The following is a 57,671-nucleotide window of genomic DNA, read 5'->3' as shown; positions in this document are numbered from 1 at the left end:
TACCTGGTCGGCCGACAGGGTGCCGGTCTGGTGATGTTCGCCAAGCACCTCACGGTGGAACGCTTGGCCTCCGCGGCCTGGGCCATCGAGGTGTGCCGCAGGACCATCGAGGACACCGACCAGCGCCTGCGCGAGCGCGCTGTCGGCGGGGGCGTGCTTCGGGAACTGTCCGCTGTGCAGCAGCGCCTGGCGGAGTGCGCGGTACGAGTGAGCGCGCTCGACGCACTGTGGCGGCAGACCTGCGACCGGATCGCCGCTGCCCGAGACGGCACTTGGGCCGCCGTACTGAAGTCGGCGTCGGGCCTGACGATCGGGCAGGTCCTTGCCGACTGTGCCCAGCTCCAAGGAGCCGACGGCTTCGAGCGGGGTGGGGTCCAGTCGCTGCGCGCCGAGGCCGCGGTCTTTGGAATCGGTGGCGGCACGACGGAGGTCACTCTCGGTATCGTCGCTGAACACCTCGATTCCGTCCTGAGCGGAGTCCGGCCATGACGCTGCCTGATCTGGAAGCCGCTCCCGGGGTCTGGGTGGCCCTGCGCACGAAGCACCCGACGCCGGGCCGGGTCACAGCCGCCGATCTGGCGGCCGCACAGCGACTGCCGCCGTGGCGTGCACGTGAACTCCTCAGAGGGCGCCACGTTCTGCGCGACCTGCTCTCGACCCACTTCCCGCAGGCGGCAGAGGCACCGGTCCGCTACCGGCCGGGCGGACAGCCGGTGCTGGAGGGACATCCGCGTCTGGGCATCAGCATCAGCCACGACAGAGACGCGACGGCCGTCTGCGCCGCACTCGACCGCAGGGTGGGAGTGGATGTACAATACCCCCCGGCGCGGGTTCGGCCCTCCCTCCTGTACCGCTGTGGCCACGACTGTGCCGAGGAGTTGTCCCGCCTGCCCCCCGTACGCCGCAGCACCGAGTTCGCCTGGCTCTGGAGTGTTCAGGAGGCGTGTGCCAAGGCGGAAGGCAGCGGGCTCAGCGGGCGGCCGTGGCGGATCCCGATCCCACCACGGCAGCGAACCGGCACCTGGGAGCGCTACACCTGGACCTCCCTGCGTGATCACTCCTGCGTGCCCTGCAGCGTTGCCCACGACACCGAGGCACTCGCCCCGTCCCTCTGCCGGCCTGCGGAGCAGCTATGACCAACCAGCGCAGTCTGTACCGATGGTTCGACGACGCAGCTGACCGTCACCCGACAGCTACCGCCCTGGAACTCGACGACCGCACCTGGAGTTATGCCGAACTCCGTGAACTGTCAAGCCGCTTGGCCGACGCCCTGGCAAAGGCGGCCCCTTCGCGCATGCCCGAGCGGGTGGGTCTCCTTGCCTCCCGTACTCTGCACGCGTACGCCGGATATCTGGCGGTCCAGCGCCTGGGCGCGAGTGTGGTACCGCTGAATCCGGCCTTTCCCTGCGCCCGCAATGCGGCCGTGGTCAAGGCCGCCGATCTGGATCTCGTCCTGGCCCAGCCCGACTGCGCGGGCCGCGAGTTGGGGGCCCGGATTCTCGCCCCCCCGTTCGATGCGGCCGCTGCTGATCTCCGGTTCGGGCCGCCCGCCCATCGGGAGCCAGGCCCGCAGGAGGTGGCCTACATCCTGTTCACCTCCGGGTCCACGGGAGCCCCGAAGGGGGTGCCCATCCAGCACCGGAGCATCGACGCCTATCTCAACCATGTGATCGAGCGATACCAGTTGGGAGTAGGCGCACGGCTCTCGCAGACGTTTGAGCTCACCTTCGACCTGTCCGTGTTCGATCTGTTCGCGGCCTGGGGGTCCGGTGCGACGGTGGTCGTTCCCGGCCCCGACGACCTGCTCGCACCGGCTCGCTTCGTGGCCCGTAAGCGGCTGACCCACTGGTTCTCGGTGCCGTCGGTGGTCTCCGTCGCGCGGCGACTGCGCGCGCTGGCCCCCGGCGTCATGCCGAACCTGCGCTGGAGCCTGTTCTGCGGCGAACCCCTCACTGTCGCTCAGGCCCGCGCCTGGCAGCGAGCAGCGCCGAACAGCGTGGTGGAGAACCTCTACGGCCCCACCGAGCTCACGCTGAGCTGCACCGAATTCCGTCTGCCACCGCAGGTCCAGGACACGGATCCGCACGAAGCCGGAGCCACCGTCCCGATCGGCACGCTGTACCCGGAACTGGAACACCTGATCCTCACCGCCGATCAGGGCAGGGCGGACGAGGGCGAGCTGTGCGTCCGCGGGGTCCAGCGCTTCCCCGGGTACCTGGACCCGCGGGACAACATCGGGCGTTTCATCCGCCAGGAGCACGGACGGACGAGCATCGTCGATCCGTCCCATCATGCGACGGACGAACTGTGGTACCGCACGGGTGACCGGGTCCGCCGGACCCCGGCCGGCCTCGTGCATCTGGGCCGACTCGACCACCAGGTCAAGATCCAGGGTTACCGGGTCGAACTCGGCGAGATCGAAGCAGCACTGCGCTCACTTTCCGGGGTGGAGGAAGCAGTCGCACTGCTCCTGCCCGACGGCACCGCCAGAAGCGGACACGACGGCGTTCCTCGGCTGGTCGCCGCGTGCACTGCGGAGTCCGGTTCTCGACCGCAGCCCGACGCGCTACTGGCCGAACTGCGGGGCCGACTGGCACCGTACATGGTGCCGTTGACCGTAACCGTCTGCCCATCCTTCCCCTACAGCCCCAATGGAAAGATCGACCGCGCGGCGCTCCGACGGTCACTGGTCGAAGGACAGTCCTGAAGCAGGCCCTCCAGCGAGGACCGCGACACTGATGCCAGCGCTCATGAGGAGACGCACCGTCATGGACCCCAAGCCCGCCCGGACCACGCGAGAGCCCGCGCCGGTGGAGGTACCGGTAGGCACGGCCGGCGCAGGGAAGCTACGGGGAACCGCCTTCGCCGCGACGGGCGTCATCGCCTTCTCGCTCACTTTTCCCGCCACCGCGTGGGCGCTTGAAGGGCTGGGCCCCTGGACCGTGACCACCACGCGAGCGGTGCTCGCCGCACTGATAGCCGTCGGCTTCCTCCTCGCGAGCAGAGCCCGCCTGCCGCAAAGCCGTCACTGGGCCGGGCTCGCCACGGTGGCCGGCGGTCTGATCGTCGGCTACCCCCTTCTCACCACCCTCGCCCTGCAGACCTCGACCTCCACGCATGCCGCTGTCATCGCCGGTCTGCTCCCGCTGGCCACCGCCGTCTATGGAACCGTGCGCACCGGTGTGCGGCCCCCTCCGGCCTTCTGGGCTGCGGCCGTGGCCGGAGCGGCCGTGGTCGTCGCCTTCGCCCTCCAACAGGGCAGCGGTTCCTTCTCCGGAGCCGATCTCTACTTGTTTGCCGCCCTGTTGGTGGCCGCCGCGGCGTACACCGAGGGCGGCCTGCTGGCCAAGGTCATGCCGAGTTGGCAGGTGATCGCCTGGGCGCTGGTGGCCTGTCTGCCGCTCGCGGTCGGAGGCTCGGTGACAGCACTGCTCCTCGAACAGCCGGATCTCTCCGCCCGCTCGCTCCTCGGCCTGGTATGGCTCGGGGCAGGAGCACAGTTCCTGGGGCCGCTGGTCTGGTACCGCGGCATTGCCGCTGTCGGAATCACCAGGGCCAGTCAGATCCTCCTCTCCCAACCACTGCTCACGTTGATCTGGGCGATCCCCATGCTGGGCGAGCGGCCGCCGCTCGTCGCGGCCGGCGCGGCCGTCGCCGTACTCGTCTGCATCGCCGTCACCCAGCGGGTGGGGCCGTGAACACGGTGACAGAGGCGGACTCGGGGACCGCGACCGGGCGGGAACATCCCGCCGATACCGGCCTGCTGATGCCCCTCAGCCGCCGCCCCGGCCCCCTGCACAGCGCTCTGATCCACCCGGCAGGCGGCGGTCTCGGCCAGTACTTGCGCCTCGCGCGGCGACTCGCCCGCCACGGACCGGTGCACGGGATCCGCGCCGCCGGCCTGCTGCCGGGTGAGCGCCCCCACGACAGCGTGGCCCGGATGAGTGAGGTGTACCAAGACCTGCTCGAAGCGCTGCCCCGGCCGCCCGACCTACTGATCGGTTGGTCCCTTGGCGGAGTCCTCGCCTGGGAACTGGCCGCCGGAGCCGGACCGGGACGCCGACCGAACGCGGTCATCATGATCGACAGCTATGCTGAGCTGCCGCCGGGCAGCGCTCTCGTTCGAGCCGATCCGTTGGCCATGATCGAAAGCTCTGCCGGTGGCCTGTCGTCGGGCCTGGATCCGGAGCGCCTGCGCAGCACCGCCCACGCTCATCTCTCGGCGGCGCTCTCACATCAGGTCCGTCGGACCTGCGAGGTGCAGGCCCTCCTGCTCACCTGTGCCTCTCCCGAACGTGCCGCGCAGACCGCACGCTGGCTGTCGTTGGGCCCACAGCTCACTGTTCGGGAGCTGAGTTGCGGTCACTTCGAGATCTTCAGCCCACCCCATCACGATGTCCTACTTGGCCACATCGGGCGCTACATCGCCGACATACCTGACGGGATTGTGCACGGTGAGGGATGAGCGTCGGCAGATCCCGCACCCCTTCCCGGAGAGGAGCGACCAGGACACACACAAAGCCGAGTGCCGGCCGTCCGCTGCCAAGCCACCGTCCGACTCCCCTGATACACAGATGCTGTGACCGGATCTGCAAAGAGACTCAGGCGGCGTCCAAGTGCTGCACTACGGTTGGCCAACCATGCCTGATCTCGCGGAATCAACCATCTGACCCTGTCCACGAACAACCTCGGCCGGCTCACGTCGTACTACACGGAGCTACGCGGAGCCAGGCTCGCATTCGAGCGGGCTGCAACTCCTTCTGACCCTCGGATCGCAGTCATCGATGTCGGCGGGGAGGACCCGGTTGGCCGGTCGGACACATCGAGATGCTGCCCACTCAGTGGACGATGACAGCTCGTGATCCCGATGGACGTCCTGTGGACATTCGCGCCCATCGACCCCGCACCACGCCGCCGCCCTCAACCATCGGCTAGAGGCGGCTCTCGACTTTCGGAACAGAGCGATGTCGGCGAGCCACAGCCTGTTCGGGCCATGTCTTCTGGCTGGCACCTGGTACTCGACCAGCGACCTCCGCACCTGTCGGCGGGTGGACGCCTCGGCCCTGCTCCGCCGACGCACCGCCCAGCCGCCTCAGGGACCGTCCTTCGTCTCCGTCTCGGAACACGTCATCATGTATAACGCCGCCGACGTGGAGGAATGGCTGCGCGGCCGCCGGACCGTCCCCGCCGAGAAACCTGATGGCCGACAAGACCACAGTCCCGGTCGGTGTCCGGCTCTCCACCGACGTCGAATACCGTCCCGATCGCCCCAAGCCTTGTCGGGCGCGCGTCCACTGGGCCGGTCCCGCAACCAAGCGCCGCCAGTCGCTGTCGGAGGGAAAGGCCGGCGAGGAAGAGACCCAGGCGTGGTTTGAACCAATCATCGAAGCCGCGCAGGCTGGTCTGTCACCGTCACTCGCTACCGTGAAGCTCGCCGATCACGGCGAAGCGAACAGGGAACTCGCGCTACGCGGCCTGGAGTTGAAAACCCACGACCCTTACGTCTCCGGATGGCGGCTGCGCGTGGTCCCCGCCCTGGGACGCCTCCCCGTACGGATGATCACCAACGGCGTCGTGGACCGTACCGTGCAGAACTGGACAGCCCACGAGCACAGCCGGTCAACGGTCAAGAACACCACCGCCGTTCTGGTCCGCGTCATGGAACAGGCGGTCCGGGACGGCACGCCACCATCAAGGTCAACCGCAAGCACCGCCGCCCGGATCGGTGAGGTCTCGGGATGCCGCGTCGGGGACATCGACACCGGTCAGTGGATCTGGACCGTGCGGCGTCGGACCACTCCCGCACCCGGCGCACTGACCGACAAGGGCACCAAGGGCAGGCGCGCCCGCAACGTGCCCGTCATCGAGGAAATCCGACCGCTCGTGGCCCAACGCATCCTGTCCGCCGGCCCTGACCCCGACAAACGCCTCTTCACCGGGCCACGCGGGGGGCGCATATCCACCGCGGTCCTGCGCGATGCCACCCACTGGGACGACGTCGTCACCAAGCTCGGCCACGAACATCTGCGCCGTCACGCTCTCCGGCACACCGGCCCGGCCTGGTTCGCCGACGCCGGAGTCCAGGTACACCTCCTGCGCAGAATCGCCGGCCACGGGTCGCTGACCACCACCCAGCGCTCCTCGCACCCCGACGTGCACAAGATTCACGGCCGTCGGCGCGGACCTCTCCGCACACCTCAGCGTGCTGCGCGCCCCACGCTCCCTGCCGAGCCCGATCGTCATGACCCGCTGACTCCGGTCAAGGAGCACCGGCCTCCACCCGGTCCCCACATGATCCCCACCTGGTCCCCAAAAACGATCAAGGGGCGGCTTCGGATTCCTCCGAAGCCGCCCCTGATCTGCGACTGTCTCCAGTGGGGACGACAGGATTTGAACCTGCGACCCCTTGACCCCAGTTGGGTGGTCCGTGAGCGGCGTGCGACGGGTCGTTCTTCGAGGTCAGTGTCCAGCGTCCTCGGCCGAGTAAAGGAGTTCGTGAACTCATGTCTCCGCCGGACAACCTCGCCGCCTCACGCACCGCCTTCCACTGATCGACGGGAGCCGCTACAAGCTCGGGCACTTCTATCGTCGCGCTTCAGCTGGGAGCAGGCAAGTGACCGCATGTGCGCCTCGCGCCCGGGCAATGACGGGGATACATGACGAACTACTCAAGGAAAAAGGGAACTTGGCCACGCCCGACACTGGCGCTACGCACTTTCGGCAAGCGGGACCGGCCGGGCAATCCGATGGCGTGCCGACTCAAGCGCGAGGATGCGACCAAGACTGCGCCAGCACTGTTTCCCGGATCCACGACGATGACGCCGAGTGCGTTGCAGTGAATGACGGAGGGTGACCGCCCAGCGTTCTGGGCCGTCTCGGGCACGAAGTGACCCGCCACGAGTGTCGGTGCCTGTGACTCTGCCCGAAGGGCCATGCCGCTGCCAATGAGCAGCGCGGGTCGTGCAGTTGGAGTGCGCCGTTCATCATCCCAATTTGATTTGAAGAATTGACGGCGCTTCAGGTATTGGATAAACGGCGAGTGTCTGTGCCTACTAGCCTGTGTCACGGCCTCGAGACGCTGGAGACTCGTCCTGCATCCATCACGAACCGTACGGCCCCTGCATCAGATCCCCTTGACGGCTGTTCTGCAACAGGCCAACTGAGGCCGCACCACCGAATCCCGTCTTCCGGCGCGTGGTCGACCGGCAGCTGCCAGCCCGCGGCGAGGCTGTGCCGCGCCAAGCGGGATCGGCCTGTTGCCACGCCCGGCTCTGTGACCGGCACAAGTTCAGCCCCCCGCGCATGCTGCGCCCCGCCGTCGGAGAAGGAAACGGGAAACAGCATCGATCGCCTTGTCCGCCCGGGAGGGGCTGCCGCACTCTTTCGTGCAGCACCAACCCGGTCTTAGTGGATGGGCTTTGGAGGTTTCCGTGCCACAGTCGTCCACCGAGTTCGGCGAGGAGCTGAGGAAGCGGCGTCTGGAGGCCGGACTGAGCCTCACGGCCTTGTCCGGTGCCGTGCATTACAGCAAGGCGCAGTTGAGCAAAGTCGAGCGGGGAATCAAGGCACCGAGCCGTGACCTGGTTCGGCTCTGCGACACCGCCCTTGGTGCCGACGGAGCACTGATTGCCTTGGCCGCCCAGGCCGCTCCCGACGTACCTACTGAACCAGCACCCGACCACATCGACGAGGAGGACTGGATCATGCAGTTGTCGCCGGATGGCCCAAACAGGTTCCAGTCACTGGGGCGGCGAGAGGTCGTGAGCGTCGGCGTCGCATCACTGATGACATGGCGATCGGACGGATCCGGCCCTGCCTCCCCGGCAGCGGGTGCCGGCATGCTGGAAGCCTCCAGCTCGCTGTTCACCCACTACCGGAGACTCGGCCAGACTGTGGAACCCGGCCTGCTCCTGCCCGTCCTGATCGCGCAGACGCACACTCTGCGGGAACTGTCCGCTCAGACCGACGCCGACACCCGTCAGCGGTTGCTGGCCCTCGGCTCCCGGTACGCCGAGTATGTCGGCTGGCTGGTGCAGGAAACCGGGGACGACCGTGCGGCACTGTGGTGGACGCAGCGCGCGGTCGACCTGGCAGCAGCCGGCGGTGACCAGGCATTGGCCGGCTACGCGCTGGTCCGAAGGGCCTTGGTCACCTTGTACCGGGACGACGCTGAGCACACCATCAGCCTGGCCCGCCGCGCGCAGAGCGGCCGGCTGCCACCACGGATCCGGGGGCTGGCCGCACAACGCGAAGCCCAAGGACACGCACTCGCGGGTGACCTCAATTCCTGTCTGCGAGCCCTGGAGCGCGCTCGTACGCTCCTCGCCCGCGAGGACGACAGCTCCGACGGGCCGGTGATCGGCACAATGCACCTTCCAGACCCAGTCGGCATGGTGACCGGCTGGTGCCTCGTTGATCTCGGCCGGCCTCGGGAAGCGAGCGAGGAACTCGACCGCCAACTCGCCCTGGTCGGCCAGGACGCGGTTCGCACTCAGGTGCGATACGGCGTGCGCCGTGCGCTCGCCTATGCGTCCGCCGGTGAGCTCGACCAGGCGTGTGCGCTGACGGCACCACTGCTCGACGACGTGGTGGCAGTGCGCTCAGCGACAGTCACAACCGATCTACGGCGTCTTGCCCGGGTCCTGGCTCGCCATGCGAACCACCCTTCCGTACGTGAGCTCGGGCCGCGGCTCGGCACGTTATCGCGCTCGTCTACTTCCTGAGGGGGACATCACCGTGAAAGAGGTCTTCATCAACTACCGCACAGGCGACGGGGAGAAGACCGCCGCTCTGATCGACCAGGAGCTGTCGCGTCGCTTCGGCCCGCAGCACATCTTCCGCGCGTCGAGGTCCATCGCCCCCGGCGAGGGCTACCCCGAGTCCCTGTTGGCCGCGCTGCGACGCAGTTGCCTGCTTCTGGCCGTGGTAGGGCCGGACTGGACGAACTTCCGTACGCGGCTGCACGACCCGGAGGACTGGGTGCGCAGGGAGATCGAGGAGGCGTTCAGCTGTGAGCTTCCGGTTGTTCCCATTCTGGACGGACGGAAGACGAACCGGCTGAGCACGGCCGATCTGCCGCCCGAGCTGGCGAGGCTCGCCGACCTGCAATCCATTCCGTTCGACACCCATGACACCGAGAGCGGTATGAAACGCATCGGCGATCTGGTGGCCGAGATGGTTCCCGGGCTCGATGACCTGTCCCGAGCCGACGGGACGTCGCCCGTGTCGGACACCGTGACGAACTCGATCGAAGAAGTAAGCGGAACGGCGGTACAGAGCCGTGACTTCACCGGAGACGTCGGCGGCACGGTTGTAAAGGGCGCTCAAGGCCCTGTCCACACGGGCAACGGCAGCATCTACCAGAACTCCCGTCACGTGTCTGGCGACCGGCACTTCTCAGGGAACGGGATGACGTACTTCGAGGGCGACAACCACGGCAGTGTCCAGCATCGGTTCGGTGAGCCGGATAGGCGCGAGGACGATGGCCGGTGAACCAGCAGGGCAGTACACGAGTCGAGAACCCACAGGGCTTCGTGCACACCGGTGCCGGCAACATCTACGTCAACGGCGGCGCACACCTGCAGGACTCGGACAAGCCGGCCTTCCGACGCGTCGCCGAAGACCAACTCCGTCGGTTGCGGCTCGTGTTGGTCGACCCGCCCGGCATGGGCAAGGCCCGCGCGATGCTCGCCGACACCGGCACCGTCATCCTGGACGGTGATCCTGGCAGCGGGCGTACTTCTGCGGCCCGCGTACTACTGCGGGAGTGCCGCCAGGACAGTGGCGTTCTCCACGAACTTCTGCCCGGCGAGGAGGGCGAACTGGCCCTCCATGACCCTGCGCTGGTCGGAAACGGTGACCAGTTGCTGCTGGATCTGTCCGGCGCCGACGACCACCAGTGGTCCGCGGCACGGGCCGACCTTCCCGCGCTCCGCAAGTCCGTACACGAACAGCACGCACATCTTGTCGTCATCATGCCGCACGACGGCATTCTCGATCCCGATCTCCAGTACTACCGGGTCGGTATCGGGCGGCCTCCAGGCCTGCAGGTTCTCAGACGGCACCTCCGTATGCACGGCATGCCGTACGAGCAGTACATGCGGTCCGACGCCACCGTCGACGAGTTCGTGGGCGTGAAACGACCGATGCGGGAGATCGCGGACTTCGCCGACCTGGTGCGCCGTGCACGCGAGACCGCCCGGCCGGACGAAGAATTCGCCCAATGGTGCGCGACAGCCAAGAGAGCACGCAACGACCGGCGGAAGGAAGTCGCCGCCCGCGTCGCCGAATTGCGCGAGGCCCCTCAGCGGGCGCTGCTGATCACCGTCTCCATGCTCCACGGGGCACACGCCGATGTCATCCACCGCGCGGCCCAGCTCTTACTGCGCACTCTCGCTTCCCCATCGGACGGGCTCCCGCTGCTCCAGCACAAGGACCTCGCCGAGCGGCTCACGGAGATCTCAGCCGCAACCGGGCTGCGCGGGCACGTGCACTTCACGGACCTGGACTACGACTCGGCCGTCCGCGCACATTTCTGGGACCACATGCCCGACCTGCGGCCCCACCTAGGCACATGGGCCGCAAGCATCGTGGACCTGAACCACCTGCACGTCACCCCTGCCGTTCGCGACGGTCTGGTGACGCGTCTGGCCGATCAGTACCTACGGACCGGGCGCGGAGACGGCCTGGCGTCTCTCGCTGAGCGTTGGAGCATCGAGGCGACGAGCAGAGCGCGGCTGGAAGCCGCTGTCCATGCGCTCACCTGTGGTCTTGAAGATCCGGCCCACGGCAGGGAGTTCCGCGAACGGATCTATCAATGGTGTGCTTACCGTCGCCTCAAGGGCGAGTTCGCCCAGGTACTCGTCCGGATCTGCGCCGATGTCCTCGCGGCCAGCCATCCGGATCAGGCTCTGCTCAGGCTGTACTACCTGGCCCGGCGCGAGCGCGACCCGGCGCCTGCCCTGCAGTCGTTGGACGACATGGTCGCTGGCAGCCGCCGGCTGCGCCGAAGGCTCCTCGACCGCCTCGCGCGATACAGCCCCTCCCCGCCCGACCTCGGCATCTTCCTGCGAGTCTGCGATCCGGTGCCGCTGACGGATTCCTCCGAAACCTCACGCGCGCTGGTGGAGGAGAGAGAAGTACAGCACTCCTTGACCACCTGCTGGCATGCGGTACTGGCCGGGCTGCCGCGGGCGACGTGGCAGCCGCACGCGGCACGTTGGCTCCGCCGGGCGGCCGACGGCATCGGGCGCCGTGGTGAGCTTCTGCTCGACCTCCTCGTCAGCGCGGCCGAGCGGTGCGGGGAACGACGGGGTGAGGCCTTCGCCGCGCTGTACGCAAGCGCCCGAGAAGCCGAGCGCACTGCCCCGGGGGGTCTCAAGCGCTCTGTCGAGACCACCGAATTGTTAATTCACAAGATCAGTGTGGCCCAGGGCCTCGGCCCAGCCACCCCGCCGCCATCAGCCAGGGGGACTCAACCATGACGACCGCACGAAAGACAACAACGCTCTTCCTCACCGTCTTGTGCGGCCTGCTGCTGACCATCGTCGGTCTGACCCAACGGTGGCCCGTGTGGACATGGCCGACGCTGGCCGTGCTCCTCCTTGTCCTCCCCGCCGCGGCCTTCCGCATCGCTTCACGGCGCCGCGGCTCCATCCCGGTCAGCTTCGAAGAACAACGCACGGCGACCCCTGTAGAACGCACAGAGTGCCACGTCAGCCGAGTGGCACTGCCCAGCCACTGGGACGACTACAACTTTGTGTTCTCGGCGACCGTACGCTGGTATCTCCTCGACTCACCCGGAACCGGCCCTGTCCTCAATCCGGCAGGACTCGCCGTCGAAACGGTCCTGAACCGTGCCCGCGCCGTCACCGAGAGACGGGAGCCAGGCCGAGTATCACTCGTGCAGCATGAACTCAGCGGTGTCCTCAGTCGTATGTGCCCGGACACCACAGGGCATTTGCAGGCGATGGCGGAAGACATCAGCCTCACCTTGCTGGAACAGGACCAGGAGCGCTTGGACAGACTCGCCGACGTGCGCAAGGACAAGGCAGTCTGGGAACACCAACGCAAGTACGAGCAAAGCAAGCGCCAGTACCTGGGCGAGGACGTACTCAAGGACACCGGCAGCGCGGTTGTCTGGTGGCTCGCCAAGAATGACGAGCATGTGGAAAAGACGGTGGGGGACCTGGCCCTGCTCGCGCAGCTCACGTCCGCAGCCAATGACACGGACATCCCCGAACGACTTCAGAACCTCGTCTCGCAGCAGCCCGGCGAGGGAATCGCTCCGGAAATCGTGGAGGCGGAACCGGCTCCCGCGTCGCAGGAACGGCCGGCCACGGATCATCTCTCGGGCTTCTTCGACGCCATGGGCTTCACGGAGGGAGACGACCGGCGGGCGATGCTGGCCAAACAGATCTCCGACATCATCACGCAGCAGAACCGACACGAGACAGCCGAGGCCCTACGACGCCGGTTCGATCCGCCGACGGCCTTCACACCGAATAGCGGTGATGAGTCGATTTTCTCCACCGACGCACCCGATGAACCATCCGCATCCCCCATCTAGGAGAAGACGATGGACAGTGAGCTGGCCGCTCTAGCAGCGTCGGGAGCAACCACACTGGTTTCCCTCATGGTCACCGACTCCTGGACACACGCCCGTGAACTTGTCGCACGGTTCCTGACACGTATCGGTTCGGACGCCACCACAATCGCCGACATGGCCGACGCGAGGACCCGGCTGCTCACAGCCGACGATGCAGAGGACGAGCAGGCCATCCATGCCGTCACAGCGCAATGGCAGATCCGCCTACAACAGCTCGTCGAAACCGGCTCCGTCACCAGCGGCGAACTGCGCCTCCTCCTGACCTCGTTGCAGCAGCTCGCCGCGACCTCAGCGATGCATGTGAGGACCGTGCACAACGACATCAACGGCGGCGTTCAGCACGGTCCCATCATCCAATCAGGCCGAATCACAGGGCTTACCTTCCACGCCCACCAACCCCCAGCGCCGGAACAAGACTGAGTTATTGGGGCTCGCCGAACAGCCAGCATCGCAAGGCGCCCCTCGCATGCGTGGAACCCCTGACGCCATACGCTTCTCACGGCGCCCGGCCCTGTCCATGGCCTCGTCGGCCAGTCCGCTGGGGGGTTCCGTGAGCACCCCCGATCGCCAGGTGATCAGACAACCTGCCATCAGCAACGGCTCATTGACGCTGCGAACCCCCACCTGCCATATCCAGTAGCCCAGCCCACCCGGCCTCGCTGACCAAGCGGCATTTCTCTCAGCCCCGGAGCGCTTCAAGGTTTCCGGCCAGCCCGAGGACGACCGGATACAGTGCGCGAGACGACAGACTGATCAGGGAGGGGAAGCGTGACCGACACCAGCGACACCCGGCTCGTCGAGGGTGAAGCGCAGGCGCCGCGGCGGAGCCGACTTCACCGCCTGATGCGCTACCTCCCTCTCATCGCCCCCATCCCGCTGTGGGTCGTGCCCTGCTGGGTGCTCCTGCACAGCGGCCAGCACTGGCCGCCGCCCGTCACGGTGGCCGGCACCGCCCTGTTCGTCCTCGGCCTCATCGGTATGCCGCTCGCGATGGCACGCGGCCACGGCCGGCGTCAGCAGGACCGGGCGGCGATCGTCGGTGACACCCTGCTGGGCACGATCTGGGTTCTGTTCACCTGGTCAGTTCTGCTGGGCGTCCTGTTGCAGCTCGCCCTGACCTTGGCCGACGTCGGCGAGAGCCAGGACCGGGCCCGGATCGTCACTTGGGTCGTCCTCGGTGTAAGCGCCGTACTGCTCGCGTGGGGGTACGCCGAAGCCCGTGGCGTGCCACGCGTGCGCCGCCTCGACGTGCAACTCCCACGGCTGGGTGCCGGGTTGGACGGCATCCGTGTCGTCCTCATCACCGACACCCACTACGGCCCGCTCGATCGCGCCCGCTGGTCGGCACGGGTATGCGAGACGGTGAACACTCTGGAAGCCGACCTGGTCTGCCACACCGGCGACATCGCGGACGGCACGGCCGAGCGCCGCCGCGCCCAGGCCGTCCCACTCAGTACCGTGCGAGCCACGCGGGCCCGGGTATACGTCACCGGCAACCACGAGTACTACAGCGAGGCCCAGGGCTGGGTCGACCTGATGGACGAGCTGGGCTGGGTGCCGCTGCGCAATCGCCATTTGCTGCTCGAACGCGGAGGGGACACCCTCGTGGTCGCCGGCGTGGACGACGTCACCGCCGAGTCCTCCGGCCTGGCAGGCCACCGCGTCGATCTCGCCGGAGCCTTGAACGGCGCCGACCCCGACCTACCCGTTCTGCTCCTGGCACACCAGCCCAAGTTCATCGACCGGGCCGCAGCCGCCGGCATCGATCTCCAACTCTCCGGGCACACTCACGGCGGCCAGATCTGGCCCTTCCACCACCTGGTCCGCCTCGACCAGCCCGCCCTCGCCGGCCTCAGCCACCACGGTACCCGAACCCTCCTCTACACCAGCCGAGGCACCGGCTTCTGGGGCCCACCGTTCCGCGTCTTCGCCCCCAGCGAGATCACCCTGCTCGTGCTCCGCTCCCCACACCTGCCCACCTCGCCGTAGCACTGGGCGGGCCAACACATCCGCTCCCCGCGGTGCACGACAGCTAGCGGTACGGCCTACTCCAAGCCCTGATGCCGTCGCTCTGCCTCTTGGTCCTCTTGTCGGGCGTCAGCTTCGTACGACTCCGCAAGCCCTTTCAGCAACTTCCTGGTTCGCGGCCACGTGGGTGCACGTTCGACCGGCTCCCGGAAAGACCGGGCCAGCTCCGCTTCTTGAACTCCGCCATCCAGGAGTCTCCGGCTGGTCACGCCTCGTTTGTTGTAGATACCGATTCGGAGACCTCGTTCGAGATCGTTGTTATTGATCTCTTCAAGTAGGTCTCGGACAGCCTCCGGAACCTGCAAGTCGTCCGGGTCGCGCGGGGCGAAAGCAAGTATCTGACCGATCTGCACGTCACCTCCCCTGGCACGATCTCTTGCAGCGAATTCTGCCCGTGCCATCATGACCCACGTGTGCAGTGCAACCGGGTCGAGGGTCCCGTCGGCCGTAAGTCCGGGGACACGTACGCAAAGCGTGAAGGACTCCATAGGCGCGGCTCGCGATATTGCGTCTATTCTCCTGCTCGACGGGGTCTGTTACATCCTCCCCGGAAGTGGTGCTTGGGCGGAAGGACCACGTCACCAAATCCGCGAACGCCTCAGGGTCCTCAACCAGCGCCTTATGGAGCGTCGGGGTCTTAGCATCGAACCCGAGCGCAGGGAATAGTTGTCACTCCAGATTGAGGATTCGTTGAGGCCCAATGCGCTCGTGGTGCCGGGCCGACAGCGCAAAGAGATCCTGGAAGCATGAACTGAGTCCCCGATCTCAGGATCGCTCAACCTAGCTGCGATGAGGTCTTCAAGCCCCGTGACGACGATCTCAGCGGCCTCTATGCTCTCCTCTTCTCGGTCGTATAGGAGGATCACGTCCAGCGCCGCCGCGGGATGCCCTGCGCTCAACAGCGACCGGGCCGCATCAAGCGCTCGCGGGAAGTCGGAGCCGAGCCAGAAGTAGGAGAACTCACGCCAATAGTGTCCTGCTACTTCCGGACTGAGTTCAGCGAGCTTGGACCACACGGTGGCTGGATCCGGGGCAAGCCACAGGATCACTGCGTGAACCCGCGGAACCTCCGTGAGAGAAAGAAGCCTGTCACGGAGATCATTCCCCTCGGCGTGCACTGGACCGACACCCACCTGCCCGAGAGAACGCTGCTGGTGCGGTGGAACCTCACCGCCGTCAACAACAACCGGCTCTACCCCGGCCGCCCCAAGACCAAGGCGAGCCGGAACTGGGTGAGTCTCTCCCCACGCGTCGCCGCCGCACTGGAGCGCCAGGCCGCCCTCGCCCGGGCCAGCCCCCGGGCAGCCCTTTGGAGGGCCTGGTGTTCTGCCAGCCGGACGGTCCCCCGCTGCGCCCGCAGGGCATCCTCACCGAGCTGCGCCGGCGCTCCGAGGAGATCGGCCTTCCCCGGATCGGCGTCCACGACCTGCGCCACACCGCCGCCACCATCATGATCAGCTCACGGGTCCCGCTGGCCGTGGTCTCCAAGACGCTGCGGCATTCGACGCTGTCCACCACCGTCAACCTCTACGGCCACCTGCCGCCCCACGCCGCCCGCGACGCCGTGACCGTCATCGACAAAGCCCTCACCCGCGCCGACCGCAAACACCACGACCAGCGCACCCCGGCATCAGAAGAACGGTCAGCCTGAGACCGGCCTCCGAACGTCTCTCGGCTGCCATCACGCCGCCATCACGTGTCACACGAACGCATCCAGCGGGCCTGCCGTCATCGGCAGACCCGCTGGTGAACACCGTCGGGACGACAGGATTTGAACCTGCGACCCCTTGACCCCCAGTCAAGTGCGCTACCAAGCTGCGCCACGTCCCGGTGCCGTTTGACCTGGGGTTTCCCCAGTCCTAACGCGCAGGGAAACCATACCGCACTCGGGCCGGTGGTCACGCATTCGTTTCCCGGGACGACACAGGGTGGCCTCGCTTGACCTGAACCTCGATTGAGGTTGCAGCCTCGTGCTTATGACGATCACCGATGAACGCCGCAGCGTATACGCGTATGCCGAGCTGCCCCGGCTGATGGGGCTGATGACCGGCGACGAGAAGCACGGACCGGCCGCCACCTCCACGCTGGACGTGCTGTGGGTGCTCTACGACCGGGTGCTGCGGGTCGGACCCGACCGGACGGACGACCCGGACCGGGACCGGTTCCTGCTGAGCAAGGGGCACGGTCCGATGGCCTACTACGCGGTGCTCGCCGCGAAGGGCTTCGTTCCGGTGGAGTGGCTGCCCGCCTTCGGGACGTACGACTCGCCGCTCGGGCACCACCCGGACCGAGTGCTGGTGCCGGGCGTCGAGATCAGCAGCGGGTCGCTCGGCCATGGGCTGCCCATCGCCGTGGGCACGGCGCTGGGGCTGCGGGCCCAGGGGCGGACCGAGACCGCGGTGTGGGTGCTGACCGGGGACGCCGAACTGGACGAGGGCAGCAACCACGAGGCGATCGCCTTCGCCGGGCCGGCCGGGCTGGATCGGCTGCACACCGTCGTCGTCGACAACGCCTCCGCCAGCCACGCCCGGCCCGGCGGGATCGCGGCCCGCTTCGAGGCGGCCGGCTGGTCGGCCGTCACCGTCGACGGCCGGGACCACGAGGCGCTGTACGCCGCCTTCACCGCCGCGCACCCGGGCCGCCCGCATGTGGTGGTGGCCCGCGTGGAGCCCAAGTCCGCCTGAACCACCCCTACTTCAGCACGAAGGATTTCCCACCATGGACACCATGCGTGACCGGTTCGCCCCCGTCGTCACCCGGCTGCTCGACGAGGATCCGCGGGTCGCCGTCGTCCTCGCGGAGGTCGGCAAGGACGCCTTCGCCAAGGCGCGGCGCCGGCATCCGGACCGGGTGATCAACGTCGGCATTCGCGAGCAGTTGCTCGTCGGGGCGGGGGCCGGGCTGGCACTGACCGGGATGCGGCCGGTGGTGCACACCTTCGCCAGTTTTCTCGTGGAGCGCCCCTTCGAGCAGGTCAAACTGGACCTCGGGCACCAGCACACCGGGGCGGTACTGGTCAGCGCCTACGCCTCGTACGACTGGCCCTGCGCCGGCCACACCCATATGGCGCCCGGCGATGTGGCGCTGCTCGACACCCTGGACGGCTGGACCGTGCATGTGCCGGGGCACCCGGACGAGGCCGAGACCCTGCTGCGGCACGCGGTCGCGGCCGGCGACGACAAGGTGTACGTCCGGCTGTCCCTGCTCGCCAACCGTCGGGCGTACGAGGTCGACGGGCGGGGTTTGCGCACCGTCCGGCAGGGGCGTGCCGGGGTGGTCGTCGCCGTCGGTCCGTTGCTGGACGCCGTGCTCGCCGCCACCGAGGGGCTCGATGTCACCGTCCTGTACGCGACGACCGTGCGGCCCTTCGACGCGGCGGCGCTGCGCCGTGCCACCGAGACGGCGGGCACGGACGTGGTCCTCGTCGAGCCGTATCTGGCCGGGACCTCGACGGCGGCGGTGAACGAGGCGCTGTCCGACCTGCCGCACCGGGTGCTCGGCCTCGGGGTGGGGCGGCGGGAGCTGCGGCGGTACGGGACCGCCGAGGAGCACGCCGCCGCACACGGGCTCGACGCGGCGGGCCTGCGCGAGCGGATCGAGGCGTTCGCCGCCGTACCGGCCCGGGGATGAGCGGCGTACGGCCGTCCGCGTACCGGTGGCCCGAAGGGGCAGCCGGCCTGCCTGGTCACCGCGTCGGCGCGGAGCAGAGCGCGGATCGCGGGGAACGAGAGGAGGGCGGCGGCGACCACCGGGCTCATCGCTCCGGTGACCAGCAGCACATGGCCGACACCCAGGGCATCGTTTCCGCCGAACCGGCGAGGGCCTGACCGGCCGTGCCCGCGCCGCAGCCGTATTGCGGCAGGCCCGCGGCGAGCGCCACCGGCAGCATGCTGTCGCCCGGCCGCGCGACGGCCCGGGCCACGAGGAACAACCCGCTCCCGGGGCCGCCCGCGCCGCGCCGTCCGGCTCGGAACACGGCGTCCTGCCGTGCCGGCGGTCCGGTCATCCGCTGCCCGCTCCCCCGCCGTCCGCCGCCGCTGTCGCTGTCGCCGTCGGATCATGCTGCGGGGCGCCGATGCCGGCCCAGCGGTTCACCGGCCGCCCGGCACGCCCACTGCCGGGTGGGCCTCCAGCAGCCGGGGCGGCGCCGCCTGGCGCCAGGAGTCGGCAAGGATGTCGCGCAGTTCGCCCTCGTCCTCCAGCGCGGCGAGCCGGACCCGGACCCAGGCGAACTGGGTCTCGTGCCCGGCGATCCAGAACTTCTCCGGCTCGGCCAGCACCAGTTCGTCGCGTTCCTCCTTGGGACAGCGCACGGCGATGGACGTCTCGTCCTCGGGCAGCGTGGCGAACATCTTCCCGGCCACCCGGAACGTGGGCATGCTCCAGGCGGTCTTCTCGGTCGTCTCGGGCAGGGACAGGGCGATACGGCGTACGTCTTCGGCGTCCGGCATGACAGGCACGCTAGCCGCTGCCACTGACAGCGGCCCTGTCCCCCGGTGCCCACGCACTTGCAGGAGAGCGTCGTGGGCCGCAGCACCCGTATATGAGACGGGCATGTTGTGGAGCGCTCACGTCCGGGCGGCCTCGTCCAGTGCGTCCAGCACCGGCCGGATCAGCGGGTGTCCCTCGGCCCCGCGCCGCACCGCCGCGAAGACCCGGCGGGTCGGGGCCACCCCGTCCACGGGCCGCACGACCACACCCGACAGGTCCATGCCGCGCAGCGCGGAGCGGGGGACGAGCGCCACACCGGCGTCGGCCGCGGCCAGCGACACGACCGCGCGGAAGTCGTCCGAGGAGTGCTCGAGGCGCGGCTGGAAACCGGCGCTCTCACAGGCGAGGACGACCACGTCGTGGCAGGGGTTGCCCGGGTACGGGCCGATCCACGGGTCCTTGGCCAGTTCGGCGAGCGGGACGACGGCGGCACCGGCCAGCCGGTGGCCGGGCGGCACGACCGCGTCGAAGGGCTCGGCGTACAGCGGGACATGGGTCAGGCGCGGGTCGTCGGCCGACGGGGCGCCGCGGTACTCGACGGCGACCGCCACGTCCACCTGCCGGTCCAGGACCATCGGCAGGCTGGCGTCGCCCTCGGCGTCCCGGACGCGGATGCGGATGCCGGGCGCGACCTGGGTGAGACGGGCCACCGCGGGGGCCACGACCTGGGCGATCCCGGTCGCGAAGGCGGCCACAGTGACCGTTCCGGCCTCGCCGCAGCCGTACGCGGCCAGCTCCGCCTCGGCCCGCTCCAGCTGGGCGAGGACGGCGTTGGTGTGGCTGAGCAGGATCTCACCGGCCGCGGTGAGCCGTACGCCCTTCGCGCTCCGCTCGACCAGGCGGTGACCGGTCTCCTGTTCCAGGGCCGCGAGCTGCTGGGAGACCGCGGACGGGGTGAGGTACAGCGCGGCGGCCGCCGCCGTCACCGTACGGTGGTCGGCCACCGCCCGGAGGATGTGGAGCCGCCGCGCTTCGATCATGACGATGAGTATCGCAATATGTCCGGGCCGGTCAGGCCGCCAGTTCGGCCCGCGCCGCGACGAAGGCGTCGACCGCGCGGTTCACATCGTCGGCGGAGTGCGCGGCGGACAGCTGCACCCGGATGCGGGCCTGGCCCTGCGGCACCACCGGGTAGGAGAAGCCGATCACGTACACGCCCCGCTCCAGCAGCAGGTCGGCCATGCGGGCCGCCTTCGCCGCGTCGCCGATCATCACCGGCGCGATGGCGTGGTCGCCGGGCAGGATGTCGAAGCCCTCCTCGGTCATCCGGCGGCGGAACAGCGCGGTGTTCTCGCCGAGCCGCACTCGCAGGTCGTCCGCCGACTCCAGCAGGTCGAGGACCTTCAGGGAGGCCGCCGCGATCACCGGGGCGAGGGTGTTCGAGAACAGATACGGCCGGGAACGCTGACGCAGCAGGGCGACGATCTCGGCGCGGGCGGCGACATAGCCGCCGGAGGCGCCGCCGAGGGCCTTGCCGAGGGTGCCGGTGACGATGTCGACGCGGTCCCTGACGCCGTGCAGTTCGGGTGTGCCGCGCCCCATCGGGCCGACGAAGCCCACGGCGTGCGAGTCGTCGACCATGACCATGGCGTCGTAGCGGTCGGCGAGGTCACAGATCTCGCGGAGCGGGGCGACGTATCCGTCCATGGAGAAGACGCCGTCGGTGACGATCAGCCGCCGGCGCGCGTCCGCGGCCTCCTTGAGCCGGGCCTCCAGGTCGGCGAGATCGCGGTTGGCGTAGCGCAGGCCGCGGGCCTTGGACAGCCGGATCCCGTCGATGATCGAGGCGTGGTTGAGCGCGTCGGAGATGACGGCGTCCTCGGGGCCGAGCAGCGTCTCGAAGACACCGCCGTTGGCGTCGAAGCAGGAGGAGTACAGGATGGTGTCCTCCTGACCGACGAACGCGGACAGCCGCGCCTCCAGTTCCTTGTGGACCTCCTGCGTCCCGCAGATGAAGCGCACCGACGCCATGCCGTAGCCCCAGCGGTCCAGGGCGGCGTGGGCGGCGGCGACGACCTCCGGGTGGTCGGCGAGACCGAGGTAGTTGTTCGCGCAGAAGTTGAGGACCTCGCCGGTGCGGCCGCCCGCGGTGACGGCGACGGTCGCGGACTGCGGGGTGCCGATGACCCGCTCGGGTTTGTGCAGGCCGGCGGCGCGGATCTCGTCGAGGGTGGTGCGCAGGTCGTCGCGTACAGAGTCGAACACGGGGGTCTCCATCATGTGCGGGGGCGAGTGGGGCGAAGGGGTGCGCGGACCGGGCGGGGCATCAGGCGGTCCAGTCGAGGATGACCTTGCCGCCCTTGCCGCCGGCCGCGTCCGCGAACGCCGCCTCGAAGTCGCGGTAGCCGTACCGGCCGGTGATCACCGGGGTGAGATCGAGGCCGCCCTCCAGCAGCACCGACATCGCGTACCAGGTCTCGAACATCTCCCGGCCGTAGATGCCCTTGACCGTGATCATCGAGGTGACGATCCGGGCCCAGTCCACCGGGAACTCCTGGGCGGGCAGGCCGAGCACCGCGATCCGGCCGCCGTGCGTCATGTTGGCGATCATGTCCCGCATGGCCTCGGCACGCCCCGACATCTCCAGGCCGATGTCGAAACCCTCACGCAGCCCCAACTCCCGCTGCCCGTCGGCGATCGACGCACCGGAGACGTTCAACGCAAGGCTCACCCCGACCTTGCGGGCCAGCTCCAGACGCTCCTCGCTCACATCGGTGATGACCACATTGCGGGCACCCGCGTGCCGGGCCACCGCGGCGGCCATCAGACCGATCGGCCCGGCCCCGGTGATCAGCACGTCCTCACCGACCAGCGGAAAAGACAGCGCGGTGTGCACCGCGTTGCCGAACGGGTCGAAGATCGCGGCCACATCGAGATCGACGGGAACCCGGTGCACCCAGACGTTCGCGGCGGGCAGGGCCACATACTCGGCGAACGCGCCGTCGCGGCCCACGCCCAGACCGACCGTGGCCCGGCACAGATGACGCCGCCCCGCCAGACAGTTACGGCACCTGCCGCACACCAGATGGCCCTCACCGCTCACCCGGTCCCCTATGTGGATGTCGGTGACATCCCGGCCGGTCTCCACGACCTGCCCGACGAACTCGTGACCGATGACGAGCGGCGTGTGGATCGCCCGCCGCGCCCAGCCGTCCCAGGACCGGATGTGCAGATCGGTGCCGCAGATCCCGGTCCGCTGCACCTTGATCAGCACATCACCCGGCCCGACGGCGGGCTCCGGCACGTCCGCGAGCCACAGCCCGGGCTCCGCCTTCTCCTTGACCAGCGCCTTCAACGCTACGGCTCCTGTGGTGAGATCCCGGCCGCGGGCAGGCCGAAGGAGCCCGCGGCGGGGACGAGGGTGGGTTCCCGTAGCAATCTGCCGCATACGTGAGGCCCGGTCCATCGAGGTTTTCTTAACCGCCGCCACAGCTTTCCTTCACACACTGCCGGTTCCGTGGCGGTGTGCGGGTCTCACATGTGGGCGCCATGGCTCGGCGCGCGGGCCGGTGCGTGCGCGATCAGGTGACGCACGAGGGTGAGCAGCGTCTGGATGCCGGAGCTGGAGATGCGCGCGTCGCAGCGGACCACGGGGATCGCCGGATCGAGGTCGATGGCGGCGCGCACCTCCTCGGGCTCGTAACGGTGGGCGCCGTCGAACTCGTTGACGGCGACGACGAAGCCGAGGCCGCGCTCCTCGAAGAAGTCGACGGCGGCGAAGCAGTCCTCCAGGCGGCGGGTGTCGGCGAGGATCACCGCGCCGAGCGCGCCCTCGGACAGCTCGTCCCACATGAACCAGAAACGTTCCTGGCCGGGCGTGCCGAACAGGTACAGCACATGTTCCGGGCCGAGCGTGATGCGGCCGAAGTCCATCGCCACGGTCGTCTCGATCTTGTTCTCGACGCCGTCGAGGTCGTCGGTCGCGGCGCTGACCGTGGTGAGCAGTTCCTCCGTGCTGAGCGGCGGGATCTCGCTCACCGCGCCCACGAAGGTGGTCTTGCCCACGCCGAACCCACCCGCCACCAGGATCTTGAGCGCGGTGGGAAACGGGTCAGAGCTGTCGTCGTAGTCCATCGAGCACTGCCTCCAGCAGAGACCGGTCAGTGGGGTGGTGGTGGAAGGCGGGGGGCTTGGCGGTCAGCGCCCCGCAGTCGACGAGGTCCGCGAGGAGCACCTTGGCGACCGCGGCCGGCAGCCGCAGATGTGCGGCGATCTCGGCGACCGAGACGGGGGCGCGGCACAGGTCGAGCGCCTGGGCGTGCTCGGGGCCGAGATAACCGAAGGCACCGGCTCCGGTGGCCATCACCTGGGACATCAGATCGAGCGCGATGGTGGGCCGGGTGCGGCCGTTGCTGACCGTGAACGGGCGTACGAGCCGTCCGGCCGCGTCGTCGAGCCACGGCCCGTCACCGGCCGCCGTCACGCTCAAGGCGTCATCGCCGGGGGTTCGTCGGCGTGCTGCCGTGAGGCGGTCACCAGGTAGGGGCGGACGCTCTTGACCAGCGTCGCCATCTCGTAGCCGAGCACCGCGGCGTCGGCCTCGCGGCCGGCCAGCACGGCGAGGCAGGTGCCGGAGCCGGCGGTGGTGACGAACAGCAGGGTCGAGGCGAGTTCGACGACCACCTGGCGGACGTCCCCGCCGTCGCCGAACCGGGCGCCCGCGCTGCGGCCGAGGGAGTACAGGCCGGAGGCGAGGGCCGCCATGTGGTCGGCGCTGTCGGGGTCGAGGCCGTGGACGGACTTCACCAGCCCGTCGCAGGACAGGAGCACGGCGCTGGTGGTGTGCGGTACGCGCTGCACCAGGCCGCTCATCAGCCAGTCGAGGTCGGATACCCGGGCGGTCGGCACATCGCTCGCCATGGTGGATCGACTCCTTGGGTTCACGCTGGGTGTGGGGGTGGCGGTGGGGGCGGGGGTGGCTGTGTGGGTGAGGAGGGGGGTGGGGAGTGGTGGGGGTGGTGGCGTGGGGGTTGGGGCGGACGCATCGGCCGTCGTGGGGGCGGGTGGTGAGGGGGCGGGTGGTGAGGGGGCGGGTGGCGCGGGGGCCGGTGGTGCCGGGGCCGTCGGGGTGGGTGTCGTCATCCGGTGGGTGCGCTCCCGTCGGGGCGGACGGTCGGATCGGAGACATTCGCGTGGGCGTGCGGCTCGGCCGTGGGGGTGACGTCAGTGTGGTCTGCCTCCATGTGGCCCGCGCCCCTGGGGGCCGACTCCGCGTGAGGCCCGTCCCCAGGGGACTCGTCTGTGTGCAGCCCGGCCGCAGGGGGCTCGTCCGTGTGGGGCGTGTCTGTGTGGGGGGTGTCCGTGTGGGGGGTGTCCGTGTGGAGGGTGTCTGTGTGCGCTCCGTCTATGTGGGTTCGCTCCATGTGGGCCGCGTCCATGGGGAGGGCGTGGGTGTGTGTCCCATAGGTGTGTGTCACGTGAGCGTCGGCCGCGACATCGCGGGACACCCTCATGTGCCATGCGTCTATGTGCGGCACATCCGTGTGGGGAGCCGCGACGGGCGCTCCCGCCGTGTGCGCCGCCTCCATGTGCCTCGCCTCTACGGGTGTCCCCTCCAGGTGTGCCGCGTCCCTATAGGCCCCGTCCAGGTGGGCCGGCTCTGTGTGTCGCGGCTCCGTGTGTCGTGGCTCCGTGTGTCGTGGCTCCGTGTGTCGTGGCTCCGTGTGTCGTGGCTCCGTATGTGGCTGTCTCTGTGACGGTGGCTGTGTCGATTCCGTGTACTGCTGTGCCTCGGCCAGTCCGATGCCTCGTTGGAAGGCCGCCATCAGACCGGGGTCGTGTCCGGCGAGGGCCTCCGGTTCCGGGCGGGGCGCGGGGCCGCCGCGCAGTTGGGGCGCGATGTGTTCCTGGGCGCGGCGGCGTGGCAGCCGGGGCCGGTCCATGGTGCCGCGCACGATGCCGACGCGCGGGGTGGGTGTCAGGCCTCCCTGCCGCTCGACGGCCCATCGGTCGCCGGACCGGATGCCAGGGACGGCCTCCGCGGGATTGGGCCGCTCCTCATGCGCCCCGCGCACCGGCAACGGCGCGAGCGCACCCCCGTCACCGACGCCCGGCCCCATGCCCCCGCCAACTTCCCCGGCCTCCGCGGCCTCCCCAACCCCGGCGTCCCCGGCAACTCCCGCAGCACCGACGACTCCCCCGGCCTCACCAACCCCCGCGGCTTCGCCAACTCCCGCGCCGCCGACGGCTCCCGCACCCCCAGCGACCCCGCTGCCCTCCCCAACTCCCGAGGCTCCGAAAACTTCCGCGGCCTCCCCGACTCCCGAGACCCCAGCGGCCCCCGCGGCCCCGACAACTCCCGCACCGCCGACGACCCCCCTGACCTCCACAACTCCCACGACCCCGCCAACTCCCCCGGCCTCCACGACTTCCGCCGCCTCCCCAACTCCCGCGACCCCGGAGGCTTCCGCAGCCCCAGCGATCCCCCTGACCTCCCCAACTCCCAAGGCTCCGACACCTCCCGCCGCCTCCCCCACTCCAACCACCCCAGAAACTCCCGCGCCCCCGACGATCCCCCTGGCCTCCCCGACTCCCGCCACCCCGGAAACTCCCGAGGCTCCGAAAACTCCAGCCGCCCCCACAACTCCCATGGCCCCAGCGACCCCCCTGACCTCCGCAACCCCCGTACCCCCGGCAACTCCCCCGGCCCCCACGACTCCCGCGACCCCGACAACTCCCGCAGCCCCAGCGACCCCCCTGACCTCCCCAACTCCCAAGACACCGACGCCTCCCGCGGCCTCCCCGACTCCCGCGTCCCCGGCCACTCCCGCGCCCCCGACGATCCCCCTGGCCTCCCCGACTCCCGCGACCCCGGCAACTCCCGCGACACCAGCGACCCCCGTGCCCCCCGCAACTCCCACGACCCCAGCGACCCCCGTGCCCCCGGCAACTCCCCCGGCCTCCCCAACTCCCGTGACGCCGACCCCTCCCGCGACGCCGGCCGCTCCCATGACGCCGTATGTTCCCGTGACGCCGGCTGTTCTCGTGGTTTCGGTGGCTTCCGGCTCTTTTGTGGTTGCCGCCGGATGGCGTTGTGCGTGCCGTCCTCGACCGGTCGACGGCTCGCTGGGAGCGCCCGGTCGGCCGGTCGTCGTGCCCGCCGGGGCGTCGGCCGGGGACTCCCCCGGCGGGCTCCATGCCTCGCCCGGCGCCCCGGCCGGGGCCGCGTCAGCCGCCGTCCCCCGGGTGCCGGCCTGCGCGCCCGGTCCCGTGCCCAGCAGGGCCTGCGGGAGGACGACCACGGCCTGCACGCCGCCGTAGATGTTGGTCTGCAGGCGGACGTTGATGCCGTGCCGCCGGGCGAGCTGGGAGACCACGAAGAGTCCGATCCGGCCGTCCGCGAGCAGGCTGGCGACATTGACCTGGTCGGGGTCGGCGAGCAGGGCGTTCATCTTCCGCTGTGCGACGAGCGGCAGCCCGAGGCCGCGGTCCTCGACCTCCACGGCGAGCCCGGAGGTGACGAGGTCGGCGCGGAGCAGCACCTGGGTCTGCGGGGCGGAGAACACGGTGGCGTTCTCGACGAGTTCGGCGAGCAGGTGGATGACGTCGGCGACGGCGTGGCCGCGCAGTTCGCCGTCGATCGGCGGCACCAGTTTGACCCGGGAGTACTGCTCGACCTCGGCGATGGCCGAGCGCAGCACCTCCGTCATGGACACCGGGTTGCTCCACTGCCGGCGGGAGACGGCGCCGCCGAGCACGGCGAGGTTCTCGGCGTGGCGCCGGATGCGGGTGGCCAGGTGGTCGACGTGGAAGAGGCCCTTGAGCAGGTCGGGGTCCTCGATCTCGTTCTCCAGTTCGTCGAGGGTGGAGATCTCCCGGTGCACCAGGGACTGCAGTCGTCGGGCGAGGTTGACGAAGACCTCCAGTTTCTGCTCGCTGCCGGCCTGGCTGGAGAGCTGGGCGGCCTGGACGACGGCGTGTACGGCGCCGTCGTGGGCGCGGCCCAGATCGGCGGCGAGCAGTTCGAAGTCGTCGGCGTCCGTGGGCGGTCTGCCGCGCGGTTTGCGCCGCGGCGCTCCCTCGCCGCGCCGCAGCGCCTCCACGAGGGCGCGCAGGTCGGCCTCGCCGCGCGCGGTGCCGCGGCGCAGCGCGGCGAGGCGGTCGCCGACCGTGCGGGCGGCGCGGTCCGCGGCCACGGCGGCGACGGCGATGCCCACGACGGTCACCGAGGCCGCCCCTGCGAGCACGCCCCACAGGGCGAGTCCGGGTCGCGCGCCGGTGGTGCGCACGGTGAACAGGACGGCCGCGCTCGCGCTGAGGGCGACCGCGAGGGGCGGCAGTACGGCGAGGCGCAGGAGTTGGGGCCGTAGGCGCGGCTCGCGCGGTGCGGGTACGGGGCGGTTCGCCGGTCGCCCGTGCCGGCCGCCCTCTCGGCGGTCGGCACGGGGGGCCGGTGCACGGAGGTGAGACATCGGTGTCCTCGTACTGGTCCGTCGGGCCTGTTTCCTCGCGCGGGGTGCACGAGGTGGGCATGCGCCATCGCGGTGCCGGTCGGGGGGCCGAGGACGTGGGGCGTCCGGCCCTGCCCGGCCGACGGACACTGACAGTAGTCGTCCGCGCATCATGTGCGAGGGGCAGTTGGCAAAGTCCCTCGCCGAGGGTCCCGCTCTGGTATGAGGCTTCGTACGACAGCGCGACGACCTCGTGGGGGACGTGCGGTCGAACTGAAAGAGACCGATCCGACCTGGTCGGAAGCGATCACGAAGGGTCGGCGGGCGTCGGTGGGCCGCTCGCTCCCCGGCTCGCATCACCCGTCCGTTTCCTCCCTGTTGTCCGTCCCGGGTCGTCCGGGCGGGTGTCTCCTCCCGCAGGGCGAGTGTCTCGGGCTCCCACGCCGGAGCGTCACCGCCCGTGTCCGCCGCGCCGACGCCTCCCGCCGACGGTCAACCGGCACCCAGCACCCAGCACCGGCAGCCGACCGTGTCCGCGGTCCCGCCACCGCCGGGGCGCCACGGTTCGCGGTGCACGGCGCGGCCGTTCGGCGCCCGGCCCGCCCACCCGGACTTCCCCGTGCCACAACGTGTCCCCTGGCCCCGCTGCCCGCCGGGAGTTCCGTGCCGCGGCCCGCTCCCCTGTCCGTCGACTTTCACGCGCCATTGGTTCGGCGTCCCCGCACCGGATACCGGTCATCGTCCGGGTTCCGGTCATCGTCCGGATTCCGCCGGGGCCGAGCACCGACCGATTTCCGACGCGAGGCAAGCCGGGCGAACGGGCAGCGCCCGGTCGGCCCGGATGTCCGGACCCAGCCCGGCGGCCGTCGGCCGGTAGACGCCGGCCGAGCCCCCGGCGTGCGGGAAGCACACCAGTCGGGGCGCCCCCGGTGCGGCCGGGTGGCAACGCCGGATCCGCGCAGCGGCGTTCATGGGTCCGCCCACCGACTGCCTCCTCGTACCCGTCTGGCCGATACCACCATCTTCCCGGCGGCAGCCGCACCATGTCACGCCCACGGCCGAAAACCCGGTGCACGACCCGGCCAATATCAACGACACCAACTGCCAGGAGAATAGGGATCCGGATCGGACACCGATCACACGAAACCACTGCGCAGGCCGGATTTCTTCGGAGGCGACGGCACACCCCCACAGATGTCCGGATCGGCGTCTGGACCATCCCTTCACGGATGAATTCATGCCGGGCACCAGGGATTTCTCGTCAGGCGCCCGGACCATGGGGAATGAGCCAAGTGCGCACGCAATACTGCGTTTACCCGAGCCCTGTTGACACCGTGAGACCCGCGATGTGACTCTCGTACGGGTCACGCCGGGCATTCAGACAATGCGGCGGCGGTGACGTCATAAGTCGGCTTCCGCCGGGGCCGTATTGCGATACGCGCCCGACCCCTCCCCTTTTCGGGATATCACGCCGGCCGACTCGCCAAGAATGCGGAGCATGGGATGTTCACTGCCGACAGGTCCGCGACCATACATGCGCAATCACTGCTCATTCCATTTGGAGGACGGCGCAAGAACCCCGCTGGGGCCGACTCCTTTTCCACCGTCCTGTTTCATCCGTCGGGCGGCCGTCTCGGACAGTATCTGGGGCTGATCGGCCATCTGTCCCGGCGCGGCTGCGTACACGGAGTACGGGGGCGCGGCCTGCGCCCCGGAGAGTCCCCGCACGACGATGTGAACGCCATGGCCGACCTGTACGCCGGGTTGCTGAGCGAACTTGCCGAGCCGCCCGGCCTGCTGGCGGGCTGGTCGCTGGGCGGCCTGCTGGCCTGGGAGGTGGCGCACCGGCTGCCGTCCGGCGGGCCGCGGCCCGCCGTCGTGATGGTGGACAGCTTCGCGGCGCCCTGGTCCGCCTGCCACACCGCCCGCGGACACCTGCGCGAACGCATCCTCGGCGGGCTGCCCGCCACCACCGGCGCCGAGGAGCGGGCCCGCGCGGCACGCACCGCCGATGCCCATCTGACCGCGTCCGCCGCGCATCACGCCGCTACCGGACGGCCGGGCCCGGCCCTGCTGCTGGCCTGCGCGAGCGAGGAGCGGGCCACGCAGCGGGACGACTGGCTGCGCAGAGACCCCTCGCTCGACGTGCGGGACCTGCCCTGTTCACACTTCGAGGTGTTCGACGCGGCCCGGGTGCCCCTGCTGCTACGGCACATCGACGACTTCCTCGCCGCGCATGTTCCCGCGCGCCCATAGCCGTCCCCGCGCCGCTCACCACCCGGTACGGCACACCGCCGACATCGTCGTACCCGACCATCCGGGAGTCGCTCAGTGACCGCGCAACCCGCTTTCGACACACACCTCTTCGACTGCGTCCAGGTCAATCTGGCCGCCGTGGCCGAGCGGTGGCACGGCCCGGGAACCGGCTTACGACTCGGAGCCGGGCTGCGCTTCGCCCCGTCCCCCGGCCCCGACGGCCTGCCGACCGTGGAAAGCAGCCCGTCCACGCAGTTCGAACTCGCCGAACGGGCCCTGGGGCTCGTCGTACGGCGGACCCGCCATGTCCGCATCGAGGACCTGGCGCCGGGCGAGGGCTGCTTCGTGCTGGCCGACGCCTACCACCTGCCCTGGGTGCCCTACCACGGCCGGCAGCATGTCGAGCACAGTTTCCTGCTGGTGGCGTGGGACAGCGAGACGTTCACCGTCGAGGACCACTACCACAACGAGACGCCGTGGGGCAGCGCCCGTCCCGGCACCTGGCGGCTGAGCCGCGATCTGCTGCCCGGGCTCCCCGACTGCACCCTGGCGGTGGAGCTGTCGCCCGGCACGCTGCCGAAGGACCCGGGCCCGCGCCTGGAACCGGCAGTGCAAGCGCAGACGTACGCGCGGGCCTACGCCGAGCATCCGGACCGGGCGGCCGCGCTGCGCCGGCTGACCCTGGAGACCTGGCTGCTGGCCCGTTCACGCGCGCTGCACGCCGCGTACCTGGTCCGGCGCGGACGGACCGGGCCCCGGGTGGCGGACCAGGTGGACGCCTGGCGTGCGCTGGCCGAGCAAACGTTCCTCGCCACCCGCCGCGTCGCCCGTGGCCGGCCCGAACCGGGCGGTCTGACCGACCGGTTGGCCCGGCTGCTGCACACCGACACCGATGTGTTCGGCGGCCCTGCGGCCGCAACGGAGCCGGCCACGGCGTTCACCGGGCATGGGTCCGAGACCGAGCGCCGAGCGGTCGCCGCCACGGTGGCGGACGTGCTCGGCACCGATCCCGCCGCGCTGCTGTCCGGTACCCGGCTGCCCGACGTGGCGGGATTCTCGTCCTTCCGTCTGGCGGAGATCATCGACCGGCTGGAGGACGAGCTGGGTATCGAGTTCGACGGCGACGACCTCACGCCCGAGAACTTCCAGGACGTGGACGCCGTCTGCCGTATCGCCCGGTGGCCCGCCCGGCTCGGCGCGGCGGCCGGCCCGTCGGCCGGCAAGGAGGTGTGATGCGCTCCGAGCCCGCTCTGCTGCACGACCTGCTGCATACGACGGCCGAGCGACGGCCGGACCGCCCCGCGGTCAGCGCCGACGGACACACCCTCCGACACGGCGAGTTGGCCGCCGCGAGCCGACGTGCGGCGGCGCTGCTGGTCCGGCTCGGCGTCCGCCCCGGCGAGCGGATCGTGATCAGCGCGCCCTCCTCCGTGCTGCTCGCTGCCCTGGTCTACGCCGCCTCCGAGGCCGGTGCGGTCTTCTCGCTGCTGCACGAACAGGTGGGCGGCCCGCAGTTCGAGCACATCCTGGACGACTGCGAGCCCTCGCTGGTGATCAGCGACCACCCGCGGCAGCGGGCCGCCGCCGAGAAGCGTGGGGTGCGGGTCGCCGGATGCGACGACATCGCCGCCCACGCCTTCGACGCCAGCGTCGCGCCCCCCGGCACCTCCCGCCGCCGAGGGGCCGCCCCGGCTCTCCGTCGACCCGGTCTGCCTGATCTACGCCTCGGGCACCACCGCCCTGCCCAAGGCGGTCGTCAGCACCCACGCACAGGTCCTGTTCGCCGCGCGGGCCATCCAGCAGGTGCTGCGCTACCGGGCCGAGGACGTCGTCTACAGCCCGCTCCCGCTCTCGTTCGACTACGGCCTCTACCAGTTGTTCCTGGGCGGCCTGAGCGAGGCCCTGGTGCGGCTGGGCCGGCCGGCCGAGACCGGGCCCGGGCTGCTGACCCGGCTGCGGGACTCCCAGGCGACGGTGCTGCCCGCCGTGCCCTCGGTGGCCGGCGCACTCGCCCGGCTGCTGCAACGCTCCAACGCCGGGCTGCCGCGCCTGCGGCTGCTCACCAACACCGGCGCGGCGATGCCGAAGGAGACCCTGGACGCGCTGCGCGGCGCCTGCCCCCGGTTGCAGGTGCAGCTGATGTACGGGCTGACGGAATGCAAGCGGGCCACCGTCATGCCCGTCGACGGCGACCAGGTGCGGCCCGGCTCCAGCGGACTGCCCCTGCCCGGCACCGACGTGTTCGTCGTCGACGACGCGGGCCGGCGCCTGCCGCACGGCGCCGTCGGGGAGATCACGGTGCGCGGCCCGCACGTGATGGCGGGGTACTGGCGGCGGCCCGCGCTGACGGCCGAGCGGTACGTCCCCGACGCCGTCGGCATGCGCCACGGCTATCTCAAGGACTCGCCGACCGGTCTGGAGCGGGCCCTGCGCGATCTGCGTTCGGCCTCGCTGAACTACAGCAACGACCGGTTGCACCTGGTCGACGGGAAACTGGCCCTGCTCGATCCCGAGGTGCGCTTTGTCTGACACCCGGTACGCCTCGTCGCCGCCCGAACCCGACGCGCCGGCCCGCCCCGGCCCCCGGCAGGACGCGCACCCCACACCCGCACCCACCGACCCGGACACACCGAACGACGCGCACCCCACGCCCCCACCCGCCGACCCGGCTCACCCGGACACGCCGAACGACGCGCATGCCACGCCCGCGCCGGAGGCTCCCGCGGACGGCTTCGCCGGGCGGCTGCGGCGGGCCCTGGCACCGCTGCCCGACGACGCCGAGGCGGGCGCCGTGTGGCGGGCCCTCGGCCGCGGCGGCATCACCGCGGCACTGTACGCGTCCCGGCACCCGAACGGTCTGCCCGTGGACCTGGACCGGCTCGGCACCCTGTTGTCCGTGCTGGACGCCCGCGGCGACAACGGCGTCACCCTCAGCGTGCTCGTGCAGACGGCCAGCGCGCTGCCGCTGCTGGCGAACGCGTCGGGCGAGCGGTGCGCCACCGCCCGCGCACGCGTGCTGGCGGGCGATGCGCGGGTGGCGCTGGCGGCGACGGACGAGGGTGCCCCCGGCTCCGACCTCGCCGCGCTCACCACCGAGGTCGCCGTCCGTGCCGGCCATCTCACCCTGGACGGCGGCAAACGCTGGATCACCAACGCCCTCGGCGCCGGGTATCTGCTGGTGCTGGCCCGGCAGCGCCCCGGCCGGCACTTCACCAGCTTCAGTTGGGTGCTGGTGCCCGCGGACGCCCCCGGAGTGACGGTCACCCCGGCCGACACCCCGCTGCTCGCCCGGTCCGGCACCGGCCATCTCCGGTTCGAGGGGGTACGGCTGGACGCGGATCACCTCGTCGGCCGTCCCGGCCGCGCCCTGCCCGACTTCGCCCGGCACATGGCGACGGAGCGGATCGCCGGGGCGTACTGGGCCGTCGCGCTGACCTCGCGCGTGCTGCGCGCCACCCGGGACCGGCTGGCGCACCGGGAGTCGGACGGCCGGCCGCTGTGGCAGAACCCGGTGGTCCGCCGGGACTTCGCGGCCTGTCTGGTCCGTGTGACACAACTGCGGGCGCTGCTGGACAGTGTGACGGGACAGGTCACGGCCGACCGGGACCTCGCCTGGGCGGGATTGCTGAAGGCGGCCGTCGGGCTGGAGGCGGACGCGGTCCTCAGCCGGTGCGCCGAGCTTCAGGGCGCCGACGGCATGGCGCGGGGCGGTGCCCATCGGATCCGGGCCGAGGCGGCGGTCCTCGGCCTCGGCGGCGGCGCCACCGACCTCATGCTCGCCCAGGTCGCGGACCGCGCCGAGACGTTCCTCGACCGGCTGGGGACACACCCGTGAGGTGGGGCCGGGTGGCCGAGCGGGTCTGGGTGATCAGCGGTCCGCGCCTACGGTGGCTGCGGACCGCGCCGGACCCCCGCGATGTGGCCGCCGCCGCGGGCCTGCCCTCGTGGCGGGCCGCCGAACGGCTGGCGGGCCTGGCGGCGCTGCGCGAGTTGCTGGCGCGGGTCCGCCCGCCGCTCGCGGGCGCCGGCATCGTCGCCGCTCCCGGCCGTCCGCCCCGGCTGGCGGGCGCGCCCGGCGTGGCCGTCAGCGTCTCCCACGACAAGGACGCGGTCGCGGCGGCCGTCGCGCTGGACGGACCGGTCGGCGTGGACGTCCAGCAGGTGCCGGACCGTGACCACGACCGGCTGCTGCGCCGCTGTCTTGGGCCATGGGCCGACGAGGCGGCACGCTGGCCGCGGGCCGAGCGGCGCAGGGAACTCGCCTGGGTGTGGACGGCCCAGGAGGCCTGCGTGAAAGCCGCGGGTACGGGCCTGCGCGGCCGGCCCTGGACCATCGAGATACCCCCGCACGCGACCGGCGGACGGTGGCGGACCATGCGCTGGCTGTCCCTGCGCGACTGGTCCGCCGTCCCCCTGAGCTGCGCCTTCCACGATCCCACCGACGGCCTGCACGCCACGGACACCATCGGGGAGAAACGAGGATGACGACCGGTCAGCACTTGTACAGCTGGTTCGCCGACTCCGCGGAACGCTTCGGTGACCGCCGCGCCCTCGAAGCGGGCGCGGAACACCTCACGTACGAGGACCTGCGCGCGCTGGGCGAGAACATCGCCGCCGGGCTCCTCGCCGACCTGGGAGAGGTGCCGCTGCGGGCCGGTCTGGTGACCGGGCGGAACGTCCTGACCTACGCCTCCTATCTGGCGCTGCAACGGCTGGGCAGCACGGTCGTACCGCTGTCGCCGGCCGCGCCCTTCGAGCGCAACCGGCTGATCGCCGAGACGGCCGGGCTGGACGTCGTGGTCGGACCGCACGGGTCGGCGGAGGTGGCGGGGGTGCCGCGGCATGTGCCCGCGCCGGGCGGCGGCCCGGTGGCCGCGCTGCCTGAGGAGCCGGCCGGCGGCCCGGACGATCCGGCGTACATCCTGTTCACGTCCGGCTCGACCGGGGTCCCCAAGGGGGTGCCGGTCTCGCACCGGAACGTGTCGGCGTACCTCGGTCAGGTGACCGGCGCGTTCGGCACCGGCCCGGACAGCCGGTTGTCCGGGACCTTCGACCTCACCTTCGATCTGTCGGTGTTCGACATGTTCACCGCCTGGGGCAGTGGGGCGGCGCTGGTGCTGCCGTCCCCGCGTGATCTGCTGACGCCGGTGCGCTGGGCGGCTGCGCGGGAACTCACCCACTGGTTCTCCGTGCCGTCGGTGGTCTCCCTCGCGCACCGGATGCGGGAGCTGCGGCCGAACCGGCTGCCGGCGCTGCGCTGGAGCCTGTTCTGCGGGGAGCCGCTGACCCGGCAGCAGGCCGCGTGGTGGGCCCGGGCCGCCCCGGCGAGCACCCTGGCCAATCTGTACGGGCCCACCGAGCTGACCATCAGCTGCACCGCGTACGTGCTGCCCGCGCGGCCCGAACAGTGGCCCCTGACCAGCAACGACACGGTACCCATCGGCGAGTTGCACCCCGGGCTTGAGCATCTGGTGCTGGACGAGCGGGGCTGGCCGGCCGAGACCGGTGAGCTGGTGGTCAGGGGGCCTCAGCGGTTCGCCGGCTATCTGGACCGGGCCGAGAACTCCGGCCGGTTCGTGGCACCCGACCCGGCGGACGGTGCCGTCGGCGGGGCGGGCGGCGCGGGCCTGACCGACGGGCACTGGTACCGCACCGGCGACCGGGTCACCCGTGAGGACGGGCGGCTGGTCCACCTCGGACGCCTCGACCAGCAGGTGAAGGTCAACGGCTACCGGGTCGAACTCGGCGAGGTGGAGGCCGCGTTGCGCGCTGGGCCGGGTGTCACCGATGCCGTCGTGGTGGCCCTGCCCCAGCCCGGCGGGGACACCGTGCTGCGGGCCGCCTGCTCGGCCTTCGGCGCCGACGCCGACGCGCTGCTGTCCGGACTGCGCACCCGTCTGCCCCCGTACATGGTGCCGCGCAGCGTCACCGTCCTGGACCGGCTGCCGGCTCAACGCCAACGGAAAGCTGGACCGCTCGGCCGTCGCGGGGATCGTCGCGGACGTGCGGCCCTGCCCATCACCCCCCTCAGCATTGGGCCTGCCTCATGAATGCACCGGTCTCCTCGCCCAAGGCCCTGCGCCCCCGTCACCCCGCCGTACCCGCCGCCGCCTACCGCGCCGCCATCTCCCACCTGCCGACCGGCCTCTCGGTGGTCACCGCCCCTGGCCCGAACGGCCCGGTCGGCTGCACGGTGACCGCGGTGCTGTCACTGTCGGTCGATCCGCCCAGCCTGCTGGTGTCGTTCGCCTCCCGGAGCCGGACCCTGGCCTCTGTGCTGGCGGCGCGCTGCTTCGCCGTCAATGTGCTGTCCTGGCAGGACCGGGCCCTGGCCGACCAGTTCGCCACCGGCCCCGTCGACGCCCGTTTCGCCGGGGTCGAGGTCCGGCGGGTCAACGGGGCGCCGGTGCTGGACCGGTGCACGGCGGGGGTGGTGTGCGAGGTGCGGGAGAGCGTGGAGTTCTTTGACCACACCGTGGTGGCGGGCGTGGTGACATGGACCCGGACGGGCACGGCCGATCCCGCGGTGCTCTACCGGCGCGCCCACCATGCGCTCCTGTCCCGTCCCGCGCACGGCCCGGCCGGCGGTGGTGCGGCACTCGCGGTCCTCCCGGTCGCCCTGAGCACGGTCCTGACGACCCGACGCTGAGCCCACCACGCGCCTCGGCCCCGGCAGACCCGCACCGCACGCCCCTGCCGGGGCCCGCCCTCACAAGGAGCCGGGGACCACCCGCGAGGCCGAGATCGCGCCATGTCGGTGCCGCATACGGGCGCCCGCTCCACCACAGCCGACCGCGAAGCCATCGGCGCCGAAGGCAGAAATGTGATGGCTGTGACCGATGTGATGGGCCCCTCTGGGCCAATGGCGATCACATGGGTTAGGTTAGGCACACCTAACTGCCCCTTGGATTGTCCGGAGGTGGACTGTGTCCACTGCTGTTTTCTCCTCACGGTCGCGCCGCTCCGTGCTGCGCGGTCTCGGCGGCGGCGCCCTGGCCGTCGCGGGCGCCGGTGCCCTCGGCGCCTGCTCCACCCGTGAGACGGAGGACACCCACTCCACGGGGGCCGCCGACGCCGGCTTCACCATCACGGACCAGCGCGGCAAGAACGTCACCTTCGACGGCCCGGTGCGGCGGATCGCCACCACGATCATCCCGTCACCGTCGATGATCGCCGCCGTGGACGGTTCCTACGACCATGTCGTCGGCATCAACGAGTCCACGCTTCAGGCGAACAAGCAGGGCGTCTTCGGCACCCTCTTCCCCGAGTCGAAGAAGACCGCCACCATCGCGGGCGCCGACTTCGTCCCCAATGTGGAGACCGTCGTGGGCCTCAGGCCGGACGTGGTGATCCAGTGGGGCGACAAGGGCGACGAGGTCATCGCCCCCCTGGAGAACGCCGGTTTCAAGGTCATCGGCCTGACCTACGGCACCCAGCAGCAGATGGAGACCTGGATCAAGATCTTCGGCAGGCTCCTCGGCAAGCGGAAACGCGCCGCCGATCTGCTCGACTGGATGCACACGGAGGACAAGGCCGTCCGTGGCCTGGTCGCCCCGTACGCGAAGAAGCGGCAGAAAAGGGTCCTCTATCTGCGCACCGCCGCCGACGGCTGGACCACCGCCACCGGATCCGACTACGTCACCCACTGGACCGAGATCGCCGGCGGCACCAACGTGGCCCATGACGTCGCCGCCGACGCCCCGCAGGTCTCCGTCGAGCAGATCCTCGCCTGGGATCCGGAAGTCGTCTTCCTCTCCGGTTTCGACGACGCCACCCCCGCCGACCTCTACGCCGACAAGAAGCTGGCCGACGTCCGGGCGGTCCGCGAGCGCCGCGTCTACAAGGTGCCGCTCGGCGGCTACCGCTGGGACCCGCCCTGCTGCGAGTCCCCGCTGATGTGGCGCTGGGCCGCCCAGGTCCTCCACCCCGAGCTGGCCACCAGGACCGGCCTGCGCAGCCGGATCAAGGACTCCTTCGACCGCCTGTACGGCTACGACATCTCCGCGGCGGAGACCGACCGGGTGCTGCACATGGACCTGAACGCGAAGAGCAGCGGCTATGACGGCTTCCGCGCCTGAGGCCGCGACGGCGTCGCCCGCCGCGCCGGGCGGACCGGGCACGGGTGCCCGCGGCCGGCGCCCCCGGCTGCCGCTGTTCGCCGCCGCCACGGTGGTGGTGGCCCTGGCAGCGCTCGCCCTGGGCCGTTACGTCGTCCCGCCCAACGAGATGGTCCGTCTGCTGGCCGGCCAGTTCTTCCCGGTCGACCGGACCTGGACCGGCGTCGAGGAGACCGTCGTCCTCGACGTCCGCCTCCCCCGGGTACTGCTGTCCCTCCTGGTCGGCGGCGGGCTCGCGCTCGGCGGGGCCGCCCTCCAGGGCGTGTTCCGCAACCCGCTGGTCAGCCCCGACGTCATCGGCGTCGCCTCCGGCGCCTCCTTCGGCGGCGTGCTCGCGCTGCTGCTCGGCCTCGGCTCGTTCGCCGTGGTCGGCGGCGCGTTCGGCTTCGGTCTGCTGGCGCTCGCCGTCGTGATGCTGATCGGGCGGCTGAACAGCGGCAGCCCCATCCTGATGATCGTCCTCGGCGGTACCGTCACCGGCGCCTTCTTCACCGCACTGGTCTCCTTCGCCAAGTACGTGGCCGACCCCGAGTCGCAGCTGCCCTCCATCGTCTTCTGGCTGCTCGGCTCGCTGGCCACCGCCACCTATGCCAAGGTGGTCACCGCAGCGGTCCCGATCCTGGCCGGCGCGGCCGTCGTCCTCGCCCTGCGCTGGCGGCTCAACGTCCTCTCCCTCGGTGACGACGACGCCACCGCGCTCGGTGTGCCACCCCGCCTCACCCGCAATGTGCTGCTGTGCGCGGTCGCCCTGATGACCGCCGGTTCGGTGGCGGTCGCCGGTCTGGTCGGCTGGGTCGGCCTGGTCGTACCGCACCTGGCCCGGCTGTGGACCGGCAGTGACCACCGGGTGCAGCTGCCCTCCGCCTTCCTGATCGGGGGCGCCTACCTCACCGTCATCGACACCCTCTCCCGCACCCTGACCGCCACCGAGATCCCGCTCGGCATCCTCACCGCGGTCATCGGCGCCCCGTTCTTCATCGTCCTGCTCGCCAGGTCGCGCGACCGGATGTGGTCCCAGTGATCAAAGCCCGCGGTCTCGGCCACCGCTACATCAGGAACCGATGGGTCTTCCGAGGGGTCGACGTCACCGCCGAGGAGGGCCGGGTGCTGGCCGTCCTCGGCCCCAACGGGCGCGGCAAGTCCACCCTGTTGCGCATCCTGGCCGGGCTGGCCACGCCCACCGAGGGCACGGTCACCGCGACCGCCCCCGTGGCGTACGTCCCCCAGTCGCACGCCTCCGCCTTCGCCTACTCGGTGGCCGACATGGTGCTCATGGGCCGCTCCCGCCATCTGCGCGCCTACGCCGCACCCGGCCGCCGCGACCGCGAACTGGCCGCCGAGGCGATGGAGCGGGTCGGCATCGCACACCTGGCGAACCACTCGTATGCCGAACTCTCCGGTGGGGAGCAGCAGATGACGCTGATCGCCCGCGCCCTGGCCGCGCAGTGCCGGATGATGGTCCTGGACGAACCGGTCTCCGCGCTGGACCTGCGCAACCAAGCCCGGGTCCTGACCCTCCTCCAGGAACTCGCCGCCGCCGGACTGGGCATCGTGCTCACCACCCACCATCCCGACCACGCCCTGCACCTCGCCGACCACGCGGTGCTGGTGCTGGGCCCGGACGACGTCCGCACCGGTCCGGCCGCGGAACTGCTCGACGCCGACGCGCTGGGCGAGCTGTACGGCATCCCGGTCGTCACCGCCCGGGTCGACAGCCCACGCGGTCCGCGCGTCACGGTCGTCCCCGACCTCGGTCCCACCCGTAACTCCCGCTGTTCTGTCCCGGAGGCCGCCGAGTGACCCCCGTCCTGCACCTCACCATGGGCCCGTCCCGGTACCCGGAGGCGACCTCGGACCGGCCCTTCACCTCCGTCGACCTGTACGACCTCGATGCGCGGCTGCTGTTCGGCGGCCGGGTCAGGGGCCTGACCCTCGCCCCCGACTGCGACCAGCTCTTCCTGGAGCGCAACGCGACGATGCTGGAGACGTTCGTCCGGGGCGGCGGCCGGGTCCTGGTCAACGGGCATGTCGTACGCCCCTTCCTGCCCGGCCTCCCCGCGTGGCGGGCCATCGACCACCACGGCCCGGCCGACCTGGTCATCTCCCCGGTCACCCCGCATCCGGTCTGGGACGGCGTCGACTTTTACGAGCTGCTCTACCGCACCGGCGTGCCCGGGACCCCTACCGGCGAGGAATTGGCCCGGGTCGGCGTGGCCGGCTTCTACGGGCGCGGCCACCACTCCCGGGTCCCCGAGAGGGGCACGGTGATCAACGGCATCGGCCCGCACGCGCTGCCGGTCGACATCGTCTACCCGCTCGGCGACGGCCTGGTACTGGCCCACGCCGGCAACGACCTGCTCGGCTTCAGCGATCCCGACCGCAGCACCCGGACCCTCGGTCCGCGTCTGATCGCCTGGCTGGAGGGCAGCCTCTGATGTCCGACCTCGGCTTCCTGCACGGCGGTTCCTTCCACCAGCTGGCCACCCTCGCCGACCCGGCGGTCCGGCTGTGGCGCCCCCGCGAGATCTACCTCCCGGACGCGACCGCGGCCGACTTCGACCGCCTGGACACCCTGATCGTCTCCGACCGGCTCCACCCGCGGCTGCTGGCCCGCGCCGCCCCTGACCTCCTCCAGGTCACCGAGCGCGGCGGCACGGTCATCGTCCTCGGCGAGAACGACATCGCCGGCTGGCTGCCGGGCCTCCGCGGATTCCGGCATGCCGCGACCAACTTCTGGTGGTGGCGCACCGGCGAGGACAACGGTGTCCGCCGAACCGCCGAAGACCACACGGCATGGCGACACCTCACCGAGCGCGCGGTCCGCTGGCACTACCACGGCCTGCTGGAACCCCCGGCGGGCGCCACCCCGCTCGCCCACACCGTCCTGGAGCAGGACGGCGACCCGGCCACCCAGCAGGTTCTCCTCTACGAGGACACCGTCTCCACCCCGGGCCGCCTGATCGTCACCACCATGGATCCGGTCTACCATCACGGCTCGCGCTTCATGCCGGGCGCCACCCAGCTCCTCTACGGCCTCCTCCGCTGGACCGGATCCTGACGACCCGCGAGCGATGACACCACGCCCGAGAACGCGAAGGGCGCTTCGCGGAACCTCAACTGCGCGTTGTACGAACGGAATTATGCGAATCACCTTTCGGAGGGGGACTCTTCCCCGAGTTCTGCGGCGCCTGCCGGGGCGGCGACCGGCGGGCTCGAAGGGCTCGCCCGGCTCGGCACACGCGTGGTGGCCGGGTCGAAGGTGCCCCAGTGGATCGGCGACAGCGCCCCGTGCGCCCGCCCGCCCGGGGGCACACGTGGCCACGCGGATGACCCTGTGCCTCGGCTGTCGATCATCATCGTCACAGGCCTGACCTATGCTGGGCCAATGTCTGACAACGGCGCGCCACCGAACAGTTCGGGCGTTGAAGAGCCTGGCGTTGATGGGAAGCTGCCCGCGACCGTGCGTATCGCCGGTGTTGTGTTGACAAGGGTGGAGAGCCCTCCCTCACTGGCCTGCTGGACCGGCTGCTTCCCGGAGCCGGCAGGCGCGGTGGAGACCGGGATGAGTCTGGTGATCGAGCCGGCCGCCCCGCCGGAAGAGGCCACCCTCCACTTCGCTCACGACGTCGTGAGCCGTTTCGATGTCTTCGTCGAGCAGGCTTTGGAGTACTGCCGCACCCGACTCCGGGAACCGCGCTTCGAACTCACCCCTGAGGAACTGAGCTGGCTGGACCTTCCGGAGCTGCCACTGGCGGTTCCCGACGCAACCGTGTGGGCCGACCGTACCTGGGCGATCCGTTTCGCGGAGAGCAGGCTCCGGCTGGCGGACCCTTACGGAATCCTCGTGACGTTCAACGGAACGCAGCCCGTCGACGTCGAGGGCCTCGACTACGAGTAATGAACCGCTCGACGCGCCATCGGGCGTGTGGTCACGGGTGGCGGTCGGGCCGATTGTCCCAGCGATGGGTCGCCCAGGCGCGGCGGATGAGGCCGCGGACGGCGACGATCGTGTCCGCGAGGTCGAACAAGGCGTCAAGGACCGTCATACGGCGTCCGTAGCAGCGGGCGAGCGGAAGGCGTCCTACCAGGCGTGGGTGCGCTCGATATGCCATCGCCGGCCGACTGGGACGTCTTCCTGGACGACGCGTGCTTCGCGCTCTCCCAGCGCGCGGAGTCCGCCGCGCTGCCGCACATCGCCCCACGGCACCAACTGCCCACCGCGGTCGCCCGGGCGCAGGTGCGGCGGCGCGGCGAAACCCGCCGCACAGGCGGTAGGCCCTTCGGTGGTCAGGAGGTGCCAGAGTTCCCGACACGCCCCGTGTCGCCGGACGGCGATCGCCGAACCCGCCCGAGAACGAGCGGAATTTCGCCGTCGCGCTCATGGACGCGGCCACGGTCACTCACGCACTCGCGCCCCTACGGCCGACGGAAGCCGCGAGCTGCGCCATCCGGCACGCACAGATACAGCGATCGCTCCTGCCACGCTACGGCCGCCCGACTGAGACAGGGCGGCCGTTGCCGTTCCTGCGCGAGGCCATGGAACTACGCCCAGTCTTCCTCGCCGACGCCTGCGCGATGCCGACGATTAGCAATGGGATCCATTTTCATATAGCTTCTTCCTCGCCCATCCGAGGAGGAGAACCATGGCCGTCCCCAAGCGGAAGATGTCCCGCAGCAACACCCGCCACCGCCGCGCCCAGTGGAAGGCCGCCACGCCCACGCTGGTGCCGATCACGATCGACGGTGTGCGTCACCTCGTACCGCAGCACCTGGTCAGGGCCTACGAGCGCGGGCTGCTGCGCCCCGAGGGCTGAGGGGACGGGGATGGCGCACGACCGGCTGCCGGTGACCGTTCTGTCCGGCTTCCTCGGTGCGGGGAAGACCACCCTGCTCAACCACGTGCTCGGCAACCGTGAGGGACTGCGCGTCGCGGTCATCGTCAACGACATGAGCGAGGTCAACATCGACGCGGCGCTCGTGCGCGGCGGCGAGGCGGCGCTGTCGCGCACCGAAGAGCGCCTGGTCGAGATGACCAACGGGTGCATCTGCTGCACGCTGCGCGACGACCTGCTGGTGGAAGTGGATCAACTGGCCCAGGAAGGGCGGTTCGACTACCTGCTCATCGAGTCCAGCGGCATTTCCGAGCCCATGCCGGTCGCGGCCACCTTCGCCTTCGCCCGCGACGACGGCGCCACCCTCGGCGATCTCGCCCGGCTGGACACCATGGTCACCGTCGTCGACGCTGCGGGCTTCCTGCCCGAACTGGCGAGCGGCGACGAGCTCGTCGAGCGCGGCCTCGACCAGTACCAGAACGACGAACGCACCGTCAGCGACCTGCTGATGGACCAGATCGAGTTCGCCGACGTCATCGTCCTCAACAAACTCGACCTGGTCGACGACGCCGCCGCCGAGGGACTGCGAGCGACGCTCACCCGACTCAACCCGATGGCCCGGATCGTGCCCGCCGTCCACGGACGCGTACAGCTCAAGGACGTACTCGGCACCCGCCTGTTCGACCTGGAGCGCGCCCAGCAGGCCCCCGGCTGGATCATGGAGCTCAATGGCGACCATGTCCCGGAAACCGAGGAGTACGGCATCTCCTCCACCGTCTTCCGCGCCAAACCGCCCTTCCACCCTGGGCGTCTGTGGCGGTTCGTGACCGAGGAGATGGACAGCGGCGCCTACGGGCAGATCCTGCGCTCCAAGGGCTTCTTCACTCTGGCCGGCCGCCCGCAGGTGACGGGGCTGTGGTCGCAGGCCGGCTCCGTCGCCCGCTTCGAGCCCTCCGCCGCCCGCGACACCGACAGCCCGGCAGGCCAGGAGCTGGTCTTCATCGGCACGCACCTGCACGCCGATGCGCTCCACGCCGCGCTCACCGACTGCCTGCTGGCGGACGGCGAGAGCCGGCCTACGGACGATCCGTTCCCCGCCTGGGACACCTACGGCATCGACGACACCTGCGACCACGAACACCCCGAACACATGGCGCAGGTCTGAGGCGCCGGGCCGGGCGGTGGACGCAGCCACGGCACCGTCCGACCCGGTACATCCCGCCCAGGAGACCTTGCCCTCGAAGAGGGCGGCCAGGTGCGCGTGTGCGAGCCGACCCCGGTCTGGCTCGCGACGGCTTCAGTAAGGGGCTAGTAAATAAAAATGATTATCGATAGCGTATGGCCGCAAAGCCCGGCCCCTCCCGACCGAGGGTTCTCCGGGCTGCCCTGATGCCTGAACCGCCGCACGAAAAGGGGAGTTGTGGCTCATCTGCTGATGGTCGAGAGCTGGGTCGGATCGATGAGCAGACTCCTGCCACGGGCGATCAGGGAGGGCGGGCATGAGTTCACGTTCCTCACCCGCGACCTGCACCACTACCTCCACTCGGCGCCCGAGGGGGCGACACACCCGCTGCTGGGCGCCCGCAACCTGATCACCGCCGACACCAACGACACCGACACCCTGCTGCCGGAGATCGAGCGGCTGCACACGGCGCTGCGCTTCGACGGCGTGATCACCTCCTGCGACTACTACCTGCCGACCGTGGCCCGCATCGCCGGGCGGCTGGGGCTGCCGGGCTCGCCCCCGGATGCGGTGCGGGACGCCTGCCGCAAGGACGCCACCCGCCGTGTCCTCACCGACGCGGGGGTTGCAGGGCCGCGCTTCGCCGTGCACGAGGAGTGGGCCGGCATCGCCCGGGCGGCGCGGGAGATCGGATACCCGCTCGTGGTCAAGCCGGTCGATCTGTGCGCGGGCATGTATGTGCGACGCGTGCAGGAGGAGGAACAACTCGCCGCCGCCGTAAGGGCGTTGGCCGACTTCCCCGTCAACGCCCGGGGACAGCGGCGGCAGCCCACCGTCCTGCTGGAGGAACTGCTGGACGGCCCCGAGGTGAGCGTCGAGACGGTGTCGTACGCGGGCGCGGTCCACGTCGTGGGTGTGACCGACAAGAGCATCGGTGGGGACCCCGCGTTCATCGAGACCGGCCACATGTTCCCGGCCGCCCTGTCGGCCGCCGACGCCGAGGCCGCAGAGCAGACCGCCCTCGCCGCACTCAAGGCCCTCGGCCTGACCGAAGGCGTCGTGGCGCACACCGAGATCAAGCTGACCTCCGCCGGTCCGCGGGTGGTCGAGGTCAATCCGCGGCCCGCCGGGAACCGCATCACCGAACTGGTCCGCCACGTGACCGGCATCGACCTGGCGGCGGCCTTCGTGGAGGTGTCCCTCGGCCGCGAGCCCGACCTGCGGCGCAGGGACACGGGGCTGCGCAGCGCGGCCATCGGCTTTCTCGTGCCGGAGACCTCGGGCACGCTCGAGTCGCTCGGCGGTGACGGGCTCCGGGACGCGCCAGGTGTACTGGAGGTGCAGCTCGCCGAGCCCGGCAAGCAGGTGAAGGCGGCGGGCAGCAACAACGAGTATCTCGGGCATGTGATGACGGGTGACGCCGAGGGGCTGGGCGCCCGCGACCACGTCGAGGTCCTGCTCGGTGAGCTGCGCTCCGGGTTGGTGATCCGATGACCGTCCCGGCCGGCACGGCCCGCCGGGCAAAGTTCGAGACCCACGAGTCGTACGACGAGCTACTCGCGCACGTCCGCGCCGGTGAACTGGGGCCGGATCCGGCCACGCAGCGGATCGCCGTGGCCTTCACCACGCGGCAGGCCGTTCGGCACGACGGGCGCGGCACCGGCTACCGCAACGAGGTGCTCAGCCTGCGTCTCGCCGAGGCCGTCGGCTCGTGCGCGGTCGAGCCTGGCGCGCTGCCCGACCGTGCGGTCGAGGAGTGCGTCGGCACCGAGGTGGCCCGGCTGCTGGAGCATCCGCTGCTGCCGGTGCGCGTGGCCGCGCTGGACGCCTATCTGATGCATGTCACCCCTCACAGCCCCGGCAACGGCGCCAGTCCCTTCCCCCTGCCCGCCGACACCTCGCTGGCGAAGTCCCGGGCCCGCGCGAAGGCCGTCGTCGAGCTGCTCGATCTGCCGGCGGACGCGACCGTGCTGGTGGTGGGTGTCGTCAACTCCCTGCTGGAGGCGCTGCGTTCGCGCGGTCTTGGCTATGTGCCCTGTGACCTCAAGGGCGGGCTGACCGAGTGGGGTGAGGCAGTCGTCACCGACGCTCTCGCCGCCGCGGACCGCTGTGACGCGCTGCTGGTCTCCGGCATGACCCTCGGCAACGGCACCTTCGAGCCACTGCGACGGCACGCGCTGCGGCACGGCAAGCAGCTGGTGATGTTCGCCCAGACCGGCAGCGCCGTGCTGCCGCGCTTCCTCGGCCACGGGGTGAGCGCGGTGTGCGCGGAGCCGTACCCCTTCTTCTGGCTCGACGGCGGTCCCGGCACCGTCCACCGCTACGGCGGCCCGTGTCCGGAGGGCTGTCGATGACCACGACGGCTGTACGCCCCCTCGCCCGCCCGGAACTGCTCGCCCTCCTCGGCCGCACGCCCCTGGTCCGCGTCACGTCCGGCCTGCCCGGCCCGCACCCCGGCTTCTGGGCCAAGCTCGAAGGGCTCGCGGCGGGCGGCATGAAGGCGCGGGCCGCCGTATCGATGCTGCTGGGTGCCCGTGAGCGCGGCGAACTGCGACCCGGCGCACCGGTGGTGGAGTCCACCTCGGGGACACTCGGCATCGGGCTCGCCTTTGCGGGGCAGGCCCTCGGCCACCCCATCGTGCTGGTCGGCGACAGTGAACTGGAGCCGTCCATGCGGCAGTTGCTGCGCACCCATGGGGTGCGGCTGGAGATCGTGGACCGTCCGGCGGCCCGGGGCGGCTGGCAGGCCGCGCGCCTGGGCCGGCTGCGGGAGCTGCTCGCTGTCCTGCCCAGCGCGTACTGGCCGGACCAGTACAACAACCCCGACAACAGCGCCGGTTACGCCTCGCTCGCCGCCGAACTCGTCGACCGCCTCGACCATCTGGACATCCTGGTGTGCAGCGTCGGCACCGGCGGCCACAGCGCGGGCATCATCGGCCCGCTGCGCCGCCGCTGGCCCGCGCTGCGGCTGATCGGCGTCGACTCGACCGGCTCCACCATCTTCGGCCAGCCCGCCCGGCCCCGGCTGATGCGTGGCCTGGGCAGCAGCATCCACCCACGCAACGTCGCCTACGACGCCTTCGACGAGGTCCACTGGGTCGGCCCGGCGGAGGCCGTGGACAGCTGCCGCCGCCTGGCCCGCGACAGCTTCGTCAGCGGCGGCTGGAGCACGGGCGCCGCCGCCCGGGTCGCCGCCTGGGCCGCACGCGTCCACCCCGGCGCGGTCGTCGCCACCGTCTTCCCCGACGGCCCGCACCGCTACCTCGGCACCGTCTACGACGACGACTTCGCCGCGGCCCACGGCCTCGACCCGGCCACGGCGGCCACCCGACCGGTCCAGATCCCGCACCCCCGCGCCACCGAGGCCACCGGCTGGGTGCGCTGCACCCGCGTCACCGACCCGCTGAAGGCCGTACCCCCTTGCGCACCCCGTCCGGAAAGGATCCCGTGAAGGCCAGCCTGCGCACCGTACGCCTCGAACTCATCGAGCCGCTGCGCATCTCCCGCTCCACCATGACCGCCCGCGACGCCGTATGGCTGAGCCTCGAACACGACGGCGTCACCGGCCACGGCGAGGCCGTCACCAGCGTCTACTACGGGCTTGACGCCGACACCCTGGGACGACTCCTCACCTCCGTCGGCGCGGACCTCGCCCGCTTCGCCGACCCCGAGAGCGCCCTGGAGGCCCTGCGGGCGGGCGAGTCGGCCGGTGCCGGCACTCCTGCGGCGGTGACCGCCGCCGCCGAGGCCGCGCTGCTCGACCTCGTCGGCAAGCGGGCGGGAAGCCCCGTGCACCGACTGCTCGGTGCCGCCGTACCTCCGGTCGCGGCCACCGCCCGCACCATCGGCATCACGTCCCTGGCCCACGCGGCGGCGCAGGCCCGCTGTCTCGCGGCGAGCGGCTTCGAGGTCATCAAGGTCAAGGCGGGGGCCCCCGATCCGCAGGACGACGTGGAGCGCGTCCGTGTCATCCGGGACGCCGCGCCCCGGACCCGGCTGCTCCTCGATCCCAATGGGGCCTGGACCGTGACGCAGGCCGAGGCGCTGCTGCACCGGTTCGCCGCCCTCGGCGTCGAGGCCGTCGAACAGCCCCTCGCGCCCGGCGACCCGGAGGCGCTGGCCACGTTGGCCGAACGCTCACCGCTCCCGGTCATCGCCGACGAGGACGCCGTGAACCTGGAGGACGTACGCCGTCTCGCCGGACGCGTCCAGGGCGTCAACGTCAAGCTCGCCAAGTGCGGCGGCGCGCACGCAGCGCTGCGCATCGCCGAAGCGATCGACGGCAGTGGCACGGACCTGATGCTGGGCTGCCTGACCGCCAGCAGCCTCGGCCTCGCGCCCGCCGTCCACCTCGCCGACCGGGCCCGCTGGGCCGACCTCGACGGACACCTGCTGCTGGCCCACGACCCGTGGACCGGAATCGGCGGCGAGGACGGAATCGTCCGCGCACATGACCTTCCCGGCCTGGGAGTCCAGGAGGTGGGGGCGTATGAGGACGTTGCGTGAGATGCGCCGTTTCCCGCTCGCGGTCCGGCTCCTGCTGGTCAACCAGCTCGGCGTCAACACCGGCTTCTACCTCCTCATCCCCTACCTCGCCACCCACCTCACCGACAACCTGGGCATGTCGGCGGCCGTCGTCGGCGTCGTGCTGGGCGTGCGCAACCTCAGCCAGCAGGGGCTGTTCATCATCGGCGGCTCCGCCTCCGACCGGCTCGGCGCGCGCGGCGTCATCATCGCCGGCTGCGCGCTGCGCACCGCCGGGTTCGCCCTGTTCGCGCTCGGCGACAGCCTGGCCGTGCTGCTCGCCGCGTCCGTGCTCAGCGGGCTCGCCGGGGCGCTGTTCAACCCCGCCGTACGCACCTATATAGCCCAGGAGGCGGACGAGCGCAGGGCCGAGGCGTTCGCCCTGTTCAACGTGTTCGCCACCGCCGGCGCCCTGATCGGCCCGCTGCTGGGCAGCGTGTTGCTGCTCGTGGACTTCCGCACGTCCGCGCTGACCGCCGCCGGGATCTTCGCCGCCCTCACCGTCGCGCAGGCCCTCGTGCTGCCGGCCCGGGACGTCGAGCCCAGCAACGGCACGGTCCTCGGGGACTGGCGCGAGGTGCTGGGCAACAGGACCTTCCTCGCCTTCGCGCTCGCCATGGTCGGCATGTTCACCCTGGAGAACCAGCTGTACCTGCTGCTGCCCGACGGAGCCCGGCAGGCCACCGGTTGGGATGGCGCCGCCGGCCTCGTCTTCCTCGTCGGCACCCTCGCCAATCTGGCGCTCCAGCTGCGTATCACCCGCGCCCTCAAGGAGCGGGCGAACCGCGCCCGTTGGATCGCGACCGGTCTGGGGCTGATGGCAGTGGCGTTCCTGCCGCCTGCCGTGGTGGCGGTCGGCTCCGACGGCCCGGACGGCTGGGCCGACGCGGCGCTGCGCGCCCTGCCCGTCCTGACCGGCGTCCTGCTGCTCTATCTCGGCGTGATGATCGCCCAGCCGTTCGTGATGGAGCTGATCCCCGGCTTCGGCCGGTCCGAGCTGACCGGTACCTACTTCGGGATCTTCTACGTGGTCTCCGGCATCGCCGCCGCCGTCGGCAACACCGTCGTCGGCTGGGCCATGGACACCGGAGAGCGGGGCGACGCCGGCTGGCTGCCGTGGGCGTGCTGCGCCCTGTTCGGTCTCGCCTCCGCGCTGGGCGTGGCCTGGCTGCACCGGCTCGGGTCGCTGCCGACGCCGTCGACGTCGCAGCCCGGCGTACCCGCTGCGGCCTGAGGAGGGACACGGTATGACCGCTACGGCTGTTCTGCGCAACCTGCTCACCGACAACCCCGAGCTGTACGAGGCCCGTTTCCCCGACCCCGACCGGCTGGCCGGGCGCTGGACACAGGACTGCCTGCGACGGCACGGCGCGGGACCACGCGTGCTCGACATGGGCTGCGGTACCGGCCGCGACGCCGCCCACCTGCACGGCGCCGGCCGCCGCGTGACCGGCGCCGACCTGTCCGAGACGATGCTCGCCCACGCCCGCACCCATCACCCCGGACCCGAGTACGTCCACGCCGACCTGCACGGCTTCGACCTCGGCCACGGCGCGTTCGACGCCGTCGTATGTCTGGACAGCGCCCTGCTGTACTGCCACACCAACGCCCAGCTCGACTCCTTCCTCGCCTCCTGCCGTCACGCCCTGGCCCCCGGCGGTCTGCTGGTGGCGGAGATGCGCAACGGCGCGTACTTCCTCGGCCGTACCGACCTGCTGGACACGCCCACCGCCAACGACTTCACCTGGCAGGGCATCGGCTACCGGTCCACCACCACGCTCGCCGTGGACCGTACGGCCCAGCTCCTGCGCCGGACACGCGTGTGGACGGCGGACGACGGGTCGGCGCCGGTCGAGCAGCGTTCCGCGTGGCGGCTGCTGTTCCCGCAGGAGCTTCGCCACCTGCTGGCCGCGCACGGCTTCGAGGTCCTGGAACTCCACGACGGGCCCGGACCGCGCACCGAGCCGGCGTGGCGGGAAGGCCGGTCGCCCGGCGACACGACGGCCGCGGACCGGCTGCATGTCGTCGCACGCCTCACCGCTCACTGATCCTCCGTCCCACCACACACCAAGGAATCCCATGCACGACGAACGCTTCCCCGGCCTGCGGCGCCGTGGTTTCCTCGCCGCCACGGGCGCCGCCTCGCTCGGCGCGCTCGCGCTGACCGGGTGTGGCGACTTCGGCAGCGAAGGCTCCGACGCCGAGGGCGACGGCACTCCGAAGAGAGGCGGGCGGCTGCGCGCCGCGTTCGCGGGCGGCGGGGCCAGCGAGACGCTCGACCCGCACCTGGCCAACCTCTTCGCCGACGCCGCCCGCGCCAAGGCGCTGTACGACAAGCTCGCCGACTACGGCGCCGACCTCTCCGCGCAGCCCCGCCTCGCCGAGAAGTGGGAGCCGAACAAGACCCTGGACCGCTGGCAGGTGACCCTGCGCAAGGCAACCTTCCACGACGGAAAGCCGGTCACCGCCGCCGACGTCCTCCACAGCTACCGCCGCATCGCCGACCCCAAGCAGACGTTCCGCGCCAAGGCGTCCTTGGAGCCCATCGACCTCGACGCCAGCCGCGCCACCGGCGAGCGGGGCATCGAGTTCGTCCTCAAGCGGCCCACCGCCGAATTCCCCAACGTCCTGGCCGCGTTCGGCGCCTACATCGTCCCCGAGGACGCCTCCGACTTCGACAAGAAGCCGATCGGTTCCGGCCCCTTCCGGTTCGTCTCCTTCGCCCCCGGCCGCTCCGCCGTCTTCCGTCGCTACGACGACTACTGGGAGGGCGCCCCGCACCTCGACGAGCTGGAGTTCGTCGTCGCCAACGAGGAGTCCGCCCGCGTCAACGCGCTCCTCGGCGGCCAGGTCGAGTACGCCCATGAGCTCAACCCCACCACCGCCCGCGCCTACGAGGGCAAGGGACAGATCGAGATCGTGCGGCTGCGGGGCAGCGCCATGCAGGCGTTCTGCATGAAGACCGACCGGGCTCCCTTCGACGACAGACGCGTACGCGAGGCGTTCTTCCTCATCGCCGACCGCAAGGAACTCGTCGACGGCGCCCTGTCCGGGGCGGGTCTGATCGGCAACGACCTGTTCGGCAAGGGCTACGAGTACTACGCCGACGGTCTCCCCCAGCGCGAACAGGACCTCGACAAGGCCCGCGCCCTGCTCAAGCAGGCCGGCGCCGAGAACCTGAAGGTCACCCTCGACACCTCGGCCGTCGCCGCCGGCTTCACCGAGGCCGCGAGCATCTTCCGCGACCAGGCCAAGAAGGCGGGCGTCACCGTCGAAGTGAAGATGGGCAGCAAGGATTCCTACTGGGCCGACATCCTCGACGGCGGCACCCTGTGCTGTTACCGCTCCGGCGCCATGCCCATCGAGGCCCACATCTCCCAGCGCCTGCTCACCGACTCCACCACCAACGCCACCCAGTGGAAGCACAAGGATTTCGACGCCCTGTACCAGCAGGCCCAGTCCACCCGCGACAAGAGCGAACGGGCCGCCGTCTACGAGCGGATGCAGCGCCGCCTGCACACCGAGGGCGGCTTCCTCGTCTGGGGGTTCGCCGACTGGATCCTCGGAACCGCTCGCCAGGTGAAGGGAGTTGCTGCGAAGGCCCCTGCCAACACGCTCGGCTGGGCCCGCTTCGACAAGGTCTGGCTCGCGTGAGCGGACTGCGTTCCTTCGTCGCCCGGCGGCTGCTCCTCGGCGTCGCCCAGACCGTGGCCGTGGTGCTGCTCGTCTTCGCGCTCACCGAGGCGCTGCCGGGCGACGCCGCCGTCGCTCTGGCCGGCGACCAGCCCGATCCCGCCCGGATCGCCGCCATCCGCGAGGCCATGCATCTCGACCGGCCCGCCCACGAGCGGATGGCGGACTGGGCGACGGGCCTGTTCCAGGGTGACCTCGGCACCTCCCTGGCCTCCGGCCGCCCGGTCGGCCAGTACATCGCCGACGGCTTCGGCCCGACCCTGCTGCTGGCCACGCTCACCGTGGCCCTGCTCGTCCCGATCGGCTTCGGCCTCGGCGTGCTCGCCGCCCGCCGCGAAGGGCGCCTCACCGACCGGCTGATCAGCTCGGTCACGCTCGCCGTGTACGCGGTGCCCGAGTTCGCCCTCGGCGTGCTGCTGGTGACCGTGCTCGCTCTCCGGCTGGGCTGGCTGCCGCCGACCGCCGTCGGTTACGGCACCGACCTGCTCGGCCACCCGTCCGCGCTCGTCCTGCCCGTCCTGGTGCTGCTGGCCCGGCCCGTCTGCTCGCTGTCCCGCCTCGTGCGGGCCGGCATGATCGACGCACTCGCTTCCCCCTACGTGGCCCAGGCCCGGCGCTACGGCATTTCGGGCACCCGTATCCGCTGCGCCCACGCCCTGCCGAACGCCCTCGCCCCCGCCGTCCAGCAACTCGCCCGCACCGTCGACTGGCTGCTGTGCGGCGTCATCGTCGTGGAGGCGCTCTATGTGATCCCGGGACTCGGCACTGTCCTGCTCAACGCCGTCGCCGAACGCGATGTGCCCGTGGTCCAGGGTCTCGCCGTGGTGTTCGGCGTGCTGACCGTCGTACTGAATCTGGCCGCGGATCTCGTCGCCCACCGTCTCGCGCCCCGGACGGGGGTGGCCGCGTGACGAAGCCGCGCACCGGCCGCTTCGCCCTGGGCGTGACGGTCGTCGCCGTACCCCTCCTGCTCGCCCTGCTCGGCCCGCTGTTCGCGGGCGAACCGGGGCCGCGGACGGCGTCCTTCACTTCCGGCGACGGCCACTGGATCGGCACCGACTTCGTGGGCCGGGACGTATGGCAGCAGGTGCTGCACGGCGGCCGGCCGGTTGTGCTGACCGCGCTCGCCGCCACCGCCCTGGCGTATCTCGTCGCGCTCCCCGTCGGCCTGGTCGGCGCGCTCACCCATCGCCGCTGGCTGGAGGAGCTGCTGATGCGCCCCCTGGACGTTCTGCTCGCCGTCCCGTCACTGCTGCTGATCCTGCTGGCCGCCACCGTGTTCTCCCCCGGCCCCGTCGGTCTCGCCCTGCTGGTGACGCTGGTCAACGTGCCCGACGCGGCCCGGCTCGTACGCGCCGCCGCCACGGAGGCCGCCGCCCGCCCCGCCGTCGAGGCGCTGCGCATGCAGGGCGAGACCTGGTGGCGCATGGCCGTCGGCTACGTCGGCCGTTCCATGCTGCGGACCCTGGCCGCCGACACCGGAATCCGGCTGACCGGTGTGCTGTACCTGGTCGCCACGGCCGCGTTCCTCGGCGTCGGGGTCCCCCCGGACGCCGCCGACTGGGCGGTCATGGTCGACCGCAACCGCACTGGCCTGTTCGTCCAGCCGTGGGCCGTAGTCGTCCCCGCCCTGCTGATCGTCGCCCTGACGATGGGCACCAACCTCCTCTTCGACGCCGTGCTCGCGGGCGGCCGACGAAGTGGACGCGTCCGGGGTGCGGCGCTCCCGGAAGCGACCAGGACCACCCGCGGCCGGAAAGGGAGTGAAGCACGCCCGTGACCCACACGGACGACACGGCAGACGAGGTCGGCGGCCCCGCCGGCCTCGGTAGTGCCGTCGAGGCGCCTTTGGCCGAGATCCGCGGCCTGCGCGTCGAGGTCGGCGGCAGGGCGATCGTCGACGGAGTGAGCCTCCAGGCCCTCCCCGGCAGGGTCACCGCCCTGGTCGGCGCCTCCGGCAGCGGCAAGACCACCACCGGCCTCGCCCTGCTCGGCGAGTACCCGCCCGGCGCCCACGTCAGCGGCGACGTGCGCCTGGCGGCCGACGGCCTGGTGGGCTACATCCCCCAGCATCCGGCGGCCGTCCTCAACCCCGCCCGCCGCATCACCGCCCTCCTCACCGACATCGCCCGCACCCAGGTACGCCACCTGCCCCGAGGCCGACGCCGGGTGGCCGCCCGGACACGTGTCCTGCACGCCCTCGCCGAGGCCCAACTCCCGGACGCCGACACCCTGCTGCACCGCTATCCGCACCAGCTCTCCGGCGGCCAGCAGCAACGCGTCGTCCTCGCCCAGGCGCTGCTGCTCGGCGCCCGGGTCATCGTCGCCGACGAGCCCACCACCGGTCAGGACGCCCTGACCAAGAGCCGTATCGTCGACCAGCTGGCGGCCGTGGCGGCACGCGGCATCGCCGTCGTCCTCCTCAGCCACGACCTGGACGTCGTACGGGCACTCGCCGACGAGGTGATCGTCATGCGGGCGGGCCGCGTCGTGGAGTCAGGCCCGGCGCAACACCTGTGGCCGGCGCCCCGGCACGAATGGACCCGCGAACTGCTGGCCGAGCAGCCGAAGTTCCAGGAGCCGCAGGGTGCGGCCGGCACCGGCGGACCCGTCCTGAGGATCCGCGACCTGACCGCCCGCCACCGCGACAGCACACACGGCACCACCGAAGTACTGCACCTCTCCGGACTCGACCTGCGCGCGGGCGAAAGTCTGGCTGTCGTCGGCCGCTCCGGCAGCGGCAAGACCACCCTCGGCCGCTGCCTGGCCGGACTCCACCGCGACCACGACGGTGAGATCCTCCTCGACGGCACACCAATGCCGCGCAGTCTGCGCGACCGCGACCGCGCGCAGCTGGCGGCCGTGCAGTACGTCTTCCAGGACGCTCGCGCCGCCTTCGACGAACACCGTCCCGTACTGCACCAGGTCGCCCGCACCGCGATGCGGCTGCGCGGCGCGGAGACCTCCGCAGCGACACGGGAGGCCCTGGCCACCCTGGTCGGCCTCGGTCTCCCGGAGGATGTGGTCGCCGGACGCCCCGGGCAGCTCTCCGGCGGCGAACTGCAGCGCGCGGCTCTGGCCCGCGCCCTGCTCGCCCGGCCGCGTGTCCTCATCTGCGACGAGATCACCTCCGGCCTCGACACGATCACCCGCCGGGGCATCCTCGGCGTCCTCACCACCCTGCTGCACGACCGCGACGACCTGTCACTCGTCCTGATCACCCACGACCTGGACACCGCCGTCCTGGCCCACCGCATCGCGATCCTGGACGCCGGCGAACTCGTCGAACAGGGGCCGGCCCGGCAAGTCCTCACGTCACCGAGCCATCCGTTCACCGTGTCGCTCATGGAAAACACGACACGGCTGGGATCGCGCCGGTGAGGGAGCGCGGCAGCCCGTGGGAGACAGAGCAGGGTGCGCCGGATCCGTCCCCGGCGGCGCGGGAGGCATGCAGCGTGCACGGTTCGTCGACCGGCGAGCGGTCACCGGCCTGGCGCTCGACACCTGCGCCGTGGTGCTGGTCGCCCTGGCGGTGATGTGGCGGCCGCTGACCTTCGCCGGCGCCGACCCGGACGTCGCCGACGCACGCGGCATACCGGTACGCGGGCTGTCCTTCGCCTTCATGACCGTGCTGGGACCGGCGGTGGCCCTGTCCGTCGAGGTCGTCGGCGCACTGCTGGTCCTCACGCTCGTCGTCACCCCCGCCGCGGCCGCCTCCCGCATCACCGCCTCGCCGGTGCTCCCCCTGCTCGGCGTGATCTTCGCCGTCGTCTCGATCGAGGGCGGCACCTTGCTCACCCTCGGCGGCTCCATCCCCATCAGCCCCTACGTCACGATGGTCGCCCTCACGATCTACGTCGTCTGCCGACTCATCGGCACCCACCGCACCAGCCGCCGGGGAGCCAGGCGGACAATCCCGCAGCCTGCCTGATACGGCGATCCGGGCCGGGCTGCCCGCATTCCCGGCCGTCACCCAGGCCGTCAGGCCGCGGTACGCCTCCGGGCGGGCGAGTGCCGCCAGGTGCGCGGCCGCAGGCTGTTGCAGGCCACCAACACCGCCCCGGCCGACATCGCGGCCGGGGCGGCCATCGGATTCAGCAGGCCGACCATCGCGAGCGGCACGGTTGTGTCCGAACGCCCGGACGAGGTTGGCGCGGATCGTGCCCAGCGTGCTCCGGGCGAGGCGGACGGCGTCCGCGAGCGCTTCGATGTCTCCGCGTACGAGGGTGACGTCGGCGACCTCGACGGCCACATCCGTACCGGTGCCCATGGCGATCCCCAGGTCGGCTCCGGCCAGGGCTGCGGCGTCGTTCACGCCGTCGCCGATGACCCGGCGAAGCCGGCCAGCCCGCTGGCGAGGTGACCGTGACGCTCTCGTCGCCCGCCGAGCGCCGGGCCGTGGCCGAAGCTCTGGCCACTGCCGACGGGACCTGCCTGGCCCGTGATCTCGTATCTCGTCAACTCCCCGGCGGGCGCGCTGACTCCTGCGGATTTCGCCCGTCGGATCGAGGCACTGGCGGTTTCCGCCAGCCTGACCTGCACGATCCACGATGACCACGCACTGACGAAACTCAGCCTCGCCGGTCTGTCCGCAGTGGCCCGAGGCTCCCGCGAACCCGCTCGCCATGTGGAGGTCGCCTATGAGTCGACAGCCGGGGATTCCCCGCCCTTGTTGGTCTGGTCGGTAAAGGCATCACCTTCGACTCCGGCGGACTGTCTCTCAAGGCGGCGGATGGGATGCACGCCATGAAGGCCGACATGGCCGGAGCCGCAGCGGTCGTCGGAGCGCTCGCCGCGCTGCCCCGGCTCACTTTGCCGTGTCGGTCCGCGCATACCTCCCCTGGCGGAGAACATGCCGGGCGGTGGAGCGTTGCGCCTCGGCGATGTCGTACGCCACCTCGACGGCACGACCACCGAGGTCACCCACACCGACAACGAGGGCCGCGTGGTCCTGGCCGACGTCCTGGTCCGTGCGACCCGCCCGGGACCACACCGCGCCGACATCGTGATCGACGTGGCGACCCTCACCTCATCCGCCACCCACGCGCTCGGCACCCGTACCGGCGCTCTCACGCCCTGGGCTGCGTGAGAGCCCCGAGGAGCGCCGTAGCCGCCCCTCTGCCGCCCTCCCGCCCACCTCGACATAGCCGCGCCCGCCTACAACAACGAGGGCGCGTACGACGAGAATCCGCATGGCGGCACCGGGTTTGCCGTACGCACGCTGATCGAGGCTCTGAGGTTCGTGCCCTGACGCCCTCAGCCGAGCGGATGCGGGATCCACGATGGGGGTAGCACCAGAAGCCCCCTGGTGGGCGGCGATGGCCAACCTGAGCGTCCTGGAGACCTGGCTCACCGAACGTGACGGCCCGTTCGGCCGCGCCCATGGTCTGCCCCCAATGGGCTACACCCTTGTCTCCACAATGTCACGGACGCGGTGTAGCACCAGCAGACAAAGAACCTCCTGGTGTCATACGCCCCGAAGAAACTGGGCTTCTTCTAGCCACGAAAGAAGGGCGCCTGACCAGGCAAGATACCCGTCAGGCGCCCTTC

51 protein-coding genes, 1 tRNA gene and 6 pseudogenes (1 of these 58 running past the window's edge) are annotated in these 57,671 nt (G+C 71.1%); 45 read left to right on the top strand and 13 right to left on the bottom strand.

Translation table 11 applies throughout. The features are described from left to right. From ABT245_RS24335 to ABT245_RS24280, 12 genes are all read left to right on the top strand, one after another. On the top strand, positions 1-489 hold the 3' end of the coding sequence (locus ABT245_RS24335; protein ID WP_351736890.1) for an acyl-CoA dehydrogenase family protein. Its footprint begins 585 nt before the window's first position; only the last 489 of its 1,074 coding nucleotides appear in the window; its start codon lies off the left edge, out of view; its stop codon occupies positions 487-489. Continuing rightward, the gene (locus ABT245_RS24330; protein ID WP_351736888.1) at positions 486-1,136 is read left to right on the top strand and encodes a 4'-phosphopantetheinyl transferase family protein; all 651 of its coding nucleotides are present in this window, start codon (positions 486-488) and stop codon (positions 1,134-1,136) included. The genes ABT245_RS24335 and ABT245_RS24330 overlap by 4 nt, the downstream gene beginning before the upstream one ends. After that, positions 1,133-2,707 carry an AMP-binding protein gene (locus ABT245_RS24325; protein ID WP_351736886.1) on the top strand — a complete coding sequence of 525 codons (1,575 nt, stop codon included), beginning with the start codon at positions 1,133-1,135 and terminating at the stop codon, positions 2,705-2,707. The genes ABT245_RS24330 and ABT245_RS24325 overlap by 4 nt, the downstream gene beginning before the upstream one ends. A gap of 61 nt (positions 2,708-2,768) precedes the next feature. After that, positions 2,769-3,698, top strand: a complete 930-nt coding sequence (locus tag ABT245_RS24320; RefSeq protein ID WP_351736884.1) for a DMT family transporter — start codon at positions 2,769-2,771, stop codon at positions 3,696-3,698. Further along, the gene (locus ABT245_RS24315) at positions 3,695-4,465 is read left to right on the top strand and encodes an alpha/beta fold hydrolase (protein ID WP_351736882.1); all 771 of its coding nucleotides are present in this window, start codon (positions 3,695-3,697) and stop codon (positions 4,463-4,465) included. Before ABT245_RS24320 ends, ABT245_RS24315 begins: the two co-directional genes overlap by 4 nt. 734 nt (positions 4,466-5,199) lie before the next feature. Then, positions 5,200-6,660: a tyrosine-type recombinase/integrase gene (locus tag ABT245_RS24310; protein WP_351736880.1), complete on the top strand. Its 1,461-nt coding sequence runs from the start codon at positions 5,200-5,202 to the stop codon at positions 6,658-6,660. Positions 6,661-7,352: 692 nt separating this feature from the next. Next, positions 7,353-8,723 carry a helix-turn-helix domain-containing protein gene (locus ABT245_RS24305; RefSeq protein ID WP_502982179.1) on the top strand — a complete coding sequence of 457 codons (1,371 nt, stop codon included), beginning with the start codon at positions 7,353-7,355 and terminating at the stop codon, positions 8,721-8,723. Further along, complete coding sequence (locus tag ABT245_RS24300; RefSeq protein ID WP_351736878.1) at positions 8,674-9,492, top strand: toll/interleukin-1 receptor domain-containing protein; 819 nt, start codon at positions 8,674-8,676, stop codon at positions 9,490-9,492. The genes ABT245_RS24305 and ABT245_RS24300 overlap by 50 nt, the downstream gene beginning before the upstream one ends. Beyond that, the gene (locus tag ABT245_RS24295; protein ID WP_351736876.1) at positions 9,489-11,483 is read left to right on the top strand and encodes a hypothetical protein; all 1,995 of its coding nucleotides are present in this window, start codon (positions 9,489-9,491) and stop codon (positions 11,481-11,483) included. The genes ABT245_RS24300 and ABT245_RS24295 overlap by 4 nt, the downstream gene beginning before the upstream one ends. Beyond that, positions 11,480-12,568 (top strand): hypothetical protein, encoded by a 1,089-nt coding sequence (locus tag ABT245_RS24290; protein ID WP_351736874.1) that lies wholly within the window; start codon positions 11,480-11,482, stop codon positions 12,566-12,568. The genes ABT245_RS24295 and ABT245_RS24290 overlap by 4 nt, the downstream gene beginning before the upstream one ends. A 9-nt stretch (positions 12,569-12,577) precedes the next feature. Further along, complete coding sequence (locus ABT245_RS24285; protein WP_351736872.1) at positions 12,578-13,027, top strand: hypothetical protein; 450 nt, start codon at positions 12,578-12,580, stop codon at positions 13,025-13,027. 348 nt (positions 13,028-13,375) lie between these two features. Further along, complete coding sequence (locus ABT245_RS24280; protein WP_351736870.1) at positions 13,376-14,596, top strand: metallophosphoesterase; 1,221 nt, start codon at positions 13,376-13,378, stop codon at positions 14,594-14,596. Between the two features lie 617 nt (positions 14,597-15,213). Here the strand turns inward: ABT245_RS24280 and ABT245_RS24275 are convergent. Continuing rightward, entirely contained in the window at positions 15,214-15,753 is a 540-nt protein-coding gene (locus ABT245_RS24275; protein ID WP_351736868.1) for a hypothetical protein, read from the bottom strand. Between the two features lie 203 nt (positions 15,754-15,956). On the opposite strand from ABT245_RS24275, the gene ABT245_RS24270 reads away from it, so the two are divergent. Next, on the top strand, positions 15,957-16,286 hold the full coding sequence (locus ABT245_RS24270) for a tyrosine-type recombinase/integrase (protein WP_351736866.1): 330 nt from the start codon (positions 15,957-15,959) through the stop codon (positions 16,284-16,286). 105 nt (positions 16,287-16,391) lie between these two features. Here ABT245_RS24270 and ABT245_RS24265 read toward each other — a convergent pair. Next, positions 16,392-16,465 (bottom strand) — tRNA-Pro (locus tag ABT245_RS24265). 146 nt (positions 16,466-16,611) lie between these two features. Between ABT245_RS24265 and ABT245_RS24260 the strand changes: the two genes are divergently transcribed. Further along, positions 16,612-17,319 (top strand): thiamine pyrophosphate-binding protein, encoded by a 708-nt coding sequence (locus tag ABT245_RS24260; RefSeq protein ID WP_351736864.1) that lies wholly within the window; start codon positions 16,612-16,614, stop codon positions 17,317-17,319. Between the two features lie 34 nt (positions 17,320-17,353). Next, positions 17,354-18,265, top strand: coding sequence for a transketolase family protein (locus ABT245_RS24255; RefSeq protein ID WP_351736862.1), 912 nt, complete (start codon positions 17,354-17,356; stop codon positions 18,263-18,265). Between the two features lie 124 nt (positions 18,266-18,389). Here ABT245_RS24255 and ABT245_RS24250 read toward each other — a convergent pair whose 3' ends face one another. The 9 genes from ABT245_RS24250 to ABT245_RS24210 all read right to left on the bottom strand — a co-directional run bounded on the left by ABT245_RS24250 (position 18,390) and on the right by ABT245_RS24210 (position 27,537). Then, positions 18,390-18,641: a hypothetical protein gene (locus tag ABT245_RS24250; protein ID WP_502982178.1), complete on the bottom strand. Its 252-nt coding sequence runs from the start codon at positions 18,639-18,641 to the stop codon at positions 18,390-18,392. 85 nt (positions 18,642-18,726) lie between these two features. Continuing rightward, on the bottom strand, positions 18,727-19,086 hold the full coding sequence (locus ABT245_RS24245) for an MmcQ/YjbR family DNA-binding protein (RefSeq protein ID WP_351736860.1): 360 nt from the start codon (positions 19,084-19,086) through the stop codon (positions 18,727-18,729). Positions 19,087-19,203: 117 nt separating this feature from the next. Beyond that, entirely contained in the window at positions 19,204-20,106 is a 903-nt protein-coding gene (locus ABT245_RS24240; protein ID WP_351736858.1) for a LysR family transcriptional regulator, read from the bottom strand. 31 nt (positions 20,107-20,137) lie between these two features. After that, positions 20,138-21,331 (bottom strand): glycine C-acetyltransferase, encoded by a 1,194-nt coding sequence (locus tag ABT245_RS24235; RefSeq protein WP_351736856.1) that lies wholly within the window; start codon positions 21,329-21,331, stop codon positions 20,138-20,140. Positions 21,332-21,392: 61 nt separating this feature from the next. Next, positions 21,393-22,421 carry an L-threonine 3-dehydrogenase gene (gene tdh, locus ABT245_RS24230; RefSeq protein ID WP_351736854.1) on the bottom strand — a complete coding sequence of 343 codons (1,029 nt, stop codon included), beginning with the start codon at positions 22,419-22,421 and terminating at the stop codon, positions 21,393-21,395. 179 nt (positions 22,422-22,600) lie between these two features. After that, complete coding sequence (locus ABT245_RS24225; RefSeq protein WP_351736852.1) at positions 22,601-23,200, bottom strand: GTP-binding protein; 600 nt, start codon at positions 23,198-23,200, stop codon at positions 22,601-22,603. After that, the gene (locus ABT245_RS24220) at positions 23,178-23,549 is read right to left on the bottom strand and encodes a DUF742 domain-containing protein (protein WP_351736978.1); all 372 of its coding nucleotides are present in this window, start codon (positions 23,547-23,549) and stop codon (positions 23,178-23,180) included. Before ABT245_RS24220 ends, ABT245_RS24225 begins: the two co-directional genes overlap by 23 nt. Before the next feature lie 2 nt (positions 23,550-23,551). Then, positions 23,552-23,986 (bottom strand): roadblock/LC7 domain-containing protein, encoded by a 435-nt coding sequence (locus ABT245_RS24215; protein ID WP_351736850.1) that lies wholly within the window; start codon positions 23,984-23,986, stop codon positions 23,552-23,554. A gap of 218 nt (positions 23,987-24,204) precedes the next feature. Then, on the bottom strand, positions 24,205-27,537 hold the full coding sequence (locus ABT245_RS24210) for a sensor histidine kinase (RefSeq protein WP_502982177.1): 3,333 nt from the start codon (positions 27,535-27,537) through the stop codon (positions 24,205-24,207). 1,482 nt (positions 27,538-29,019) lie between these two features. On the opposite strand from ABT245_RS24210, the gene ABT245_RS24200 reads away from it, so the two are divergent. The 14 genes and pseudogenes from ABT245_RS24200 to ABT245_RS24135 all read left to right on the top strand — a co-directional run bounded on the left by ABT245_RS24200 (position 29,020) and on the right by ABT245_RS24135 (position 41,787). Continuing rightward, on the top strand, positions 29,020-29,772 hold the full coding sequence (locus ABT245_RS24200; protein WP_351736848.1) for an alpha/beta hydrolase family protein: 753 nt from the start codon (positions 29,020-29,022) through the stop codon (positions 29,770-29,772). 75 nt (positions 29,773-29,847) lie between these two features. Beyond that, the gene (locus tag ABT245_RS24195) at positions 29,848-31,005 is read left to right on the top strand and encodes an acyl carrier protein (protein ID WP_351736846.1); all 1,158 of its coding nucleotides are present in this window, start codon (positions 29,848-29,850) and stop codon (positions 31,003-31,005) included. Continuing rightward, positions 31,005-31,304, top strand: a pseudogene (locus ABT245_RS24190) (AMP-binding protein); the annotation flags it as partial. The gene ABT245_RS24195 and the pseudogene ABT245_RS24190, both read left to right, overlap by 1 nt. 61 nt (positions 31,305-31,365) lie before the next feature. Continuing rightward, entirely contained in the window at positions 31,366-32,301 is a 936-nt protein-coding gene (locus tag ABT245_RS24185; RefSeq protein WP_351736844.1) for an AMP-binding protein, read from the top strand. Beyond that, complete coding sequence (locus ABT245_RS24180) at positions 32,294-33,607, top strand: acyl-CoA dehydrogenase family protein (RefSeq protein WP_351736842.1); 1,314 nt, start codon at positions 32,294-32,296, stop codon at positions 33,605-33,607. The genes ABT245_RS24185 and ABT245_RS24180 overlap by 8 nt, the downstream gene beginning before the upstream one ends. A gap of 11 nt (positions 33,608-33,618) precedes the next feature. Further along, positions 33,619-34,257 (top strand): 4'-phosphopantetheinyl transferase family protein, encoded by a 639-nt coding sequence (locus ABT245_RS24175; RefSeq protein ID WP_351736840.1) that lies wholly within the window; start codon positions 33,619-33,621, stop codon positions 34,255-34,257. Further along, positions 34,254-35,822: an AMP-binding protein gene (locus ABT245_RS24170; protein WP_351736838.1), complete on the top strand. Its 1,569-nt coding sequence runs from the start codon at positions 34,254-34,256 to the stop codon at positions 35,820-35,822. Before ABT245_RS24175 ends, ABT245_RS24170 begins: the two co-directional genes overlap by 4 nt. Continuing rightward, positions 35,819-36,421, top strand: a complete 603-nt coding sequence (locus ABT245_RS24165; protein WP_351736836.1) for a flavin reductase family protein — start codon at positions 35,819-35,821, stop codon at positions 36,419-36,421. The genes ABT245_RS24170 and ABT245_RS24165 overlap by 4 nt, the downstream gene beginning before the upstream one ends. 277 nt (positions 36,422-36,698) lie before the next feature. Further along, the gene (locus tag ABT245_RS24160; RefSeq protein ID WP_351736834.1) at positions 36,699-37,850 is read left to right on the top strand and encodes an ABC transporter substrate-binding protein; all 1,152 of its coding nucleotides are present in this window, start codon (positions 36,699-36,701) and stop codon (positions 37,848-37,850) included. After that, the gene (locus ABT245_RS24155) at positions 37,831-38,910 is read left to right on the top strand and encodes a FecCD family ABC transporter permease (RefSeq protein ID WP_351736832.1); all 1,080 of its coding nucleotides are present in this window, start codon (positions 37,831-37,833) and stop codon (positions 38,908-38,910) included. Before ABT245_RS24160 ends, ABT245_RS24155 begins: the two co-directional genes overlap by 20 nt. Then, positions 38,907-39,689 carry an ABC transporter ATP-binding protein gene (locus tag ABT245_RS24150; RefSeq protein WP_351736830.1) on the top strand — a complete coding sequence of 261 codons (783 nt, stop codon included), beginning with the start codon at positions 38,907-38,909 and terminating at the stop codon, positions 39,687-39,689. The genes ABT245_RS24155 and ABT245_RS24150 overlap by 4 nt, the downstream gene beginning before the upstream one ends. Next, the gene (locus ABT245_RS24145) at positions 39,686-40,324 is read left to right on the top strand and encodes a hypothetical protein (protein ID WP_351736828.1); all 639 of its coding nucleotides are present in this window, start codon (positions 39,686-39,688) and stop codon (positions 40,322-40,324) included. Before ABT245_RS24150 ends, ABT245_RS24145 begins: the two co-directional genes overlap by 4 nt. After that, on the top strand, positions 40,324-40,947 hold the full coding sequence (locus ABT245_RS24140) for a hypothetical protein (RefSeq protein ID WP_351736826.1): 624 nt from the start codon (positions 40,324-40,326) through the stop codon (positions 40,945-40,947). Before ABT245_RS24145 ends, ABT245_RS24140 begins: the two co-directional genes overlap by 1 nt. Positions 40,948-41,451: 504 nt before the next feature. Beyond that, on the top strand, positions 41,452-41,787 hold the full coding sequence (locus ABT245_RS24135; RefSeq protein ID WP_351736824.1) for a hypothetical protein: 336 nt from the start codon (positions 41,452-41,454) through the stop codon (positions 41,785-41,787). 31 nt (positions 41,788-41,818) lie between these two features. On the opposite strand, the pseudogene ABT245_RS24130 reads toward ABT245_RS24135, so the two are convergent. Then, a pseudogene (locus ABT245_RS24130) lies at positions 41,819-42,003 on the bottom strand (IS5/IS1182 family transposase); the annotation flags it as partial. A gap of 529 nt (positions 42,004-42,532) precedes the next feature. On the opposite strand from ABT245_RS24130, the gene rpmF reads away from it, so the two are divergent. The 13 genes and pseudogenes from rpmF to ABT245_RS24065 all read left to right on the top strand — a co-directional run. Beyond that, positions 42,533-42,703, top strand: a complete 171-nt coding sequence (rpmF, locus tag ABT245_RS24125; RefSeq protein ID WP_351736822.1) for a 50S ribosomal protein L32 — start codon at positions 42,533-42,535, stop codon at positions 42,701-42,703. A gap of 10 nt (positions 42,704-42,713) precedes the next feature. Next, positions 42,714-43,886, top strand: a complete 1,173-nt coding sequence (locus ABT245_RS24120; protein WP_351736820.1) for a GTP-binding protein — start codon at positions 42,714-42,716, stop codon at positions 43,884-43,886. 255 nt (positions 43,887-44,141) lie between these two features. Next, the gene (locus ABT245_RS24115; RefSeq protein WP_351736818.1) at positions 44,142-45,398 is read left to right on the top strand and encodes an ATP-grasp domain-containing protein; all 1,257 of its coding nucleotides are present in this window, start codon (positions 44,142-44,144) and stop codon (positions 45,396-45,398) included. Further along, positions 45,395-46,258: a Rossmann-like domain-containing protein gene (locus ABT245_RS24110; protein WP_351736816.1), complete on the top strand. Its 864-nt coding sequence runs from the start codon at positions 45,395-45,397 to the stop codon at positions 46,256-46,258. The genes ABT245_RS24115 and ABT245_RS24110 overlap by 4 nt, the downstream gene beginning before the upstream one ends. Next, the gene (locus ABT245_RS24105) at positions 46,255-47,355 is read left to right on the top strand and encodes a PLP-dependent cysteine synthase family protein (protein ID WP_351736814.1); all 1,101 of its coding nucleotides are present in this window, start codon (positions 46,255-46,257) and stop codon (positions 47,353-47,355) included. The genes ABT245_RS24110 and ABT245_RS24105 overlap by 4 nt, the downstream gene beginning before the upstream one ends. Then, entirely contained in the window at positions 47,352-48,410 is a 1,059-nt protein-coding gene (locus ABT245_RS24100; protein WP_351736812.1) for an enolase C-terminal domain-like protein, read from the top strand. Before ABT245_RS24105 ends, ABT245_RS24100 begins: the two co-directional genes overlap by 4 nt. After that, positions 48,394-49,662, top strand: coding sequence for an MFS transporter (locus ABT245_RS24095; protein WP_351736810.1), 1,269 nt, complete (start codon positions 48,394-48,396; stop codon positions 49,660-49,662). The genes ABT245_RS24100 and ABT245_RS24095 overlap by 17 nt, the downstream gene beginning before the upstream one ends. Positions 49,663-49,675: 13 nt before the next feature. Then, positions 49,676-50,476, top strand: coding sequence for a class I SAM-dependent DNA methyltransferase (locus tag ABT245_RS24090; RefSeq protein WP_351736808.1), 801 nt, complete (start codon positions 49,676-49,678; stop codon positions 50,474-50,476). Positions 50,477-50,507: 31 nt separating this feature from the next. Next, positions 50,508-52,082 (top strand): ABC transporter substrate-binding protein, encoded by a 1,575-nt coding sequence (locus ABT245_RS24085; RefSeq protein WP_351736806.1) that lies wholly within the window; start codon positions 50,508-50,510, stop codon positions 52,080-52,082. Beyond that, positions 52,079-53,032: an ABC transporter permease gene (locus ABT245_RS24080; protein WP_351736804.1), complete on the top strand. Its 954-nt coding sequence runs from the start codon at positions 52,079-52,081 to the stop codon at positions 53,030-53,032. The genes ABT245_RS24085 and ABT245_RS24080 overlap by 4 nt, the downstream gene beginning before the upstream one ends. Continuing rightward, positions 53,029-53,901, top strand: coding sequence for an ABC transporter permease (locus tag ABT245_RS24075; protein ID WP_351736802.1), 873 nt, complete (start codon positions 53,029-53,031; stop codon positions 53,899-53,901). Before ABT245_RS24080 ends, ABT245_RS24075 begins: the two co-directional genes overlap by 4 nt. Beyond that, positions 53,898-55,502 carry an ABC transporter ATP-binding protein gene (locus ABT245_RS24070; protein WP_502982176.1) on the top strand — a complete coding sequence of 535 codons (1,605 nt, stop codon included), beginning with the start codon at positions 53,898-53,900 and terminating at the stop codon, positions 55,500-55,502. Before ABT245_RS24075 ends, ABT245_RS24070 begins: the two co-directional genes overlap by 4 nt. A gap of 103 nt (positions 55,503-55,605) precedes the next feature. Then, a pseudogene (locus ABT245_RS24065) lies at positions 55,606-56,052 on the top strand (metal ABC transporter permease); the annotation flags it as partial. A 50-nt stretch (positions 56,053-56,102) separates the two neighbouring features. Here the strand turns inward: ABT245_RS24065 and ABT245_RS24060 are convergent. After that, positions 56,103-56,457, bottom strand: a pseudogene (locus ABT245_RS24060) (HAD hydrolase family protein); the annotation flags it as partial. Positions 56,458-56,562: 105 nt separating this feature from the next. Here ABT245_RS24060 and ABT245_RS24055 point away from each other — a divergent pair. The 3 genes and pseudogenes from ABT245_RS24055 to ABT245_RS24045 all read left to right on the top strand — a co-directional run. After that, positions 56,563-56,730, top strand: a pseudogene (locus ABT245_RS24055) (aminopeptidase); the annotation flags it as partial. Between the two features lie 68 nt (positions 56,731-56,798). Next, a pseudogene (locus tag ABT245_RS24050) lies at positions 56,799-56,885 on the top strand (hypothetical protein); the annotation flags it as partial. An 88-nt stretch (positions 56,886-56,973) separates the two neighbouring features. Then, complete coding sequence (locus ABT245_RS24045) at positions 56,974-57,210, top strand: M17 family metallopeptidase (protein WP_351736800.1); 237 nt, start codon at positions 56,974-56,976, stop codon at positions 57,208-57,210. Positions 57,211-57,671 lie beyond the last annotated feature (461 nt).

The sequence above is a fragment of the Streptomyces sp. NPDC001508 genome, assembly GCF_040298665.1.
GTDB lineage: Bacteria > Actinomycetota > Actinomycetes > Streptomycetales > Streptomycetaceae > Streptomyces.
Note: the sequence above shows the minus strand (reverse complement) of the source record. Positions and strands in the feature narration are given on the sequence as shown.

What these genes read in the sequence shown, in the direction of transcription:
- ABT245_RS24330 (WP_351736888.1), top strand. Translation starts at nt 486, where the DNA reads ATGACGCTGCCTGATCTGGAAGCCGCTCCCGGGGTCTGGGTGGCCCTG.
- ABT245_RS24325 (WP_351736886.1), top strand. Translation starts at nt 1,133, where the DNA reads ATGACCAACCAGCGCAGTCTGTACCGATGGTTCGACGACGCAGCTGAC.
- ABT245_RS24320 (WP_351736884.1), top strand. Translation starts at nt 2,769, where the DNA reads ATGGACCCCAAGCCCGCCCGGACCACGCGAGAGCCCGCGCCGGTGGAG.
- ABT245_RS24310 (WP_351736880.1), top strand. Translation starts at nt 5,200, where the DNA reads ATGGCCGACAAGACCACAGTCCCGGTCGGTGTCCGGCTCTCCACCGAC.
- ABT245_RS24290 (WP_351736874.1), top strand. Translation starts at nt 11,480, where the DNA reads ATGACGACCGCACGAAAGACAACAACGCTCTTCCTCACCGTCTTGTGC.
- ABT245_RS24285 (WP_351736872.1), top strand. Translation starts at nt 12,578, where the DNA reads ATGGACAGTGAGCTGGCCGCTCTAGCAGCGTCGGGAGCAACCACACTG.
- ABT245_RS24260 (WP_351736864.1), top strand. Translation starts at nt 16,612, where the DNA reads ATGACGATCACCGATGAACGCCGCAGCGTATACGCGTATGCCGAGCTG.
- ABT245_RS24255 (WP_351736862.1), top strand. Translation starts at nt 17,354, where the DNA reads ATGGACACCATGCGTGACCGGTTCGCCCCCGTCGTCACCCGGCTGCTC.
- ABT245_RS24250 (WP_502982178.1), bottom strand. Translation starts at nt 18,641, where the DNA reads ATGACCGGACCGCCGGCACGGCAGGACGCCGTGTTCCGAGCCGGACGG.
- ABT245_RS24245 (WP_351736860.1), bottom strand. Translation starts at nt 19,086, where the DNA reads ATGCCGGACGCCGAAGACGTACGCCGTATCGCCCTGTCCCTGCCCGAG.
- ABT245_RS24240 (WP_351736858.1), bottom strand. Translation starts at nt 20,106, where the DNA reads ATGATCGAAGCGCGGCGGCTCCACATCCTCCGGGCGGTGGCCGACCAC.
- ABT245_RS24225 (WP_351736852.1), bottom strand. Translation starts at nt 23,200, where the DNA reads ATGGACTACGACGACAGCTCTGACCCGTTTCCCACCGCGCTCAAGATC.
- ABT245_RS24215 (WP_351736850.1), bottom strand. Translation starts at nt 23,986, where the DNA reads ATGGCGAGCGATGTGCCGACCGCCCGGGTATCCGACCTCGACTGGCTG.
- ABT245_RS24210 (WP_502982177.1), bottom strand. Translation starts at nt 27,537, where the DNA reads ATGTCTCACCTCCGTGCACCGGCCCCCCGTGCCGACCGCCGAGAGGGC.
- ABT245_RS24200 (WP_351736848.1), top strand. Translation starts at nt 29,020, where the DNA reads ATGTTCACTGCCGACAGGTCCGCGACCATACATGCGCAATCACTGCTC.
- ABT245_RS24170 (WP_351736838.1), top strand. Translation starts at nt 34,254, where the DNA reads ATGACGACCGGTCAGCACTTGTACAGCTGGTTCGCCGACTCCGCGGAA.
- ABT245_RS24165 (WP_351736836.1), top strand. Translation starts at nt 35,819, where the DNA reads ATGAATGCACCGGTCTCCTCGCCCAAGGCCCTGCGCCCCCGTCACCCC.
- ABT245_RS24155 (WP_351736832.1), top strand. Translation starts at nt 37,831, where the DNA reads ATGACGGCTTCCGCGCCTGAGGCCGCGACGGCGTCGCCCGCCGCGCCG.
- ABT245_RS24140 (WP_351736826.1), top strand. Translation starts at nt 40,324, where the DNA reads ATGTCCGACCTCGGCTTCCTGCACGGCGGTTCCTTCCACCAGCTGGCC.
- ABT245_RS24135 (WP_351736824.1), top strand. Translation starts at nt 41,452, where the DNA reads ATGAGTCTGGTGATCGAGCCGGCCGCCCCGCCGGAAGAGGCCACCCTC.
- rpmF (WP_351736822.1), top strand. Translation starts at nt 42,533, where the DNA reads ATGGCCGTCCCCAAGCGGAAGATGTCCCGCAGCAACACCCGCCACCGC.
- ABT245_RS24120 (WP_351736820.1), top strand. Translation starts at nt 42,714, where the DNA reads ATGGCGCACGACCGGCTGCCGGTGACCGTTCTGTCCGGCTTCCTCGGT.
- ABT245_RS24110 (WP_351736816.1), top strand. Translation starts at nt 45,395, where the DNA reads ATGACCGTCCCGGCCGGCACGGCCCGCCGGGCAAAGTTCGAGACCCAC.
- ABT245_RS24105 (WP_351736814.1), top strand. Translation starts at nt 46,255, where the DNA reads ATGACCACGACGGCTGTACGCCCCCTCGCCCGCCCGGAACTGCTCGCC.
- ABT245_RS24095 (WP_351736810.1), top strand. Translation starts at nt 48,394, where the DNA reads ATGAGGACGTTGCGTGAGATGCGCCGTTTCCCGCTCGCGGTCCGGCTC.
- ABT245_RS24090 (WP_351736808.1), top strand. Translation starts at nt 49,676, where the DNA reads ATGACCGCTACGGCTGTTCTGCGCAACCTGCTCACCGACAACCCCGAG.
- ABT245_RS24085 (WP_351736806.1), top strand. Translation starts at nt 50,508, where the DNA reads ATGCACGACGAACGCTTCCCCGGCCTGCGGCGCCGTGGTTTCCTCGCC.
- ABT245_RS24045 (WP_351736800.1), top strand. Translation starts at nt 56,974, where the DNA reads ATGCCGGGCGGTGGAGCGTTGCGCCTCGGCGATGTCGTACGCCACCTC.